General features: G+C 67.8%; 72 protein-coding genes and 1 tRNA gene (1 of these 73 only partly in view). 45 read left to right on the forward strand and 28 right to left on the reverse strand.

All coding sequences use genetic code 11. The annotated features are described in order from the left end of the window. The 6 genes from J2Y69_RS10510 to J2Y69_RS10535 form a co-directional block, all read left to right on the forward strand. Positions 1-317: hypothetical protein (locus tag J2Y69_RS10510; RefSeq protein WP_310020383.1), on the forward strand; the 317-nt coding region annotated here is incomplete at its 5' end. A gap of 14 nt (positions 318-331) precedes the next feature. Further along, a complete protein-coding gene (locus tag J2Y69_RS10515; RefSeq protein ID WP_310020385.1) occupies positions 332-1024 on the forward strand; it encodes a DNA cytosine methyltransferase in 693 nt (230 codons plus the stop codon). An 81-nt stretch (positions 1025-1105) separates the two neighbouring features. Beyond that, positions 1106-1291, forward strand: a complete 186-nt coding sequence (locus J2Y69_RS10520; protein ID WP_310020387.1) for a hypothetical protein — start codon at positions 1106-1108, stop codon at positions 1289-1291. Further along, entirely contained in the window at positions 1288-1689 is a 402-nt protein-coding gene (locus J2Y69_RS10525; protein ID WP_310020389.1) for a hypothetical protein, read from the forward strand. The genes J2Y69_RS10520 and J2Y69_RS10525 overlap by 4 nt, the downstream gene beginning before the upstream one ends. Beyond that, positions 1686-2006, forward strand: coding sequence for a hypothetical protein (locus tag J2Y69_RS10530; protein ID WP_310020390.1), 321 nt, complete (start codon positions 1686-1688; stop codon positions 2004-2006). Before J2Y69_RS10525 ends, J2Y69_RS10530 begins: the two co-directional genes overlap by 4 nt. Positions 2007-2319: 313 nt before the next feature. Then, positions 2320-2598 carry a hypothetical protein gene (locus J2Y69_RS10535; protein ID WP_310020392.1) on the forward strand — a complete coding sequence of 93 codons (279 nt, stop codon included), beginning with the start codon at positions 2320-2322 and terminating at the stop codon, positions 2596-2598. A gap of 101 nt (positions 2599-2699) precedes the next feature. Here J2Y69_RS10535 and J2Y69_RS10540 read toward each other — a convergent pair whose 3' ends face one another. Beyond that, positions 2700-2870, reverse strand: a complete 171-nt coding sequence (locus J2Y69_RS10540; RefSeq protein WP_310020394.1) for a hypothetical protein — start codon at positions 2868-2870, stop codon at positions 2700-2702. Positions 2871-2946: 76 nt separating this feature from the next. Here J2Y69_RS10540 and J2Y69_RS10545 point away from each other — a divergent pair, with 76 nt between their 5' ends. Next, positions 2947-3216 (forward strand): hypothetical protein, encoded by a 270-nt coding sequence (locus J2Y69_RS10545; protein ID WP_310020396.1) that lies wholly within the window; start codon positions 2947-2949, stop codon positions 3214-3216. Here the strand turns inward: J2Y69_RS10545 and J2Y69_RS10550 are convergent. Next, the gene (locus tag J2Y69_RS10550; RefSeq protein WP_310020398.1) at positions 3190-3726 is read right to left on the reverse strand and encodes a GIY-YIG nuclease family protein; all 537 of its coding nucleotides are present in this window, start codon (positions 3724-3726) and stop codon (positions 3190-3192) included. The genes J2Y69_RS10545 and J2Y69_RS10550 overlap by 27 nt on opposite strands. Continuing rightward, on the reverse strand, positions 3719-3901 hold the full coding sequence (locus tag J2Y69_RS10555; protein WP_310020400.1) for a hypothetical protein: 183 nt from the start codon (positions 3899-3901) through the stop codon (positions 3719-3721). The genes J2Y69_RS10550 and J2Y69_RS10555 overlap by 8 nt, the downstream gene beginning before the upstream one ends. Before the next feature lie 156 nt (positions 3902-4057). On the opposite strand from J2Y69_RS10555, the gene J2Y69_RS10560 reads away from it, so the two are divergent. The 8 genes from J2Y69_RS10560 to J2Y69_RS10595 all read left to right on the forward strand — a co-directional run bounded on the left by J2Y69_RS10560 (position 4058) and on the right by J2Y69_RS10595 (position 12182). After that, the gene (locus J2Y69_RS10560; protein WP_310020402.1) at positions 4058-4306 is read left to right on the forward strand and encodes a hypothetical protein; all 249 of its coding nucleotides are present in this window, start codon (positions 4058-4060) and stop codon (positions 4304-4306) included. Positions 4307-4443: 137 nt separating this feature from the next. Next, a complete protein-coding gene (locus J2Y69_RS10565) occupies positions 4444-4938 on the forward strand; it encodes a hypothetical protein (protein WP_310020405.1) in 495 nt (164 codons plus the stop codon). Next, on the forward strand, positions 4931-6265 hold the full coding sequence (locus tag J2Y69_RS10570) for a PBSX family phage terminase large subunit (protein WP_310020407.1): 1335 nt from the start codon (positions 4931-4933) through the stop codon (positions 6263-6265). The genes J2Y69_RS10565 and J2Y69_RS10570 overlap by 8 nt, the downstream gene beginning before the upstream one ends. 11 nt (positions 6266-6276) lie before the next feature. After that, the gene (locus J2Y69_RS10575) at positions 6277-7938 is read left to right on the forward strand and encodes a phage portal protein (protein ID WP_310020409.1); all 1662 of its coding nucleotides are present in this window, start codon (positions 6277-6279) and stop codon (positions 7936-7938) included. 198 nt (positions 7939-8136) lie between these two features. Further along, positions 8137-8319 (forward strand): hypothetical protein, encoded by a 183-nt coding sequence (locus J2Y69_RS10580; RefSeq protein WP_310020411.1) that lies wholly within the window; start codon positions 8137-8139, stop codon positions 8317-8319. 38 nt (positions 8320-8357) lie between these two features. Further along, the gene (locus tag J2Y69_RS10585) at positions 8358-10064 is read left to right on the forward strand and encodes a phage minor capsid protein (protein WP_310020413.1); all 1707 of its coding nucleotides are present in this window, start codon (positions 8358-8360) and stop codon (positions 10062-10064) included. A 197-nt stretch (positions 10065-10261) separates the two neighbouring features. After that, a complete protein-coding gene (locus J2Y69_RS10590) occupies positions 10262-10954 on the forward strand; it encodes a hypothetical protein (protein WP_310020415.1) in 693 nt (230 codons plus the stop codon). A 34-nt stretch (positions 10955-10988) separates the two neighbouring features. Then, positions 10989-12182 carry an SU10 major capsid protein gene (locus J2Y69_RS10595; RefSeq protein WP_310020417.1) on the forward strand — a complete coding sequence of 398 codons (1194 nt, stop codon included), beginning with the start codon at positions 10989-10991 and terminating at the stop codon, positions 12180-12182. Positions 12183-12243: 61 nt separating this feature from the next. Here the strand turns inward: J2Y69_RS10595 and J2Y69_RS10600 are convergent, their stop codons facing one another. Further along, complete coding sequence (locus tag J2Y69_RS10600) at positions 12244-12426, reverse strand: hypothetical protein (RefSeq protein WP_310020419.1); 183 nt, start codon at positions 12424-12426, stop codon at positions 12244-12246. Positions 12427-12457: 31 nt separating this feature from the next. Between J2Y69_RS10600 and J2Y69_RS10605 the strand changes: the two genes are divergently transcribed. The 12 genes from J2Y69_RS10605 to J2Y69_RS10660 all read left to right on the forward strand — a co-directional run bounded on the left by J2Y69_RS10605 (position 12458) and on the right by J2Y69_RS10660 (position 22651). Then, positions 12458-12754, forward strand: coding sequence for a hypothetical protein (locus tag J2Y69_RS10605; protein ID WP_310020421.1), 297 nt, complete (start codon positions 12458-12460; stop codon positions 12752-12754). Position 12755: 1 nt separating this feature from the next. Further along, entirely contained in the window at positions 12756-13178 is a 423-nt protein-coding gene (locus J2Y69_RS10610) for a head-tail connector protein (RefSeq protein ID WP_310020422.1), read from the forward strand. Positions 13179-13214: 36 nt separating this feature from the next. Beyond that, the gene (locus tag J2Y69_RS10615; protein ID WP_310020423.1) at positions 13215-13559 is read left to right on the forward strand and encodes a hypothetical protein; all 345 of its coding nucleotides are present in this window, start codon (positions 13215-13217) and stop codon (positions 13557-13559) included. A gap of 118 nt (positions 13560-13677) precedes the next feature. After that, on the forward strand, positions 13678-14031 hold the full coding sequence (locus J2Y69_RS10620; protein ID WP_310020424.1) for a hypothetical protein: 354 nt from the start codon (positions 13678-13680) through the stop codon (positions 14029-14031). A gap of 92 nt (positions 14032-14123) precedes the next feature. Further along, positions 14124-14537, forward strand: coding sequence for a hypothetical protein (locus J2Y69_RS10625; RefSeq protein WP_310020426.1), 414 nt, complete (start codon positions 14124-14126; stop codon positions 14535-14537). 326 nt (positions 14538-14863) lie between these two features. Further along, on the forward strand, positions 14864-15247 hold the full coding sequence (locus J2Y69_RS10630) for an HNH endonuclease (protein ID WP_310020804.1): 384 nt from the start codon (positions 14864-14866) through the stop codon (positions 15245-15247). 84 nt (positions 15248-15331) lie between these two features. Further along, positions 15332-16090 carry an IPT/TIG domain-containing protein gene (locus tag J2Y69_RS10635; protein WP_310020427.1) on the forward strand — a complete coding sequence of 253 codons (759 nt, stop codon included), beginning with the start codon at positions 15332-15334 and terminating at the stop codon, positions 16088-16090. Between the two features lie 21 nt (positions 16091-16111). After that, entirely contained in the window at positions 16112-16564 is a 453-nt protein-coding gene (locus J2Y69_RS10640; RefSeq protein WP_310020429.1) for a hypothetical protein, read from the forward strand. Positions 16565-16852: 288 nt separating this feature from the next. Then, positions 16853-19783 carry a phage tail tape measure protein gene (locus J2Y69_RS10645; RefSeq protein ID WP_310020430.1) on the forward strand — a complete coding sequence of 977 codons (2931 nt, stop codon included), beginning with the start codon at positions 16853-16855 and terminating at the stop codon, positions 19781-19783. Positions 19784-19875: 92 nt separating this feature from the next. Continuing rightward, positions 19876-20532, forward strand: coding sequence for a hypothetical protein (locus J2Y69_RS10650; RefSeq protein ID WP_310020431.1), 657 nt, complete (start codon positions 19876-19878; stop codon positions 20530-20532). An 11-nt stretch (positions 20533-20543) separates the two neighbouring features. Next, positions 20544-21611, forward strand: a complete 1068-nt coding sequence (locus tag J2Y69_RS10655; protein WP_310020432.1) for a hypothetical protein — start codon at positions 20544-20546, stop codon at positions 21609-21611. Next, on the forward strand, positions 21611-22651 hold the full coding sequence (locus J2Y69_RS10660; RefSeq protein ID WP_310020433.1) for a hypothetical protein: 1041 nt from the start codon (positions 21611-21613) through the stop codon (positions 22649-22651). The genes J2Y69_RS10655 and J2Y69_RS10660 overlap by 1 nt, the downstream gene beginning before the upstream one ends. Here J2Y69_RS10660 and J2Y69_RS10665 read toward each other — a convergent pair. Beyond that, positions 22626-23045, reverse strand: a complete 420-nt coding sequence (locus tag J2Y69_RS10665) for a hypothetical protein (RefSeq protein WP_310020435.1) — start codon at positions 23043-23045, stop codon at positions 22626-22628. The genes J2Y69_RS10660 and J2Y69_RS10665 overlap by 26 nt on opposite strands. A gap of 41 nt (positions 23046-23086) precedes the next feature. Between J2Y69_RS10665 and J2Y69_RS10670 the strand changes: the two genes are divergently transcribed. The 5 genes from J2Y69_RS10670 (at position 23087) to J2Y69_RS10690 (ending at position 26981) form a co-directional block, all read left to right on the forward strand. After that, on the forward strand, positions 23087-24538 hold the full coding sequence (locus tag J2Y69_RS10670; RefSeq protein ID WP_310020436.1) for a LamG-like jellyroll fold domain-containing protein: 1452 nt from the start codon (positions 23087-23089) through the stop codon (positions 24536-24538). Then, a complete protein-coding gene (locus J2Y69_RS10675) occupies positions 24535-25590 on the forward strand; it encodes an SGNH/GDSL hydrolase family protein (protein ID WP_310020438.1) in 1056 nt (351 codons plus the stop codon). The genes J2Y69_RS10670 and J2Y69_RS10675 overlap by 4 nt, the downstream gene beginning before the upstream one ends. Before the next feature lie 67 nt (positions 25591-25657). Continuing rightward, on the forward strand, positions 25658-26356 hold the full coding sequence (locus J2Y69_RS10680) for a M15 family metallopeptidase domain-containing protein (RefSeq protein WP_310020441.1): 699 nt from the start codon (positions 25658-25660) through the stop codon (positions 26354-26356). Between the two features lie 43 nt (positions 26357-26399). After that, positions 26400-26687, forward strand: a complete 288-nt coding sequence (locus tag J2Y69_RS10685) for a hypothetical protein (RefSeq protein ID WP_310020444.1) — start codon at positions 26400-26402, stop codon at positions 26685-26687. A 9-nt stretch (positions 26688-26696) separates the two neighbouring features. Beyond that, positions 26697-26981: a hypothetical protein gene (locus J2Y69_RS10690; RefSeq protein WP_310020446.1), complete on the forward strand. Its 285-nt coding sequence runs from the start codon at positions 26697-26699 to the stop codon at positions 26979-26981. 174 nt (positions 26982-27155) lie between these two features. On the opposite strand, the gene J2Y69_RS10695 is transcribed toward J2Y69_RS10690, so the two are convergent. The 8 genes from J2Y69_RS10695 to J2Y69_RS10730 all read right to left on the reverse strand — a co-directional run bounded on the left by J2Y69_RS10695 (position 27156) and on the right by J2Y69_RS10730 (position 30435). After that, positions 27156-27602, reverse strand: a complete 447-nt coding sequence (locus tag J2Y69_RS10695; RefSeq protein WP_310020448.1) for a hypothetical protein — start codon at positions 27600-27602, stop codon at positions 27156-27158. Then, entirely contained in the window at positions 27599-27961 is a 363-nt protein-coding gene (locus J2Y69_RS10700; RefSeq protein ID WP_310020450.1) for a hypothetical protein, read from the reverse strand. Before J2Y69_RS10700 ends, J2Y69_RS10695 begins: the two co-directional genes overlap by 4 nt. Then, on the reverse strand, positions 27961-28344 hold the full coding sequence (locus tag J2Y69_RS10705) for a hypothetical protein (RefSeq protein ID WP_310020452.1): 384 nt from the start codon (positions 28342-28344) through the stop codon (positions 27961-27963). The genes J2Y69_RS10700 and J2Y69_RS10705 overlap by 1 nt, the downstream gene beginning before the upstream one ends. Before the next feature lie 21 nt (positions 28345-28365). Beyond that, positions 28366-28713 carry a hypothetical protein gene (locus tag J2Y69_RS10710; protein ID WP_310020454.1) on the reverse strand — a complete coding sequence of 116 codons (348 nt, stop codon included), beginning with the start codon at positions 28711-28713 and terminating at the stop codon, positions 28366-28368. A 105-nt stretch (positions 28714-28818) separates the two neighbouring features. Further along, entirely contained in the window at positions 28819-29058 is a 240-nt protein-coding gene (locus J2Y69_RS10715; RefSeq protein ID WP_310020455.1) for a hypothetical protein, read from the reverse strand. Between the two features lie 32 nt (positions 29059-29090). Beyond that, positions 29091-29384, reverse strand: a complete 294-nt coding sequence (locus tag J2Y69_RS10720) for a hypothetical protein (protein WP_310020457.1) — start codon at positions 29382-29384, stop codon at positions 29091-29093. Positions 29385-29412: 28 nt separating this feature from the next. Further along, positions 29413-30144 (reverse strand): hypothetical protein, encoded by a 732-nt coding sequence (locus tag J2Y69_RS10725; RefSeq protein WP_310020459.1) that lies wholly within the window; start codon positions 30142-30144, stop codon positions 29413-29415. A gap of 111 nt (positions 30145-30255) precedes the next feature. Next, positions 30256-30435, reverse strand: a complete 180-nt coding sequence (locus tag J2Y69_RS10730; RefSeq protein ID WP_310020461.1) for a hypothetical protein — start codon at positions 30433-30435, stop codon at positions 30256-30258. Positions 30436-30529: 94 nt separating this feature from the next. Between J2Y69_RS10730 and J2Y69_RS10735 the strand changes: the two genes are divergently transcribed. Continuing rightward, entirely contained in the window at positions 30530-30667 is a 138-nt protein-coding gene (locus J2Y69_RS10735) for a hypothetical protein (RefSeq protein ID WP_310020463.1), read from the forward strand. After that, on the forward strand, positions 30664-30975 hold the full coding sequence (locus J2Y69_RS18080; protein WP_396653084.1) for a DUF3263 domain-containing protein: 312 nt from the start codon (positions 30664-30666) through the stop codon (positions 30973-30975). Before J2Y69_RS10735 ends, J2Y69_RS18080 begins: the two co-directional genes overlap by 4 nt. A gap of 38 nt (positions 30976-31013) precedes the next feature. Here J2Y69_RS18080 and J2Y69_RS10740 read toward each other — a convergent pair. Next, positions 31014-31086, reverse strand: a tRNA-Thr gene (locus tag J2Y69_RS10740). A gap of 262 nt (positions 31087-31348) precedes the next feature. Here J2Y69_RS10740 and J2Y69_RS10745 point away from each other — a divergent pair. Together J2Y69_RS10745 and J2Y69_RS10750 are read left to right on the forward strand one after the other, a co-directional pair. Continuing rightward, positions 31349-31588: a hypothetical protein gene (locus J2Y69_RS10745; RefSeq protein ID WP_310020466.1), complete on the forward strand. Its 240-nt coding sequence runs from the start codon at positions 31349-31351 to the stop codon at positions 31586-31588. A gap of 112 nt (positions 31589-31700) precedes the next feature. Next, positions 31701-31868, forward strand: a complete 168-nt coding sequence (locus J2Y69_RS10750) for a hypothetical protein (RefSeq protein ID WP_310020468.1) — start codon at positions 31701-31703, stop codon at positions 31866-31868. A gap of 232 nt (positions 31869-32100) precedes the next feature. On the opposite strand, the gene J2Y69_RS10755 is transcribed toward J2Y69_RS10750, so the two are convergent. Beyond that, positions 32101-32844, reverse strand: a complete 744-nt coding sequence (locus J2Y69_RS10755) for a hypothetical protein (protein WP_310020470.1) — start codon at positions 32842-32844, stop codon at positions 32101-32103. 257 nt (positions 32845-33101) lie between these two features. Here J2Y69_RS10755 and J2Y69_RS10760 point away from each other — a divergent pair, with 257 nt between their 5' ends. Both J2Y69_RS10760 and J2Y69_RS10765 read left to right on the forward strand, forming a co-directional pair. Next, positions 33102-33224: a hypothetical protein gene (locus tag J2Y69_RS10760; RefSeq protein ID WP_310020472.1), complete on the forward strand. Its 123-nt coding sequence runs from the start codon at positions 33102-33104 to the stop codon at positions 33222-33224. Positions 33225-33377: 153 nt separating this feature from the next. Continuing rightward, complete coding sequence (locus J2Y69_RS10765; RefSeq protein ID WP_310020475.1) at positions 33378-33584, forward strand: helix-turn-helix domain-containing protein; 207 nt, start codon at positions 33378-33380, stop codon at positions 33582-33584. Positions 33585-33927: 343 nt separating this feature from the next. On the opposite strand, the gene J2Y69_RS10770 is transcribed toward J2Y69_RS10765, so the two are convergent. Then, entirely contained in the window at positions 33928-34899 is a 972-nt protein-coding gene (locus J2Y69_RS10770) for a DsbA family protein (RefSeq protein WP_310020479.1), read from the reverse strand. A gap of 260 nt (positions 34900-35159) precedes the next feature. On the opposite strand from J2Y69_RS10770, the gene J2Y69_RS10775 reads away from it, so the two are divergent. Both J2Y69_RS10775 and J2Y69_RS10780 read left to right on the forward strand, forming a co-directional pair. After that, entirely contained in the window at positions 35160-36266 is a 1107-nt protein-coding gene (locus J2Y69_RS10775) for an ABC transporter ATP-binding protein (protein ID WP_310020481.1), read from the forward strand. Positions 36267-36359: 93 nt separating this feature from the next. After that, on the forward strand, positions 36360-37664 hold the full coding sequence (locus J2Y69_RS10780) for a DUF4032 domain-containing protein (RefSeq protein WP_310020482.1): 1305 nt from the start codon (positions 36360-36362) through the stop codon (positions 37662-37664). Positions 37665-37815: 151 nt separating this feature from the next. Here the strand turns inward: J2Y69_RS10780 and J2Y69_RS10785 are convergent, their stop codons facing one another. The 6 genes from J2Y69_RS10785 to ispD all read right to left on the reverse strand — a co-directional run bounded on the left by J2Y69_RS10785 (position 37816) and on the right by ispD (position 43513). Next, the gene (locus tag J2Y69_RS10785; RefSeq protein ID WP_310020484.1) at positions 37816-38457 is read right to left on the reverse strand and encodes an NAD(P)-dependent oxidoreductase; all 642 of its coding nucleotides are present in this window, start codon (positions 38455-38457) and stop codon (positions 37816-37818) included. Between the two features lie 121 nt (positions 38458-38578). Further along, positions 38579-39262 carry a trimeric intracellular cation channel family protein gene (locus J2Y69_RS10790; protein WP_310020486.1) on the reverse strand — a complete coding sequence of 228 codons (684 nt, stop codon included), beginning with the start codon at positions 39260-39262 and terminating at the stop codon, positions 38579-38581. Between the two features lie 35 nt (positions 39263-39297). After that, complete coding sequence (gene rlmB, locus J2Y69_RS10795) at positions 39298-40299, reverse strand: 23S rRNA (guanosine(2251)-2'-O)-methyltransferase RlmB (protein WP_310020488.1); 1002 nt, start codon at positions 40297-40299, stop codon at positions 39298-39300. After that, positions 40292-41716, reverse strand: a complete 1425-nt coding sequence (gene cysS / locus J2Y69_RS10800; RefSeq protein ID WP_310020490.1) for a cysteine--tRNA ligase — start codon at positions 41714-41716, stop codon at positions 40292-40294. Before cysS ends, rlmB begins: the two co-directional genes overlap by 8 nt. Before the next feature lie 49 nt (positions 41717-41765). After that, a complete protein-coding gene (locus tag J2Y69_RS10805) occupies positions 41766-42257 on the reverse strand; it encodes a hypothetical protein (protein WP_310020492.1) in 492 nt (163 codons plus the stop codon). Between the two features lie 2 nt (positions 42258-42259). Then, entirely contained in the window at positions 42260-43513 is a 1254-nt protein-coding gene (ispD, locus tag J2Y69_RS10810; RefSeq protein WP_310020494.1) for a 2-C-methyl-D-erythritol 4-phosphate cytidylyltransferase, read from the reverse strand. Positions 43514-43588: 75 nt separating this feature from the next. Here ispD and J2Y69_RS10815 point away from each other — a divergent pair, with 75 nt between their 5' ends. Together J2Y69_RS10815 and J2Y69_RS10820 are read left to right on the forward strand one after the other, a co-directional pair. Next, positions 43589-43942, forward strand: a complete 354-nt coding sequence (locus tag J2Y69_RS10815) for a PadR family transcriptional regulator (protein WP_310020495.1) — start codon at positions 43589-43591, stop codon at positions 43940-43942. Further along, complete coding sequence (locus J2Y69_RS10820; RefSeq protein ID WP_310020498.1) at positions 43939-44832, forward strand: permease prefix domain 1-containing protein; 894 nt, start codon at positions 43939-43941, stop codon at positions 44830-44832. The genes J2Y69_RS10815 and J2Y69_RS10820 overlap by 4 nt, the downstream gene beginning before the upstream one ends. Positions 44833-44883: 51 nt before the next feature. Here J2Y69_RS10820 and J2Y69_RS10825 read toward each other — a convergent pair whose 3' ends face one another. Beyond that, entirely contained in the window at positions 44884-46044 is a 1161-nt protein-coding gene (locus J2Y69_RS10825) for a Gfo/Idh/MocA family protein (RefSeq protein ID WP_310020500.1), read from the reverse strand. Continuing rightward, positions 46041-46862, reverse strand: a complete 822-nt coding sequence (locus J2Y69_RS10830) for a sugar phosphate isomerase/epimerase family protein (protein WP_310020501.1) — start codon at positions 46860-46862, stop codon at positions 46041-46043. Before J2Y69_RS10830 ends, J2Y69_RS10825 begins: the two co-directional genes overlap by 4 nt. Before the next feature lie 116 nt (positions 46863-46978). On the opposite strand from J2Y69_RS10830, the gene J2Y69_RS10835 reads away from it, so the two are divergent. After that, positions 46979-47578: a TetR/AcrR family transcriptional regulator gene (locus J2Y69_RS10835; RefSeq protein ID WP_310020504.1), complete on the forward strand. Its 600-nt coding sequence runs from the start codon at positions 46979-46981 to the stop codon at positions 47576-47578. 62 nt (positions 47579-47640) lie between these two features. Here J2Y69_RS10835 and J2Y69_RS10840 read toward each other — a convergent pair whose 3' ends face one another. Both J2Y69_RS10840 and J2Y69_RS10845 read right to left on the reverse strand, forming a co-directional pair. Next, entirely contained in the window at positions 47641-48924 is a 1284-nt protein-coding gene (locus J2Y69_RS10840) for an MFS transporter (protein WP_310020506.1), read from the reverse strand. Positions 48925-49080: 156 nt separating this feature from the next. Further along, positions 49081-49563 (reverse strand): CarD family transcriptional regulator, encoded by a 483-nt coding sequence (locus tag J2Y69_RS10845; RefSeq protein WP_310020508.1) that lies wholly within the window; start codon positions 49561-49563, stop codon positions 49081-49083. Between the two features lie 171 nt (positions 49564-49734). On the opposite strand from J2Y69_RS10845, the gene J2Y69_RS10850 reads away from it, so the two are divergent. Further along, on the forward strand, positions 49735-50289 hold the full coding sequence (locus J2Y69_RS10850; protein ID WP_310020509.1) for a DNA modification methylase: 555 nt from the start codon (positions 49735-49737) through the stop codon (positions 50287-50289). A gap of 102 nt (positions 50290-50391) precedes the next feature. Here the strand turns inward: J2Y69_RS10850 and J2Y69_RS10855 are convergent, their stop codons facing one another. Both J2Y69_RS10855 and J2Y69_RS10860 read right to left on the reverse strand, forming a co-directional pair. Beyond that, a complete protein-coding gene (locus tag J2Y69_RS10855; RefSeq protein ID WP_310020511.1) occupies positions 50392-51075 on the reverse strand; it encodes a response regulator transcription factor in 684 nt (227 codons plus the stop codon). Continuing rightward, positions 51072-52343 carry a sensor histidine kinase gene (locus J2Y69_RS10860; RefSeq protein ID WP_310020514.1) on the reverse strand — a complete coding sequence of 424 codons (1272 nt, stop codon included), beginning with the start codon at positions 52341-52343 and terminating at the stop codon, positions 51072-51074. Before J2Y69_RS10860 ends, J2Y69_RS10855 begins: the two co-directional genes overlap by 4 nt. A gap of 195 nt (positions 52344-52538) precedes the next feature. Between J2Y69_RS10860 and phoU the strand changes: the two genes are divergently transcribed. After that, a protein-coding gene (gene phoU / locus J2Y69_RS10865; RefSeq protein WP_310020516.1) for a phosphate signaling complex protein PhoU crosses the window boundary here: on the forward strand, positions 52539-53157 show its 5' portion. The gene runs 80 nt beyond the window's last position; 619 of the gene's 699 nt are visible here — the first part of the coding sequence; the start codon lies at positions 52539-52541; its stop codon lies beyond the right edge, outside the window.

Consider the following 53157-nt stretch of genomic DNA (forward strand, 5'->3'; position numbering starts at 1 on the left):
GTTTCCGCCGCCCCGCATCCCCGTGGGAGCCACAGGGCGAACCGTCTGACGCCGTCGTCAGCAACGTGGCTACGGCCATACGCAAGGCCACGAACAGGAAGGTGCCGTGGTCGTGGGAGGACGCTGCGCGTGCCGCTCTGCGTGCTGCTGCCGCCGTCACCGAGCAGGGAGAGCAGCGTCACGAGCCGACGAAGGAAGAACTGGACGCCGCGATCACCGCCTACAAGCGCTCGGCACACATACATCCGGGGCGCACTCACATGCTGGCCGCTCTGCGTGCTGCTGCCGCCGTCACCGAGCAGGGAGAGAACCGATGAGCGGGAGGCCAATTGTGCTGGACCTGTTCTGCGGTGCTGGTGGGGCGGCTGTGGGGTACTACCGAGCCGGCTTCGATGTGGTCGGGGTCGACATTGATCCCCAGCCCGACTATCCATTCAGGTTCATCCAGGGCGATGCGACGCAACTCGTTCAGGATCGATTGGAGGGATGCTTCCACTTCCGGCGATGCAGTAGGCCGTGCCTCGGGTCGGTCGCGGCGATACACATGTCGTGCCCCTGCCAGGGGTACACGGCGCTGACGACCGGGACGAACGCTGGTCGCACGGCGAAGCCGAAGCTTGTGGAGCAGATGCGCGAGTGGGCGAACAGCACCGGGCTGCCGTACGTCATCGAGAACGTCATGGGGTCTGACGTGCGCCGCGACCTCACCCTCTGCGGAGAGATGTTCGGGCTGGACGTGATCAGGCATCGGTACTTCGAGGTGAGCGGGTTCCAGGCACGACCGCCGGCGCACGTTCCTCACCGTGGGCGTGTGCGGGGATGGAGGCATGGTCAGTTCTTCGATGGGCCCTACTACGCGGTGTATGGCGATGGAGGGGGCAAGGGGACTGTGGTGGAGTGGCAGGCCGCGATGGGCATCGATTGGACGCAGAACCGTCATTCGATTGCTGAGGCGATCCCTCCCGCCTACACGGAGCACATCGGCCGGCAGCTGATGGACCAGATGGTGAGGAGAGCCGCATGACCGAGCAGGGAGAGGCGGAGAACCGTGGCTGATCGCATGACATCCGTGGTGCTCCCGAGTCTCCCATCGGGGCGCGGGTTCATGGACTACGGGCGGCAGACACCTGAATACATGATCTCGGAGTTGCGCCGCATCGCGCGCGGCAATCTCCGCGCATCGCAGGCGATCCTTGATGCCCCGGATGAGGCGTTCCGCGTGGAGACCTTCACGGGAATCCACGTCCAGCGAAACCGGGAAGTGCTCCAGGAAGGGCAGGGCGAGCGATGAGCGACTTCACACCGACCATCGAGCAGCTTCGGCTCGCTTACTGGCGCTACGTGTACGAGCACAGCACGAAGCCCGGACGTGATGCGGATGCCGAGTTCAATCGCGGGCTGGCTGCTCATGATGCCGAGGTGCGGGCCGAGCGCGACGCCCTCCGTGCCGCAATCCAAGAGGTGCGGCGAGATCTGGCGATTGGCGGATTCCCCTTGAGTCACTACCAGGAGCGCCTGTCCCGCGCCATCGATCCGAAGGAGAGTGATGTCGGCATGGCCGACGAACCGAATTGGGAGCGGACGCTCGGACCGGACCTGACCGGCGTCGTCTATGAGCGCACGAAAGCGACGCCTACCCGACCGGCTGGCCCGTGGGTACCGGTGAAGCAGGAAGGAACGGAGCAGTGAATCTCCGAGTTGTCCGGGATGAGACGCCTGCGCTGTCGGATGCTGAGCTTCGGGAGCGCGGGAACGACCTCGCCGCCCAGGCGCGGCGCGCGGCGATCGATGCCGTGCGGGAGTCGATGGTTAGCGAGTTCCTGGCCCGCGGGCAGTCCCTGACCGTGCCGGCGCTGCGCAGGTGGAGGGAGCGGGCGACGCTCGCACGGGAGGCGTGGGCGAGGGTCGAGGCTCTCACCGACGAGCTGATCCGCGAGGTGGAGAAGAACCGCGCCGCCAAGCGTGCGGTGAAGCAGAGAGACGCAGATGGGAGCACAGAGCGATGAGCACGCACGTAGACGAGACCCTGGTGAGGTTGCTCCGGCAGGGATGGCGCGGCGAGACTGCGACCGATCTGATGCGGGAGGCCGCTGCTCGGATCGAGGCGCTGACGAGCGCGCCAGACCGCACGAACCGGAGTGAGCACGTGCTGAGCGGGCAGGACTCGGGCGAGTGCGAGCGCGGCGACCACGAGGCATGCGATGGCACGACCCCGGGCTGGGAATGCCTCTGCTCGTGCCACCCAGACCGCCCAGATGGGGGTCAGTGATGGGGATCGTCTATCTGCCAGAGCCGGAGCATAAGCCGCAGCGTCCGTACGTGAGCGCGGACGCTTACCCGCTCGGCGCTCGCTGGATGTGCGACGACAGCAGCGTGTGGGAGGTCGACTGGGACGATCAGGACAAGCGGCATATGTGGACGCTTGTCTCGGTGCCGGGCGAGTCGAGCGCTGTACCTCGCGCCGAGGTCGTGACCACCGGGCAGCCCGAGGTGCAGGTGCTCGCGTGTATCCGATGCGGCGTCCTGCTGTGGAACATCGAGGCGCACTACGCCGACGCGCATCCAGACCGCCCAGATGGGAGCCGAGATGCTGTGTGACTTCGTGCGCCACTCGTGCGGCGAGCATGTGCACGTTGACGAGTGGGAAGAGCACCTCGAAGCGTGCACCAACCGTCCAGACGGGGGTCGTGATGGGTGACCTACTGCCCGGCCTCGTGCCGGGTCGTGGCGGCCAGGATGAGGGAGATGGCCCCGATGAGCCCGAAGCCCCAGCCGAGCCCGTCCAGGAACGGGATACTGGCGAACCGGCTGGCGGAGAAGAGGATCATCCCGCCGATCCCGACCATGAGGTAGCGCTGGCTGTCCGTCATGCGGGGGAGTCTACTCACCGACCTCAGGCTGGCACCCGGGACACATATGTGGGTGGGCGCGAGGACCAGGAGGGCGATGATGCCTGACGAGATCCGCCGCGAGGCTCTGGCGGTCGCCCTGCGCGTCTACCCGGAGCGGCACCACGTCCACATGCGTCGTGCCTACGCGGACGCCTACGAGCGCGGATACCGAGCCGCCACGGCACTAGTGCGGAAGCACATTCCCCGCGACCACGCATCCCACGAAGGGCACCGGATCCAGGAGATTCGTACCTACGGGAGCCCCAGAGCCCGCGCGGCGTGCATCGACTGCCGGGTATCACTCGACGACTACGAGGAGGGCTAGTCGGATTCCTTGATCGAGATCTGGATGCCGCGCGGGGAGAGGCCTGTGACCTCTCCCCGCGCGCTTCCATGTCACGCCGGACGCCAGGGCAGCACGGAGCGCGTGGTTGCGTGCCGAGCGCTCTCGGCGCAGTTCCGCCTCCAAAGCCTCGAGTTCGGCCTGCGCTGCCATGAGCTCATCACCTGCCCCATCCGGTGCCATGGCGATCACACGCGCACGGCGCGGACCTCGCCGCCCTGACGGCACACGGTACATCTGCGGGTGCCGCCCCTCGGTCGAGGCAACATTGTGGACCGGTCGCTCCCGCCTGATTGCGTCGAACTCTGCCTGTGCCGCGTCCTCCACAGTCTCGAACCACTTCAGCGTCGTCAGGGTCTCGTCAACCTCACCCCACCATGGCCTGTCCGCCCGGTGCTGGTACATCCGCGTCCGCACGTTCTTGGTCGCCCCGACGTACAGCAGCACGTCGGCAGACGAGAACAGTCGGTAGACGGCGAACAGGTCAGTCACGAGTCACCCTCGCGGCCTTCATCGCCCCGGCATGGCTCATCCCGAGCGCAGCACCGATCTCCTGCCATGTGTGACCCGCCTCGCGTGCCTCCGCGATCAACTCGGCTCGCCGGGCGGGCATCCCGAGCATCCTGGCCTGGTAGCGGCCGAGGACGTCTAGGGTCTCATCTTGCACAGAGTCAGTGTAACCGGAGTTACATCATGGACTACAATTGAAACCAGAGTTACACGGCCAGGAGGAGCACAGGATGAACGCACACCAAGCCCTCCGCGCCCACGCGGACCGGCTGCGCATCAAGCACGGCTCCCCCGAGGCCCTCATGGGTGCGTCATGAAGCCCTGGCTCACCTATGCCGAAGCCGCGTTCACGCTCGGCAGGTCGAAGCGCACGATCCGCCGGTGGCTCGCCGACCGAGGCCTGAACATCCGCACCAAGGAGCTGGACGGAGAGCGGCTCATCAACACGCAAGACCTGCGGCGCGTCGAGGCGCTGAAGCACGCCTACACGACAGCCCCAACCTTCGGACGAAAAGATCCCGACGAGTGTTTGAATGTGTCCAATGTGACCGGGGTACTCTGAAAGAGTCGCCTCATTGGTGCACGAAGCCCTGGGCCCTCACAAGAGGAGCCGGGGCTTCAGCCGTCCTTGCCTACTTCTCCATTCGGCCACACTGCCGCACGTGACCGCGTCCAGGTGGCGCACGATCGAGGTGAACCATGGCCCAAGGACGCCCGGTCGAAGCAGATGTACGCGCACGCGCGATTGAGCTGATCCAGTCCGGGATGCCTCGGAACGCGATCGCACGTGAACTGCTGATCGCCCCCTCATCCGTGTCGAAGATCGCCGCCGATGAGGATCTCACGTTCGATCGTGCGACTCAGACGGCGTCTGCGACCGCTGCACGCCAGCACGACATGAAGGTGCGCCGGCTCGAGCTGATCGACGAGTTGATGGCGAAAGCGACGGATCATCTCGTTGCGATCGATCAGCCGTTCTTGGCGTTCAACTTCGGCGGCAAGGAGAACACGTACGAGGAGCACGAGCTGGATCGGGCGCCGACGGGCGACATCCTGAACTTGCACCGGGCTGCGTCTCTCGCGTTGAAGGACGCCCGTGAGCTGATCCGTGACGATGACGACCAGGGTGTTGCTGAGGCGGAGTCGATGCTGATGAACCTGATCCTCGAGTTGGGGCTCCACGAAGATGAGTGACATCGACGACGCTGAGGCGTCGAACGTTCTGGGCCCTCAGCAGATGCGGTCCCTGCGCGAGTCGAAGGTTCGCGTGAACATTTTCGAGGGTGCGATTCGTTCCGGGAAGACGATCGTCTCCCTGTTGCGGTTCCTGATGGCTGTGCTGTTCGCACAGGGTGGTGTGATCGTCGTGATCGCCCGCACCAGGGATTCGGCGTACCGGAACGTGTTCGAGCCTTTGATGAACCCGTCCCTGTTCGGGCCCCTCGCGAGGCTGGTGCACTACACGGCCGGCGCTCCCACCGCCCGCATCCTGGGGCGCACCGTGCATGTGCTGGGCGCGTCGGATGCGAAGTCGGAGAAGGTGCTCCGTGGTCTGACCGTCGCCCTCGCCTACGTCGACGAGGTCACCGTCATCCCGGAAGAGTTCTTCACCCAGCTCCTCGGGCGCATGTCTCCGCCGCGGGCAAAGCTGTTCGGCACCACGAACCCGGACTCTCCCGCTCACTGGCTCAAGGCGAAGTTCCTCGACCGGATTGGTACGGCGCTCACCGGGTGGCGGTCCTGGCACTTCCAGCTCGACGACAACCCGGCCCTGTCCGAGGAGTACAAGCACCAGATCAAGACCGAGTTCACCGGCCTCTGGTATCGCCGCTTCGTCAAGGGCGAGTGGGTTGCTGCTGAGGGCGCGATCTTCGACATGTGGGACCCGGAGAAGCATACGATCGCCTGGGACGACCTCCCCGAGATGCGTGAACTCATCAGCGTCTCACTCGACTACGGAACGACGAACGCCACCGCAGCCCTCCTCCTCGGCATCTCGGCAGAGACCGACAGCCTCGGACGACCAGCACCCCGCCTGTTCTTTGTTGACGAGTACCGGCATGACTCGAAGCTTGCGCAGCAGAAACTCACCGACGCCGAGCTTGCCCGTGAGTTCATCGCATGGCTGAATGACCGGCACCTCCCGGCCACGACCTCAGTACGCCTGACGCCGCGGTATACAATCGTCGACCCGTCGGCGGCATCGTTCAAGGTCGAGATGAGGAAGACGCATGGCGTCACCTCGACCGACGCCGATAACGATGTTCTGTATGGCATCCGCCTGATGGCGTCGCTGCTCGCGTCGGGTGCGCTGCTCGTCGCACGGCCCACCGACGCGCACCCTGATCGTGGATGCCCTGGGTTCATCCAGGAGGCCCCTGCGTATTCGTGGGATCCGAAGGCCACGGAAAAGGGCGAGGACAAGCCGCTCAAGGTCGCTGACCACAGCCTGGATGGCGCACGCTACGGCATCACCACGACCGAGAACATCTGGCGCAGGTACATCAAGCTCGCCGCATAGAGGAGGTCCTCATGGCTGACGCCACGACTTGGCCTCCCTCCCCTTGGGATACGGCGTTTGCTCGCTTCCGTGAACTGGATGCGTGGTGGGCGGGCAATGCCGCGGTCCTGTCGGAGATCTACTCCGGGCAGACTGCGGCAACAGCCGTCCCGACGCATACTGTCGCGGGCCGAAAGTACCGTGGCGGTGTCCTCGGTTCCCTGTCGAAGATGTTCCTGGGGCAGCCGATCGTGGAGGCTGAGAAGCGGATGCGGATGCATCTGCCGCTCGCCGCCGACCTGTGCACCCTCTCCTCCGACCTCCTGTTCGGTGAAGCCCCGCAGGTGTTGTTCCGCAAGCCTGACGACCAGCCCCTCCAGGAGGGTGAGACGCGGGCGTCGCGGAAGAAGTGGGTTCACCCTGCGCAGGCTCGCCTTGACGAGATCATCGGTGCAGACGAGGCCCACGCGGAACTCCTCCTGGGTGGCGAGTATGCGGCGGCGCTGGGTGGTTCGTATCTTGCTGTTGCGTGGGATGCGGACGTCCACGATCACGTGTTCCCGAAGGCGTACGCCGCGGATACCGCGATCCCCGCGTTCCGGCATGGGCGGCTCATTGGTGTGAAGTTGTGGTCCGAGTACCGCGACGGCAACGAAGTGTTCCGTCTGGTTGAGGAGCACAAGCCCGGGTCGATCGAATACACCCTGTACCGGGGCACGGACCGCACGCTCGGTGAGGCAGTACAGATCGACACCCGCCCCGAGACCGAACACTACGCGAGGCTGCGGACCCCGGCGGACCTGAACGTCCCTGAGGGTGCCCTGCCGCAGACCGTCGCGATCGGCACCGGCACATCCCGCCTCGCAGTCACCTACCTCAAGAACGCCGCCCCCGTGCGGGACTGGCGGAAGCTCGGCGAACTCGCATCCCTCGGTCGGAGCGACCTGGACGGCATCCAGGATGTCCTTGACAAGGTGGACATGGCCTGGTCGTCGCTGATGCGCGACATCGACAACGGCCAAGGCCGTTTGGTCGTCCCTGAGGACATGCTCGAACTGTCGGGGAAGCCCGGAGAGGGCGCGAACTTCGATGTCTACCGTCAGGTGTTCACCCCGGTCTCCGGTTCGCTTGGGAAGGCCGCGGATGGCAACGGCCCGATGTCGATCGTGCAGTTCGCGATCCGTGTCGAGGAGCACCTCGCTGTCATCGAAGGGCTGAAGAAGGAGATCGCGTCGGCGCTCGGCTACTCCGAAGCGCACCTCGGCCTGGACTCTGTCGCCGGCACCCGAACGGCAACGGAGATCGACGCGGACCTGTCCGACAGTGAACGCACCCGTGACAAGAAGGCCCTGTACGCGAAGGGCGCCCTGGCCCGCTGGTCGCTGGCGGCGCTCGAGATCGACCGGACCGTGTTCGGTGGTAGCGAGCTCGGCGACCTGACCCGGATGCCGTCGGTCGAGTTCGCACCCGTATCGCAGGCTGACCCGGAGAAACTCGCCCGCACCGCACAGATGCTCGACGCTGCCCATGCCGCGTCCCGCAAGGAGATTGTCCGCAGCCTCCACAGCGACTGGGATGAGGACGACATCGACGCGGAGGTGGCGTTGATCCAGCAGGAGATGGGGACACCCGCACCTGACCCTGCCCTGTTCGACGGCTCGCCTACGCCCGAGGGTGAAGACGTAGATGCGTGAGTGGTGCGGGTGTGGCGCTGCTGTGCGAGGTCGCCGCGCGGATGTACTCGCCTGGCGCAGGGAGCACCGTTGCGTCTCTCTTCCAGCACAGGACACGCCAGGCCAATACGGTGGCGGGTCGGACACGCAGATCAGTTTCCAGCAAACTGACCTATACGGTGCGGTCGGATTCCAACCGAACCGCTGATCGGGGAGGGTATGAACACGGTCTATCTATGTGTCGTCTACTGGATGAACCCCGAAGGCACAGGCAACGACGAAGACATCGACAGCATTTGGACCACACGCACAGCGGCCGAAAAGCGACTGGCTCAGATCGGGATCACCATCGGCGAATCCCCACCGGAGGTGCGGAAGATCACGCTCAATACTGTGCTCTAGCTTTCAGAGGTTGATGGGCGCAACGTGAGGGGGCAATCGTGGCCCTGTTCGTCCCGAACCCTGAGCGCGAGTCTGTCGAAGAGCTGATCGAGGACCTCTCCCGTTACCTCGCCCAGCGGTACAGGGACGCCGAGGACCTCCTGATCCAGGAGGTCGCGAAACGGGCGGTCCGGGACTTCCAGTTGGCGTCCCTGCTTCCCGACGCACCAGGCGGCATGGGTATGACAGCGGCCGAGCGACGAGCCCGGAACCGGGTTCTCGCTGAGCTTGCCGCCCACCGGGCCGTCGCTCTGCGGGAGTTGCAAACCATCGCGTTGCAGATGGTCTCCGATCTCCGCGCGGAGGATCTCGCACACCGGCTGATCCGCATCGCCGCCGAGGAAGGTGAAGCCGCAGCTGCCGCGTCGCTCCGGTTCGCGGGCACCCCGCCGCTCAGCGCCCTACCCGGCACCTCATCTCAGGCCGTCGCGATGGTCGCTCTCTCACTCGAGTCCCGCCTCGAGGTGCTGAACCAGCGTCTCACCCGGTACCCGCAGGACGCCTACCAGCGCATCGTGGCCCTGTACTCACCGGACACGCTCCTCGGCGTGACGACATCACGGGTACAGCAGGCGCGCACCGTGCAACGGTTCCTGTCCGAGGGGATCACCGGGTTCATCGACAAGGTGAACCGGCGGTGGACGATCGGCGCATACGCAGAGATGGCCGGCCGTACGACAGTGAACCGGGCGTACAACGACGCCGGTATCTGGCGGATGGGCCAGTCTGGGATTCACCTCGTCACCGTCGTCCGCGGCCTGGACTCGTGCCGGAAGTGTGCAGCGTGGGCGGGGAAGATCCTCTCCACCGATGGCACTCCTGCTGGTCCGGTGGTGCTCCCGCATGCGACCCGCTCCGGCTCAGTGACCGTCGATGTTGCGGGGACTGTGGAGGACGCGCGTGCCGCAGGCTGGGGTCACCCGAACTGCCGTTGCCGTCTCGTCGCTTACTCCCCCGGCCTGACAGTCCCGCAGGGCGACACGACGTATGACGAGGCAGCGGAGAAGGAGCGGGCACGCCAGCGTGCGCTCGAGCGGGAGATCCGGTCAGCGAAGCGTCGTGAAGCGTCTGCGATGACCGACACCGACCGTCGCAGAGCTGCCCAGGACGTTCGTGGGGCTCAAGCCGAGATGCGGGACTTCATCCGTGACACTGGCCGCCGCCGGCAGTCGTACCGTGAGCAGCTGGGATTCGCTGACGGTAGCGGCGGGGTTGGCGCACCACGTCAGCCCTCTCCTGCGCCGGCCTCCCCGAAGGCACTCCGCCCTGGGTACGGTGTCCGCTCGCAGAACCTCGATCCTGTTGCCACGACTCGACGCGGTCGGCAGGTCGTCCCGGACGGCCTCGACCTCGAACCCCACGAGCTCGCTTCTGGCGCCCGCCTCGCAGCGGTCGGGCTGCCTGTGCGCTGGCGTCCGATCGACAACACCCGTGGCCGGAAGAACCCGGACGCGACGATCGGAGACGACCCCGCACTGTGGGACTTCAAAAGCCCGCAGGGTTCAGGTGCGAGCACGATCTCGAACCAGCTCGCACGGGCGAAGAAGCAGGGCGTGAAGCGCGTAGTGATCGACATGGCCCGGTCGCCGCTCGACGATCAGGCCGTCATCGCAGAGCTCCGGCGACGCATGTCGGGATCTGACTGGCTCACGGACGTGATCTTCATCGACCGGACGGGCGCCGTGACCTGGATGACCCGGGAATAGAAGAACGCGGCTCAGCTGTTCGTGGGAACTGCCTGCCGCGTTCACCACGATTCTACATCGCCCGCTTGAGCGATGGAAGGGTCCCCCCGAAGCTCCGTGCCGTCGTCGGCCCTGCACTGCGACGGCACGGTCCTCCTTCCTCACACGCAGGGTGTGAGGTACCGATCCCGGCAGGCCCGGGAGGAAGCAGCACCATCATGACCGACCAGATTCCCCCGACTCCTCCCGCCGCCCCCGCGGCTCCCTCCCCCGCCGCTCCCCCGGCCACACCCGCCCCGGCCACACCCGCCTCGTCGACACCGCCGTGGGGTGATGACCCGTCGGCGTTCGACCCGGACAAGGCGTGGAAGCTGATCGAGAACCTCCGCACTGATGCCGAGAAGCGTCAGGAGAAGACGGACGCCGCGATCGCCGCCGCCGCCGAGAAGGCGCAGAAGGACACGCTCGCCCAGTTCGCGAAGCTCCTCAGCGGTGAACCGGAGCCCGAGACCGACCCGGTGAAGCTCGCCGCGACGATCGCGGAGAAGGACACGGCGCTCACGACCGCACAGCAGGAAGCGAAGGCCGGTCAGGTCGCCCTACAGGTCGCGATCCTCGGTGCACCGCTCGGTGCGAACATCCCTCTCCTCCTCGCGAACGAGAGCTTCAAGACCGCAATCGCGTCGGTAGAGCCGACCGATCAGGCCGCCATCACGGCGGAGATCACCAAGGCGCTCCAGGTGAACGCCGCACTCAAGCAGCCCCCCGCCCGGTCAGGTGCCGGCGATCACACGGGCCCGACCATCCAGTCCCTCGAAGCTCAGCTCAAGGCCGCTGAGGAGAAGAAGGACTTCAAGGAATCCATCCGTCTGAAGCGTGCGATCGCATCCGCGCGCGCCGCGCAGGCGTAACCCGTAGCCCGACAGGGCAGAAAGCGAGGCCAGCATGGCTGGTATCACCGGGCAGGGAACTACATACAACCTGCCGAACTACGTCGGCGAGCTCTTCCAGGTGAGCCCGTCCGAGACGCCCATCCTGTCCGCGATCGGTGGTCTCACTGGTGGCGAGGAGGTCAAGTCGGTCGAGTTCGAGTGGCAGGAGGAGGACCTGCGCGAGTCGCAGGAGAACCGTTCCCGCCTCGAGGGCGCGCCCGCCCAGAACGCCGAGGGGCGTGTCCGCCGCAACGTGAAGAACGTCGTCGAGATCCATCAGGAAACCGTCGAGGTGTCCTACACGAAGCAGGCGGCGACCGGCCAGACGTCGGGCGTGAACAACGACCAGACGAACCCGGTCACGAACGAGCTTGATCACCAGCTCGAGCTCGCGCTGAAGGCGAAGGCCGTCGACATCGAGCTGTCGTTCGTCCTGGGACGTATGCACGTACCCGCGGACAACACGACCGCGCGGAAGACGGGCGGGCTGATCCAGGCGATCACCTCGAACGTCATCGACCTGGGCGAGGCGCACGATGGCCTGTCGGCTGCGACCGACACCATCACCGAGGCGACCACGACCATGGCTAACGACGACGCGGTGCGGTTCACCGACGTAGGCGCGTCGTCCGCAGTCCGTCTGGACCGCGTGTACTACGTGGTGGCGAAGGCGTCGGGCTCGTTCAAGGTCTCCGCGACCAAGGGTGGCTCCCCGATCACGATCGGCACCGCGACCGTGTCGCTGCGGAAGCTGTCGACCGCCGGCCCCACGAAGGACACCTACGACGCGCTGTTCCAGGAGGTGTTCCAGTCGGGTGGTCTCGGCGACGAAACCGCGTCGATCGTGGTCGGCGCCCGCCAGAAGCGGAACCTGTCCACGGCGTACGCGAAGGCGTTCGGCCAGTACCAGGAGTCGTCCCGGAACGTCGGTGGCGTGAACATGACCACGATCATGTCGGACTTCGGCACGTTCAACGTCCTGCTGGACCGTTGGATGCCGGATGACGCGTTCATGGTGTCGACTCTGTCGCAGCTGAAGCCGAAGTTCCTCGTCACCCCCGGCAAGGGCCACTTCTTCTCCGAGCCGCTCGCCAAGGTCGGCGCGTCCGACCGCGAGCAGCTGTACGGCGAGGTTGGGCTTCAGTGGGGCAACGAGCGGGCGCACGGCATCATCCGTGGCCTGCCGGTCGCTCCCGTCTGGGCGTGACCCACAAACTGAACAGACCCCGACGCGATGTGGCATTGTCCGTCGCGTCGGGGCCCCAGTCTTACCGCTCGATTCCCCAGCATTCGTATATCCGGCCCGGCTCGCCGCCTTCGATGTCTTCGCCTTTCACCTCGAGGGACAGCCGAAACGCGTCGTTCGGAGCCTCGGCGCGCGTGACCAGCTCGCCATCGTCATACTCCGGCCCAGCCGTCAGGTACACCAGTTCTTCGCTCTGCTCAGTCATGGGCAGAGGCTACTCGCCCCAAGGAGCCGCCGTGATCCGCATCATGCACCCGCGTCCGCAGCTGGGGCGACAGCACGCCCTGGGCGTGGAGTTCGTCGACGGCATCGCAGAGGCGACCGGTCTGCACCCGGATCGGGAGCTCGCGCTCACCCAGCACGGGTTCACAATCGAGAGCGGAGACGTAGTCGACCTGACCACGCTCACGAAGCGAGAGCTCCTGGACATCGCGGATGTCGAGGGCGTCGAGGTGCCGAAGGGGGCCACGAAGGCCACGCTGGTGAATCTGATCTCCCGACTCCCTGCCGGCCCGTTCCCTGGCGAGGTCTGACATGAAGCTGCGCACGTACGCCACGGTCAGCGACTACAACGAGGTCGCGGAAGAGGAATGGCCTGCCGAAGACGAGGGGACGCTGACCAAGCGGCTCCGTGCCGCGTCGGTCGAGGTCGAGAAGCTGACCCGCCGCTCCTGGTATGAGACCGACGCAGACGGGTTCCCCACCGACCCAGAGGTCTCCGATGCGTTCACCGAGGCGACCTGTGCGATCGCCGAATACTGGGCGCTCACCGATGACCCGACCGGCGCTGACGCTGTGGACGGTGCGGTGAAGATCGGTTCCGTGTCGCTCGGGACGACGTCCTCCTCTGCGGAGAATCTCAGCGCGATCGAGAAGCTGCAACGGCGCATCGGATCGCGCGCCATCGACATCCTCACGAACGCTGGTCTCATCCAGTCCGCCGTAAGTCATACCTGATCAGGCGCCACCCAAACACACAGGTAGGAGGCTCCCGTGACTCGTCTCCGGAAGAAGCACCTCCCCCACCGGGTGACGATCCAGGCGCTCGAAGGCGAGGGCGCCGAGGGTGACATCTGGGGCGCCCCGCGTGCCGATCGGCCTGCGTACGTGGAGCAGAAGTCGCGTCTCGTTGTCGATCGCCGCTCGACGTCCCCCACCGTCGGGCAGGAGGTCACCTCGACGACGTTCGTCGTGCTGCTCCTCGACGACGACTGCCAGCCGCGGTCCCGCGTGACCGTGTGGGGCGGGACACCGCGCGAGCGCACGTCTGAAGTGCTCGACAGCAGCTACTACGAGTATCGCGGGACGCCATCACACGTCGAGCTCGCGCTCGAATAGGTCGGCGAGCGGGTCGCGCCGATCAACGTGAATCGGGCCGCGAATCCGCGGAATGACGCGGCAGGAGTGTCGGCGAGCGGGCAAAGCGTCAAGCACCCATCAACTTCGGGAGGCCGCCATGGGCGTACGTGCTGTCGTCACGATGAAGAACAACTTTGGTGCCATCACACCTGAGATTGAACGGCGTCTGGTCGACGGCGAGAACAAGGCCGCTGAACGGCTCCTGGCGCTTTCCGTAGAGCGTGCGCCCCTTGACATCGGCACTCTGATCGGATCGGGCACCATAGAGCGCGCCACGAACGCGGAGGAAGGCGCGGCAGTCGTCTTCGACACTCCATACGCGGCTCGCCTGCATGAGCACCCGGAGTACAACTTCCAGGGCGGTCGGCAGGGGAAGTACGTCGAGGACCCGGCTGTCGAGAACAAGGGCGAGCTGGGCGACATCATCCGCAAGGAGGTACGCGGTGGCTGACATCGCTGATCCTCAGGCCGGCATCGCGTGTGCCGTCTTGCACGGCCCGGAAGGATGCCCCGGATATCCACATGAGGCTCCAGGGGTGTCCAATGGCTGACGCGCCCGAGATCATTCTGAACCGTGCCCTCGCACAACTGCTGCACGACAAAGACCTCGCCATCTATACCCCTTCGGATGTGATCGTTGAGCGGGGTATCCGCCTCGATGGTGTGATGCCGACGAAGGTGAGCGAGTTCACGCTCCTGACCCCGCTGCGCCCGGTTCCTGATGGGCAGGCGGACATCATCTACCGGACGCAGATCTACACGACCCGCAAAGGGTCCCCGCTGACGATCCGTTCCTGGGCTGCTGACCTCCGTGCCGTGCTCGATCAGACCGAGTACACCCCCAACGTGCTGGGCATCTCGTGGGCGTGGGAGTTCTCAGGACTCGACTTCGACCGGGACACGCAAGGCCGCGTTGCGACCGCCTGCACCTACCACTTTCGAGGTCGCCGCCCGTAGAATAGATGTACGAAAGACCCCCGCACCTGCTGGTAACAGGCCGGGGGCATGACCAACTCGGATGAGGAGTTGATATGACCGATCGTACCTGCCAGATCGAAGGATGCGGACAGCCGCTAGCATGCCGCGGGTGGTGCCAGATGCACTACGTCCGCTGGAAGAAGTACGGGACGCCAGGCCCTACTCGCCGCCACTACGCGCCACCCAGATCTCAGGACGAAGAGCGCCTCCGCCACATCGGATGGGACATCGTCGATCGAGTCACCGCCATTGGGCCGTGTTGGGAATGGCGAGGCGGCATCAACCCACGTACCGGGTACGGGATCATGCGCACTACGGAGCGGACCGAGCCACCTCATCGTGTCGCTTACCGTGTGTTCGTGGGTGATTTCCCGCGTGATCTGTTCATTCTCCACGCCTGCGATAACCGGCGGTGTGTCAACCCCGAGCACCTGAGCCTCGGGGACGGCCAGGCGAACATGGACGATATGAACGCCAAGGGACGCGGACGGTTCCCGCATGGAGAGATCCACGGCAACGCGAAGCTCTCCGATGCGGACGTGGATCAGATCCACGCGATGGCAAGGAACGGCGACTCACGCAAAACCATTGCCGCCAGGTTCGAAATATCGACTAGTCATGTCACCAAAATCGTCTCGGGAGCATCCCGATCCCGGCCGGCAGGGTACGACAGCGCGGCACTACGCTGACCCTCCCCCTTTACCACCCCTCCGAGTGCGAGGGGTTAGTCGGCGTGCGCCGACACCCCCATCGAATCAAACAAGGAGCACAGCATGACCCCTCCGGACACCACCCTCTACGACACGACCGTCCCCTCCGTGGGGTCGCTGAGCCTCGCCCACCAGCGACTCATCCGCCTCAAGCAGGCCGGTACGTTCATCAACATCACCGGCGACGTGAACAACCTCGCCCTGAACCCGTCCCCGATCACGCAGCAGCGTGAGGTGTACGGGACGAAGGGCCGCACCTCGACGGAGATCATCGGCTACAACTACGCCCCGACGTTCAACGTCGAGGTCGTCCGCGACCCGGTCACGAAGCAGATCGTCGCCGCGCAGGCGTGGTTCAAGGACCTCGTCGCTGCTGCGTTCTCGGAGGGTGAGGCGAACAAGCGCGAGTTCCAGCTGTTCACCGACGCGCTCGACGAGACCATGCCCGTCCTCGAGGGGAAGTTCTCCGTCGCGTACAGCGAGGCGAACACCGGGTACGCGGACAAGGGCGTGGTCACGTTCACGCTCGCGAATGACGGTGTCGTCGCCCAGGTGCCGTCGCCGCTCGCGGGTCCCGGTGAGCCGATCATCGAGTCCGCGACCCCGGCAGGGCAGACCGTCGGGGATCAGATCGTGGTCCGCGGGTACAAGTTCGCCGGGACCACGGGGATCACCGTGGATGGTCAGGCGGTGACGGAGTTCGTCGTCGTCGACCAGTACACGATCGTGCTCGTGATCCCGGCGACGGTTGCCGGTGCGGCACCGATCATCGTCACCTCCGCGCTCGGGGCCTCCGCCGCGTTCCCGTACGTCGCCGCTTGATCGGCAGGAAGCAGGGTCCTCATGATCACCGCAGCGAAGCAAGGCCGCAACCTCGTCCTGACCATGGAGGGGGTGGATGATCCTTTCATCATCCGCCCCCTCCCGGGTCGGGCGGGACTTCAAATCACCGACACGTACCTGAACGTAGTTGCTGGGAGTGTGCCCGCTGAGGAGTGGGCGAACGCACTGATCATCGCCGTGGACGGTGCCCGTCAGAGCCCGGAAACGGGCCGGTGGGAGCCAGTGCCCGAGGAGCAGCAGACGAACTTCACCCGCATTGGCCTGGAACTGTCGCAGGAGGAATCTGAGGGCATCATCATGCCCGCGTTCTTCTGGCAGACGATCCTGGGCATGGATGGGGTCCGCGCCTACATCGAGGGCGGTGAGGGCCTCCCCGGCACCCTAAAAGCGGGAGGGGCGTTGACCGCCCGGCTGGGTCTCTTGGCCCGGAGGACATCGCCCGCTTCGGCATAGGCACCCCGGACGAGAACGGCGTCTACCCGGAGTACGTGTACCCGCCGGGATGGCGGGAACAACGTGCCGTGGCCATCGCCCGAACCCCCACCGCCCCGGGGCTTACCGCCCGTGAAGTGTGGGGCATCGCCTGGCCTGAACTTTTCGGCCAGGTGGAACTCGACCTCGCCCAATCGGCGCTGATCTCTGACCTTGACCGGGCGTTGGACACACGCCCGTGGCATTTCGTCCGCACCGCCGTTGAGCGACTGATCGATACCGAGTCATGGTTCGGGAAGGCGGTCGGTGATGAGCTTCGACGCCGGCGCACTCCAGTTCAAGATCCAGACCGTCGGGGCACAGGTCTTCAAGCAGGACCAGGCTGACGCGTCCGCCGCGATCGAGAAGACCGGCAAAGCAGCAGCCACCGCAGCGCCTCAGGTTGACGCGCTCGGCACGTCCACGGACGAGACCGCCAAGAAGTCGAAGACGGCGAAGCCACCCCTCACCGAGCAGGCGAAAGCCACCGAGGAAGTCGGCGAGCAGTCCCGTAAGGCGAAGCCGAAGCAAGACGAGCAGACGAAGGCGACCGAGGCGCAGGCGGACGCGGCGAAGAAGCTTTCCGTCGCGCTGCTCGCCGCCGGGACCGCCGTCGCCGCGATGGTCACCCTCGCCGTGGTGAAGTCCACCGATTTCGACCAGGCGATGTCGAACGTCCGCGCGGCGACCATGTCGACCGTCGCTGAGCAGGAGAAGCTCGCTGACGCGGCCCTCGACGCGGGCGCGGACACCGCCTATTCGGCCCGTGAGGCTGCCGACGCGGAAGAGGAGCTCGCGAAGGCGGGCCTGTCCGTGTCCGACATCGTCGGCGGGTCCCTGAACGGGGCCCTCGCTCTCGCCGCGGCCGGGCAACTCCAGGTGGCGCGGTCGGCCGAGATCATGGCGACCACCCTCAAGCAGTACCGTCTCCCGGCGGAGCAGGCGTCGCACGTGTCTGACCTGCTCGCCGCTGGTGCGGGCAAGGCGCAGGGCTCGGTCGATGACCTCGCCCTTGCCCTCCAGTATGTCGGCCCTGTCGCCGCCGGGCTTGGGATCTCCCTTGAGGAGACCACCGGCACCCTCGCGCTCTTCGCATCCCAGGGGCAGTTGGGTGAGCGTGCCGGCACGGGCCTGCGTGGCGTGCTCATGTCGCTCACGTCCCCGTCGGCTCTCGCGGCGAAGACGATGGCGGAGTACAACGTCGAGATCTTCGACGGCGGCGGGAAGATGAAGTCCCTCGCCGCGATCTCCGAGCAGCTGAAGGGCGCGTTCGGGGGGCTCACGGAGGCGGAACGGTCCGCCGCACTGGGCCGGATCTTCGGCAACGAGCAGATCACCGCCGCCCGCGTCCTCTACGAGGGCGGTGCGGAGGCTGTCGAGAAGTGGACGGACGAGGTCAACGAGTCCGGGTATGCGGCCCGTCAGGCCGCGATCCGTCAGGACAACCTCGCCGGCGACATCGAGAAGCTCGGCGGCGCGTTCGATACCGCCCTGATCAAGTCCGGTTCTGCCGCGAACGATGTCCTCCGGGCTATGGTTCAGGGGCTCACCGAAGCTGTCGACATGTTCGGGGAGGCGCCCGCGGTCGTCCAGGGAACCGCCCTGGTCCTCGGCGTTGCGGCCGGCGCGATGCTCCTCTTCGCCGGCGGGGCGGTCGGCGCGCGCGTGAAGTTCCTCGAACTGAAGGCACAGCTCGACGAGACGAACATGAGCATGACCCGCACTGCCGTACTCGGTGGTGCTGCGGGGCTCGCGCTCACGGGGATCATCACCGTCGTGGGGCTGCTGATGGCCGCTCAGGCGGAGGGCCGTGCGAAGGCCCAGGCCTACGCGGACACCCTCGATCAGGCCACACTCCAAGTCACCAAGAGCACCCGCGAGATGGCCGCGTCGAACCTTGCCGCGAAGCGCGACTGGTGGGTGTTCGACGGCCGAAGCGTCATCGACAACGCGCGCATGCTCGGCGTTGGTGTCGACATGGTCACGGACGCCGCCATGGGCAACGCCGACCAGATGAAGGCCCTCAACGACGAACTGTCGCAGTACACCTTCGGGACGGAAGAAGCCACCAAGAAGGCGGAAGAGCTTGGGATCAGCCAGGTCGAGCTCGGCAACATTACCGACGACGTCCGCCAGGCCGTCCTCGGTGAGAAGAGCGCTCAGGCCGAGTCGATCGAGGTCGCACGCGACAAGAAGGATGCCACCGCTGAGGGGGTTGACGCGTCGAAGTCCGCCGCGGACGCCTACATCGCTGAGGCGGATTCCGTTGAGGATCTCTCGTCGAAGCTGTCGAAGCTGATCGACACGATCAACAAGGCGAACGGGGTCGGGCAGGACGCGATCACGTCGAACATCGACTATCAGGACGCACTCGCCAAGGTCGATGAGCAGATCCAGAACGCACGTGACGGTGTTGATGGATACGCCGTGACCCTCGATCAGAGCACTCAGGCTGGTCGGGACAACATGGGCATGCTCGTCGATCTCGCGAAGAACGCGGCCGACGCGGCCGAAGCTCAGTACGCGCTTGATGGGAACACCGAGGCGTACAAGCAGAGGCTCGAGGATTCCCGGCAGGCGCTCCTGGACCGCATCGACGCACTGGGAATTCATGGCGAGGCCGCGGGGGCGCTTGCTGATCAGATCCTCCGCATCCCTTCGGAGACCGAGTGGAAGATGATCGCCGAGACCGCGGAAGCGGCGTGGACGATCACCGATTTCCAGAAGAACTACGGAACCTTGTCGGGGACGATCATCTACCGCGCCCAGCTCCCCGATCTGAACGGGGACACGTCGGGCAACGGCCGGATGGGGACCTACGCGGATGGTGGGATTGTCCGCTTCAACGCTGGCGGGAACATCTACCGCCCGGAGAACCATGTCGCGCAGATCGCCCGTGCCGGAGATGTGCGGATCTGGGCTGAGCCGGAGACCGGCGGGGAGTCCTACATTCCCCATGCGCCATCGAAGCGTGCCCGGGCCGATCAGATCATGGCCGAAACGGCATCAGTCCTAGGCGGGACCTACATCCCTGCCGGTGCGACACCGTATGCGTCCGGGGGGTTCGGGGCGGATGGGCTTGCGGCACCCGCTGTGGGTGTGACAGTCCAGTCCAAGGGTGGCATCGACCTCCTCCAGTACATCGACGTCCAGGTCCATCAGGGCCAGGAGGCAACGGCGAAGATCATCCGGAGGTCGTGATGGATGCTGGCGCGATCGTCCGGTTCGGGTCGCTCACCGCCTACGGGGACCGGTATCGGGGCCGCGGGTTTCACCTTGTGGATATGGAGGGGATGGTCAAGCCGCCTGCTGTGAAGCGGGAACGGCTTGACCGTCCCTCCTCGGATGGGCAGTTCACGACACCGTCGTTTCTTCGTGAAAGGGTGGGCGGCTTCTCCGGGTTCTGTGTCGCTCCCACCCACACGGTGTTGGAGACGATGGCGGACCGGCTGCGCAACCTGATCACCCAGCAGATCACGGTCACCCTCGAGTACCCGGGTGTCCGGATGCACGGGCAGGGTGTGGTCACCGACGTCCAGTTCACCCCTCACGGGTTCGCCCCTGAGGGGACGTGGATGGTCGAGGTCGAGTTCGATGACCCGTTCCTGTACGGCGAGACCCGCACGTTTCCTGCCGGGGTGGAGGCGATCCAGCGGGGCACACGCCCGGCATGGCCCGTACACACCGTCACCGGGGCGAGCTTCTGGGGGTACACCATCACCGGCCCGTCAGGCCGGCGGATCGCGGTCACCCGCCCCCTGGTCGCCCTGCATCCGCACACGATCAACACCGCGACTGGGGGTCTCCTGATCGATGGTGTGCGGGTGCAGGGCGGTGTGACCGTCTGGGAGCCGTGGACCATCGGCCCGAGCATCCCCGGCGTCACACACACCCTCTCCGCGGAAACCACAGCCTCCCTGACGACGGCGGTCACCGACACCTACGCGTAGAGGGGGGTGCCGTGGACTATCACGTTGAAGTCAGCGACGGCATCACCGGCACCACGATCGACCGGATACCCGTCACCCGTTTCACTTGGGAGCGTCTGCTGTCCGCGGGCGGTGATGGGCAGGCGACGATCCCTCTCGGGGGTGCGTTCAGCACGGCCGCGCTCCGCGACCTCACCCGCCCCTGGTCCCGAAAGCTCTCCCTCCACAGGTTTGGGCGGGTCGAGTTTGACGGGTACATCACCAGCCGGGCGTACAACCGCGGGTCGAACACGATCACCGTAGGGCTCGGTGACCTGTGGTCGCTGCTGCGCCGCCGCATCGCCGTGGATCACTCCGTCTCGGGTGCGGAACGGTGGCAGGCGACAGTGACCGGGTCGCTCGCCGTCCAGGCGAACGCTGCCATCGTCTGGGCTCGGGACACCTACACGGGGATCCCGTGGGCGTCTTTCCCGCTCACGATCCCCGGGCATGGTGTCGAACCGGTCGTCACCCGCACCTACTACGGCTACCACCTCCGGACCGTGATGGAGCACATTCAGACGCTCATGGACGAAGGCCTGGACGTGTACTTCCGCCCGTGGGTGCCGTTCGCGGGCACCATCGGCTGGTACATGCACGCCGGTATCGGATGGACCTCAGGTGTCACCTGGGACGCCTACGCGACGGCCGCACGCGGGGATGTCACGAAGCTCTCCGTCACGGAGGACGCCTCCCGGGTCATCAACAACTCGATCCGCGTCGGTGAAGGCAGTGAGGTGGACATGCTCACCCGCTCCAACGTGAACGCAACCTCGGGTCTCCCCCTCCTGGAGCGGGTCACCCAGTCGAAGACGATCTCCGACGGCCCGCACCTCGAAAAGCTCACCCTCGAGGACCTGCGCATGTACGGCGGACCTACCGAACAGTGGGACGTCGCCGTGCCCGCAGACCACCCGGTCGATATCGGCGACACCATGAACATCCTCATGTCCGGCGACGCATGGGTCCCGGACGGCCAGTACTTCCGTCGGGTCGTGAAGACCAGCGGCGACCTGGCCGGGGTGAAGACCATCGGACTACAACCAGTAGGAGGTGCCTGATGGGCGTCGACCATCCCGGGCTTGTCCAGCCGATCGAAGACCTGATCCGCAACATGGTCGCCTCCGCTGTCGCGACGATGCAGAACGCGGCCATCGGCCGTGCTGGCGTGCGCGTCTACGATGGCGGCTGGATCCTCATCGAGGACGGCGGGCTCTCCGTCACCGGCACCGCGGAGGTCTCCGGCACCCTGAGAGGCACCGGCACATTCGACTGGTCCGGAGACATGTTCCTCCGCGGATCCCAGTCCGTCACCGGACCAACCACCTACACGGGCTCCGTCACGATCAGCGGAAACACGATCATTTCCGGCACCCTAAATGTGACTGGCGCCAGCGCTTTCGGGAACACACTCGCCATCCTCGGTGCAACGACGATCAGCGGGGCGACGACACTGAACTCGGACCTATCGGTGGCGCTCGGACGAATCCTTGCTGGTGCAGTGACGATTACGCCCACGGGCGGCGGCCAGGTCCTTGTGGGGAACATCTCGATCAACGGCGGCGGCTCTTCCGGCGGAGAGGTCTACTCCTCCTCCCAGCTAGAGCTGAGAGGGGGAAGCGGCGTTCGGGTTATCGGCAAACTCTCCACGAGTGAGATCGTCACTCTCGGTGACGTGACCATCGCAGGTGACCTCGTTGCTTCGACTCTGGAGGTCCCCGGGGTAAAGAACTTCCGGATCGCCCACCCTGTAAAGGCGAACCACTGGCTACGGCATGGCTCCACGGAGTCGCCCATCTCTGGCACCGAGTACACCGGCCGCGCGACGCTTGATGAGTATGGGGAAGCCACCGTAGCGCTGCCGGACTACTTCGAAGCGCTGAACAAGATCGAGGGGCGGACCGTACAGACCACCCCGGTCGGCCGCCCGTTCCCCGCGGGCGCCGGAGAGGTCGTCAACGGGAAGATGACGCTGTATGGCGAGCCCGGACGGGACCTCTACTGGCTCGTCAAGGCGGAGCGCAGATGGGCTGACTTTGCCACCGAAAGCCCGAGGGCTGACGAAGACCCTGCGCCTACTGCTTCGTCTCCGGGCACATGAAGGTTTGAGCATGTGTCCCGATCACAACGCTTGTGAAGTATCGACCGTTGTCGCGGGGAACTTCCCCCTCGACCAAACGCAACGCGTCAATGTCGGGCGTGACCGCGAGAGCGTCACAGGCCGCGTGGCCGGCGGCGAGCAGCTGTTCATCCGAAGCATCGACAACGACTTGCATGTCAGTTCGCTTCCTCAGCTCAAAGAGAAATGTCGCCTCGACATCCGAGGGCGGCGGCGCAGGGGCGACGGTGAGCGGCGCGACGGTCGCCGTCGGGCTTGGTGTGCTCGCTCCGGGCGCTGTGGTCTCTCCTGCGGTCCCCGTGGGCGTACTGGCACATCCGGTGAGGGTGAGTAGGAGTAGGGCCGCTGTGGCGGTGTAGTGGGCGTGCGAGCGCATGGCCTGAGCATATCGACCCGCGCGGCGGGAGAGGAGTCCCAATGTCGACGGTTCAGGTGTACGGGAACGCATGGACGTTCGCGGGCGTCCCGATCCCGCCAGAGATGCACCCCGAGCTCTGGTTTCGGCCGAAGACGGAGGGCATCGGGTCGTCGGGCCTGCTCGTCGCGGTCGAGGTGAAAGCGAACCTCCAGGCGGACGGCGCGTTCACGGTGCAGCTGGAGGCGGACACATCCGTGTACTACCAGCCCGTGCTGCGGTGGCTGATCGACCCGACCGTGCAGCTCCCCGAGCGGTGGGACTGGCAGTACGCCGAGTGGGACTTCCTCGTCGTCCCCGGCAACGGCGGCAACATCAGCGACCTCGCGAACAACTTCCCTCCCGGCGCGATCGTCGCCGCATACGGGCCCCCGATCGTCGGCGGTCTGGTCTGGATCGATCTGCTGAACGTGACCGATGAAGGCGCCGCGGTGTGGTCGCCGGTGAGGAATGGACAGATGGTCGCAAGTCAGATGGTCCTTGTCGGTCGGCTCGCGTTGGCAGCCCCGGCGACGATGGCGATGGCGATCCGTACCCCCACCGACGCGCGGAACGCGGTCGATGAGCGGGTGACGGCGAAGATCGCTGACCACCCTGAGGTGGCTGAGGCTGCGGCTGAGGCGGTCACGGATGCGATGGCTGCCCAGCATCTCAGCTACTCGCTCGTGTGGGCGACGGCAGGCACCGTCGAGGTGGCGGGGACGGTAGCCGCGGCGACCGGCGCACCCGCATACACGGCGGCGGGCCGGTTCGGGACTGCCCTGTCGGCCGGGTCGGTGACGGCCTCCGGTGGCGGTGTGGTGGTGGAGCCCGGTTCGGGTGTGACCTACACGATCGAGGGGTGGGTGAAAGCCGCCGGCCTCCCCACCGGCGCGTCACGTCGCGTGTTCTTCGCTCTCAGCGGGCAGGGGCTCTACGTCGCGGGTGACGCAACGACCGGGTACGCGAGCGCCACGACGGACTCGAACCGCCGGTGGACGAGCACCACCAATATCTGTGACGGCGCGTGGCATCACATCGCGGTGACGTTCACCCGCGCATCCAACGCGACCACCGTGGTCGGGTTCTGGATCGATGGGGCGGTGGCATCGGGCGCTGCGGCCGGCACCCCGGTACCCGCCGCATGGGATTCCGCGGTACGCCTCGGCGGCCTGTCCGTCTCCAGTTCGTTCGACTGGTACGGGGCGGGGTCTGCGGGGCTGATCGATGAGGTCCGGATCAGCAAGACCGCCCGCTACACGGCAGCGTTCACACCCCCCGGTGCGGCCTTCGCATGGGACGCGAACACCCTGGTCCTCGCGCACATGAACAGCACCGCGTACTCGTATGCGGGGGTTGGGCATGCGTACCCGGCACGCCCGTCCGGAGCTCCCGGCGGCGCGGTGACCTACCTCGGCCCGGTGCAGCCCACCGACTGGCTGCCGAAAGATCGGTGGATCGAGGTGCCCGAATGAGCACGATCGCCATGACGGACCCGAAGATCGCGTACTCCCCGTACACGTGGAAGGTCACGGGGGCTGGGGCGAAGACGATCTGCGCGGGCGCGTACCTGAGCGTGTTCTTCACTGGCAACCCGAGCGCCCTCGCCGTCACGTTCGATGTGACGAATCAGCCGGCCGCGGTGTCCCGGGTCGGGATCCGGGTCGATGGTGGACCGTGGCAGGACTCAGCCGTCGCCGCGTCCGTGCCGGTCACGATGCCCTCGGGTGTGACCTACGGATCTCACCTGGTCGAGGTCGTCGTGATCGCGACGACGGAGAGCGCCCCACGGTGGGCGGCACCCCAGAACACGGCGGTCATCATCACCGGCATCACCGCCGACGTGACCGTCACAACCCGCGACGTCCGCAAGTACCCGCTGCGCGCGCTGTTGTTCGGCGACTCGATCACGGAGGGCGTCCGCGGCCTCCAGATGAACGCCGCCACCGACGTCCTCCGCAACGACTCCCGCACCGCATGGGCCTACCCTTTGCGGGCAGCGCTCGGCGCGGAGGTCGGGGTCGTCGGATTCGGTGCCACCGGCATCACCCGGACCGGGTCCGGCGGTGTGCCGAAGTTCCCGGACAGCCTCCCGTACCTGTGGGACACGGAGGCAAGGGACCTCACCACCGACCCCCCGGATGTTGTGATCGGACACATCGGCTCCAACGACCTCTCATCTTCGGACGCCACGGTCACTGCGGACACGATCACCCTCTGCAACTGGCTACTCGCGAACACCCTGTCGACATGCCCGATCCTGATCCTCCCCGGGTGGGTGCAACGGAAAGCGTCAGCGATCGAGGCGGGCGTGGCGGGCTGCGCGGACCCAGCCCGCGTGTCCTACATCGACACGACCGGATGGTGGAACACGGCGGACGCCTCCGACAGCCTCCACCCGTACGGGTACATCAACCTGGCCGACCTCAGCCCGCGTCTCGCGGACCTCGCCCGCGCGGCGATCGGATCCCGAGGCCCGTCCGGGCAGTACATCTGCGGCCCGGACGGCACACCCATCCCCATCTAGCCCAAGACAGCGAAGCCCCGCCGCCCCACGTAGGCGGGGCTTCGTCGTCCCTACGAAAGGACTCTCGATGACCGACTATCCGAACGGGGAGATCCCGCTCTCGGTCTTGGTGCAGGTGCCGGGGCAGGAGGGCGATGATGCCTGGCTGTCCGCCGCTACTTGCGGGCGCTGGCTCGCGCTCAAGCAGTACGTGTACGAGACCTGGGGCGTGATCATCTGGATCGTCCCGGGCTACAACGCGTACAGGCCCCTCGCGAATCAGGTGCACGCGAAGGAGCAGGCGTGCGCGGAGGGGCGCTGCCAGGACGCCGCCGACCCCGGCTGGTCCTCCCACGGCGGCAGGTACATCCAGCCGGGCAGCGATCGTGACGGGCAGGAATCTCTCGCGATCGACGTCGGCGGGTATGAAGTCCTCGACCGCGACGACTGGTACGCCGCCTGCCGCCGGCACGGCTTCGAGCCCGGGTTCTTCCCCTGGGAGCCCTGGCACATCATCGACTGGGATCCGCAGATCGGACTCCCGGGACCCACCAGCAGTACCACCCCTACGAGTCCTGAGGAGGACGAGATGACCATCAGCTACATCAACGTGCAGGGCCAGGCCGGACGTCGCCGCGGCGGCTGCTACGCCGTCATGCGCTCCAACCCGCCCGAGTCGCAGCTCTTCGCCCGATTCGTGAGCCCGGACCCGATGCCCGGAGTCCCGACGATCAGCGACGACCGCGCGCTGGCCGAGTGGGACGCGACCCTCCCCGGTCTGGCCTGATGCCCGAGGGGCACACGACCACACGCGCGGAGGTGGTCGCGCCATGACGGACGACTACACCATGCCCGAGGTCGTCCGCCTCCTCAAGACCCTCACCGTCGATGTCCGCGATCTGCGCGGCGATGTCCACGACCTCGGCTCCCAGTTCGTCACCCGCGCCGAGTTCGAGGCATGGCGGACCGCCTACGACCGGGAGCTCAAAGAGCTCAAGTCGACGACGGCCCCGGTCCGGTCCTCGCCGTGGACGATCGTGGGCGTCGCATCCGGCGCGGTCGTCGGCCTCGGCTCCCTGCTCGGCCTCCTCATCACCCTCATCAACGTCATCCCCTGAAGGAGGATCATGTCCACCCCTACCGAGATCACCCCCAACGTCGTCATCCGAAGCCCCCAGGTGCGCCTGGGCCTCGGCATCGGCCTCTACCTCCTGTCCGTCGCCGCCGGCATCGCCGCCTTGGTGTTCGCGTTCTTCCCGGAGATCGCGGCCGGCACCGACATCCCGACCCGGGTGATCGGCCTCGTCAACGCTGTCGTGTCCCTGGCGACGGCCGCGTTCGGTCTCGTCGTGACCGTCCCCAACGTCCCCCGACCCGACGCCAGCGTCCTCTTGCGCCGCGACCTCCGCTGACCCCACCCCCACACGACACCGCCCCGCTTCTCTTCGGAGAGGCGGGGCGATTTCGTCGTGTCCGGCGATCCCTGCTTACGCAGGGAGCAAGAGCCGGCGAAGAGCCGACCAGGATCGTCCCCCACGAGGTAGAGGCGGATCATCCCCGCGATGCGGGGAGCGTTCAGGTGGAGCCTACTCCTCAGGCTCGAAATGCACACGACCTGGTGCGACACGGCCTGGCTGCGGGGGCTGCCCGATCCGGGAGGGCTGGTCCTCGAATCGCGGCCGGGCTGCATGCCGGACGGTGCGGGTGATCCGGAGTACGCCCTGCACCTCGAGCCGGTGCCGGCGGGCGACGACGTCCAGGGCATCCCCCCGCGCGACCTCCTCCCGCACCGCCCTCTCCAGCTCCTGCGCCTTCGTGAGCCGAAGGATCCGAGGCGGGGAGCCTGCGGCGATGTGCTCCCGGATGGTGGGGAGGATCAGGGCTGGGCTGGTCACGGGTCGGGACCAGTCGATCGTGTCGTGGGTGATGATCCAGGACCCGTCGGATCCGATCGCCTGCGCCCGGGGAGGCTTCCAGCGCACCGAGTAGCCGGCAGGGATCTGCGCGGCGATCTCGGCGGGCAGGGCGGTCATGGCTCCTCGACCCAGAGGATTCGTGTCCCGTGCTCCTGGTAGCACTCTGCGGCGATGATCCTGTGCCACCGTGCGGGACGCCCTGTCTCCTGCCAGCTCGCGTCGTTGTCGGCCGGGCCGCCACGCCAGACCCGAAGCTCTGCCGGTGCCGCGGCGAGGGCAGCATCACGCGCGTCCGCGTACGCATCCTGGATCCCCCGCACCGCATCTGCGACGTCTGGCGAGATGGGTGCCTGGCCGGCCTTCATCTTCTGGACCATAGACCGGGACTTCGACAGCGCCCGTGCCGCGTCCGTGTCGTCACCATACCCGGTGGCCTCCAGCACCGATCGGAACGTCGCCGGAGTCATGTCGCCCATCAGATCTCTCTCCAGGAAGCGCGCACCGGCAGGAGACCAGCCGAGACGAGAGCACCGATCGTGCGGGCCTCATCGGGGGTGAGCACACCACGCGACACGTGCTGACTCTGCTCCCCCCAACCCTCACCGCCGGAGAGGCCACCGATCGTCGTCTGCACGACCGTCGCGGCGAGCCGGAGCATCCGCCCCTGCGTGCGGGAAGCGACCTCCGCGGAGACCGTGATCCCGAGCACTTCCGCGGACGTGTGACCGGTCCGTTCCTCACTGTCGAAGACCACCTCGACGATCGGGGACGCCTCCGCGATCGACGCCGCCAGGCCCTTGTCGACGAGTGCGACGACCGCGAGGACGCCAGCGGCCGACGACCCCGCATGCAGATCCATATCCATGATCCTCACAACCCCTCAGGCGTCCACGTGCATCAGCGCAGCGTCGTCGTACCGGTGTCCCTCGAAGAGCCCGTCCTCGCGGCGCTCCCGAGTGACCATCCGCACCCGATCCCCGACCTGGAACAGCCGGCTGGTGCGAGCATCCGCCGCCTCGCCGAGGCCCATCTGGATGCGTGCATCACCGACGATCACGACCGCGAACTGGCCCAGCTCGATCCGGTCGATGACCCCGTCGATCGTCCATTCGGTGACCTGAACCTCGACCGTCTCGGCGGGAAGGCCGGCCTCCTGGCGGGCGCGGCGTGCGGCGCGGGACTCCCGAACCGGCTGAGCTTCGGTGAAGGTAGTGGAGCTGATGCTCATGATGTGGACTCCTGTCCTGGTGAGGCGTGCCCTGATGGCTTCCTCCCGATATCCCAAGATTACACACAATGTGGAATGGGGGTCAAGGGGTGCGTCGAAGAATCCTCAGACTCGCCTCACCGTGAGGAGCTGATGCCCCTCCGGGACCCGCGCGCGGAGCGCTTCCATGTCCTCGGCCTCGATCTCGGTCACGCCATCACGGCGCACGATCCGCCGGGCGGGGACGGAGTCGATCTCCCATCCGGGCGGGACCTGCGCGGTGATCTCCGCCATCAGCTCAGGCAGGCTCGTCGCGGTGGTCTCGACGGTGCGGGTCTCGATGGGGCGGATGGAGCCGATGAGCATCCCTCCAGCGTAGGGCGGGGCACGGACACTGGTCAGCGGGAGCCGGGGACCTGGTTGCGGATGTCGAGCGTTGCGGAGAGCGCCTCCTGGTCCTGCCGGACTCGGTCGATCTCAGCGGCGCACCAGGTGCGGGCGGCGACCATCCCCTCGCACACCGCCACGATGTGCCGGCGCTTCGGGTCGCGGTGCCACCACTCGACCCGATGTACCAGGTGCGTCTCCCCGGTCTCGCGGCGCACCATCGGCCCCTCAACGATCAGCCACCGCGGGCGCACCGTGTCATCGAGGACGAGGTGCGACCTCTCGGAGAGCTGGATCACATGCACGCAGGGAGGCTACGCCCGGCCGTGGACATCAGCGACGCTTCTTGGGCTTCTTCTTCCCATTGCCCTTGCGCTTCGGCTGCGTCTTATCCAGGGCCTGAGTTGGTTCGGATATGGGGATGGGGACCTCGACTACTCGCGGGCGGCGGACCGCCTGGATGATCTGCACCCCGCCCGTTGCTGCGGAGAAGAGGCCGGAGATCAGGGCTGCCGTGTCCAATCCGTTCACGACGAAGAAGACTGCGAGGATGGCCGCTAGCCATGGGAGGAAGGTGACCCCGAGGGTCGCTACCTTGAGAGACCACGCTTCAGCGCGGATGGGTATGAGCTCCGCGTCGATGCGGGCCTGCTGCGCGGCCGTGACGGTGTGGATGATCCCGCGCGCAAACTCCGGATCAATCTCGTGATATGCCCGAAGCTCCTCAGGGGGCAGCCATGGGCTTTTCCGGACAGTGAACTCGTGGGTTACCTGGCTGAATCCAGTCTGCGCCGGGAGGGGGACTGCGCCAGAACCGTCTCCATCGTCTCTCCCACCATCTCGATCGCTGATGCCGTGTAGTCGATGGACGCGGCCCGCCTGCTCATCTCTCGAAGATGGCTCGGGTCCGCCGAGACGGCCATCCATGTCCCTCGGCGCGCGCCTCTCAAGATCGCGTTGCTCACGGTAGTCATGATCCGATGCCTCTGTTCCTTCGTCGGCGCCCTCGCGACCGTCTTGCTCTGCCGCCATCGAGGACGTCTCTCTATTCTCTTCGGCCATCATTTGCAGCGCCTGAGCGCCGTCCCGTATTCCGGATCATAGAGCGTCGCGGCGCGTCCGGTCTACTCTGAGGTCCGCCTGCAACATCGCGACCGCCACGGTTCCAGCGGCGGGCTACACACCCCGCCACTCGTCTACGTCTGGCCCGTCGAACGCCGCCGGCACCTCCGCGTCACCCGCGTCGATCGTCCATCCGCACGCCGGGCAGACGAGCCCGCCGTCCTGGTCGCGGAGCGCTACAGCGCAGTCAGGGCAGGTTGCGGCGTCGAAGGCGGGATCGTCGAGGTCGGTCACAGGACCAGCGTATGTCGGTGCCCGGTGGCAGTATCCCGGCATGCGCAAAGACGGACGCCCACTCGTGACAGAACATCCCGTGACAGCCTGGGACATGATCGACTACGTCCACGCCGACGACATGCCCCCGCTCCCCCCTGAGGCGATCGTGTGCTCACTCCGTGGGCCGGATCGGACCGCGTGGATGGATGACGACATCGACCCCGACGATGAAAGCCTGTGGGACTCGTGAGCCCCGTCGAGATCCTCGCGTTCGAGGCTGCACATCCGGGATGGGGTGGCGTGAAAGACGACGCGATCCGTGCCCTCGGGCTCACCCCGGCCCGGTACGTGATCCTTCTCGACCGTGCCGCACGCCCCCCCGAAGGTATTGCTGCGGACCCGATCACGGCGAGGCGGGCACGCGAGCCAGGACGCCACACCACCCGACCATGGGAGGCGGCTTATAGAACCGCCTCGGCGTCCGCGCGGCAGGCCCGAACGCCGAGTTTCGCGTTTCCGCTGGGTTTCCGCTGGGTTCGAGCGAACAACTTGGAGTAGAAAAACCCGTCTCCCCTACTCTCCCAAGGGATCATCAGAGCCGACTACGGGACTCGAACCCGTAACCCCCGTATTACAAGTACGGTGCGCTACCAATTGCGCCAAGTCGGCGAACCACGGAATTCCGCGGATCTAGGGGCATCCGGTCAAGTTCGGTGGTAGCCGATCCCGCACTAACCCCGCACATTCAAATCTGCCGAACGTGCATAGCCAAGTTTAGAGCGTCTGCCGCCCTGCTCCCGCCGACCGTCTTCGACATGTCGGTGTTCACCGTCAGCGGCGGGTTCGCATGCGAGCTATGGCGCTCGCGCGATCTACCACAACGTCCCTCTTACCGGCGGCGCAGGGCGCTGGGGGCAGTAAGGTGGCGACCATGACCGGGCACGCACCAGGGATACCGCGCGGCGTTCTTGTCGCCGGGCTTCTGCTTGGGATCATCCTCGATGTCACCTTCGCGGGGATCGTCGTCATCAAGATCGTGCAGTACGCCGCCGGCGGGGCGAGCGCGAGGATTGGCCCATTCGAGAGTTCTTTCCTGATCCTCGGGATAGCACTGACGATCGGCAGCGCAATCCTTCTGGCGCCCCAGGCCAAGAGGTCGCGAGAAGGCTGACCGGAAGGCGGCGGGATCGCGAAGAACTCTTGGACGATGGTCACCATCGTGTTCACCGTTGCGACGCCGTTCGGAACGTTCTGGGGACAGGAATGGCAGTGAGGTAGCCACCATGAGCACCATTCGAAAGCTCCTTCTTTCCCTCCTACTGATTCTCATCGTCGCGTCGGGGATATTCCTTCGTGACGCCTGGATCTGGGTCACGGTGGCTCTCGCCGTGGTGTTCTTCATCGGGCTGCTGTGGCCTGGGCGAAAGACCAACAACACTGGCACGCGATGACCGAGATCGACCGGCGTCTCCGCCCGCCCGTCAACCTCGACGAGCACTGACAGGAACCGCCCCCGCGCTCCCTTCATCGGGAGGAGGGGGCGGTTCGTCATGTCCGGATGGGCTCAGACCCGGATCGCCGGGACCGGGCGGACTTCGTGCAGATCAGCCAGCGTGGGCGCACCGTGTCCTCGAGGACGAGGTACGACCTCTCGGAAAGCTGGATCACATGCACGCAGGCAGGCTACGCCCGACCGTCGACACCCTTGGGAGTCCCTTGCGTCGCATTCGCGTTCGGGAAGAGTGGGAGTAGGTCTCGGGCGTCGGCGATCAAGTCGGGTGTCGGGTTTGTGTCCCGCTCCTTGTATTCGGCTTCGACCTGCGCGCGGAGGTCACTCATTGCGTGCACGACGACGAGGGCAATCTGGGGTAGCAGCATGAAGAACTCGGGCACCTGATACCTAGCACCGGGGCGTTCGAAGTCGATCGAGGGTCCCAGGATCCGCATGAACTCGTTCGCGGGAATCTCGTTGCGGCCGAGGTGAACCCCGCCCCCGATGTTCGCGAAGTAGCGGATCGTCTGAGCGACCGTCAGGTCTTGGTTCACTGCATGGGCGATCGGCGTACGTAGAAACTGGTCGAGGCCGATCGGGTCGCCGTCACCAAAGATCCCGGTCGGGTTGAAGCCGAGGAACGTCTGGGTCCCTGGGTACGCCTCCTGGTGGACATAGGGGCGAACGCGAAACCGGGGAGCAGGACGGTTCCCCGGCCTACGAACTGCGACCACGAGGCTCTTGCCTCCGTCGAGGAGAAGCTTGCGGAGAAGCGGCGCGATGCCAAGCACTCGGTAGCGGTCCTCTCTCCGGGGAAATAGCAGATGCCGTTCCTGGAGGTCATCGATCGTCTCGATGAAGAGCCAGTCCACGAGATGCTGCTGCGCGACCTCGGGAGTGAAGAACCGGATTCTCCCTACTGGCTTCATCGTCATGGCTGTCAATCTAGAGGCATAGCTTCCCGGGATGTCGCCCCGGGTCACATGATCCCTCGATTAGAGGCGAGGGTCGCCCGACTGGGGCGGGAGCGCGAGATGCAGCGCGGTCGCCAATCGTCTCCGTCTGGCCCGTCGAACGCCGGCGACACTTCCACGCCCCCAGTGTCGAGCGTCCGCCTGCACGCCGGGATGCCATGCCCGAGCAGGGACATGGGGAATGGACCTCGCGACGGTCATAACTCCAGCGTCACGTCATGTTACCCTTCAAGGGTCAGGGAGGAACCGACGGAAATCACCGGATCCTGACCGCCACGATCAACCTGATCACGGCGATCATCCTCTGGCAGACCGCGAAGCAAAACCGCAAGCGAGGCTGACAGGCGAGGCCCCGGGATAGAACAAGTATCCCGGGGCCTCGCCCCTCACATCGTAGGGAGAGGACAGCATGGAAACGCTCGGATGGGTTATCAGTATCCTCGCGCTCGGCGTCAGCATCGTCGCGCTAGTCATTGCGATCCGGGGCCGGCGTCGTGGGTGAGGTCGACTGGAGCAAGAGGCTCTCCGACGTCGCGCTGGCGCTGCGTGACGCCCGTGTAGCGCGGGACGAGGCGATCCGCGCCGCCGATGCTGCAGGCGTCGGACAGACGGCGATCGCGCGCAGTGTCGGCCTGTCGAGGATGCAGGTGTACCGCATCCTCACCGCGATAGCCGGGACGGACCCTACGCCTACCGCCTGACGTCCTCGATGTCCGGCCCGTCGAACGCTCGCGGCATCTCGCCGGAAGGCGAGTCGAGCGTCCGTCCGCACTCGGGGCATCGGAGCTGACCGTCATGGTCGCGCAGGAGGACCCCGCAGTGCGGGCACGTCGCGGCACGAGACCAGCGTGAGTCGGCAGCCGAGCGTCGCTGCCCGCCTGTCGAGGCGGTGTCAAAGCCAGGACCCCCTATAACAACAGGGCGAAACCCCCGCACTTACCCCGCAGATTCGATGATCAGAAGCGATGCCGAGCGATGTCGTGTGACCGGCGGGGGTCATCCCCGTCTAGGGCGACCCGGCGCCCACCCCTCCAGGGCGAGATGTCAGGGTGCGGGGGTCGCGGTCGGAGTCGGCGAGTGCGTCGGCGTGCTCGACGGCGAGGGGGACGGCGTGCCGTAGTACGCATCGCTGGCCACGGAGAGCACGAACTGGGAGAACTCCGCCGGGTCATCGAGAGCGCCGATGTACGCCTGGCCGTTCACGACGACCGTCGGCGCGGCGTTGAGGGTGAGGTCCTTCGAGCCCGGGAGCGGCCCCTCGACGGCGCGGGTCGTCGCGTCCTTCGCCCAGCCGGCGTAGTCCTTCTTCTCGATGCAGGAGCGCACGCCCTTGACGTCGCTCACCCCGACCGCCTGGGCGAGGTCGGCCAGCTGCGTGTCGGACTTGCCGTCGCTGTCGAGCGAGGGCTGGTCGGTGAGCAGCTCGTGGTTGTACGCGTAGAACTTGTCGGAGGCGTAGTTGGCGACGCACGCGGCGGCGGCCGCTGCACGCAGCGAGTACTTGGTGCCGTTGGAGTTCGCCGTCAGCAGCGCGATCGGGTGGTAGGCCACGGTCGCGGCGCCCTGATCGATCCAGCTCGCGAGCTGACGGGCGTTGGTGCGCTCGAAGTCGCCCGCATTCGGCGAGAGGTAGTCGACGTAGACGTGGATGTCGACAGGACGCGGCGTCCCGGTGGGCGTCGGCGTCGCTCCCCCGGTGGGACTCTGCTCGACCGGGGTCGGGGTGGGAGTCGCATCGGTCGCGGTGTTCTGCGTCGTCGCGGCGAGATCGTGGACGACGACCCCGTCGTCCTTCATGTTCGAGGGAGTCAGCTCGGGCTTGCCCACCGCGGACCCGACGGCCCAGGCGACGCCGACACCGGCGGCACCGACCACGACGACGGCAACGAGCGCGATGATCGTTCGACGCATGACCCGCGCTCGGGACTGCTTCGCGTGCACCTTCTGTGCCTTCTCCCTGACCGCCTCGCGCGAGTGGCGAGGGGAGGGGACGTTCGGCGTTTCGTCGCTCGACATCGTTCCTCTTGAGACTCTGGTGGGGGACGGGCATCCCCGGGCACTGCAGATGAGCAGCACCGGGATCGATGCTAGCCAGGCAGGCTGGGAAATACCCAGACGGGCACCGTCCCGACCGGGACGACGCCCTCGATGGACCGCATGGGCGGGCCCATGACATACTGGCTTCGACCCGATGGCGGGTCACGGCGGCTCACCCCCGCCGCATCCATTCACAACGGATCGTCCGGCACGTACCTGCCGGTGAAGGAGAAAAGCAGATGGCTTCTGTCACGTTCGACGACGCAACACGCCTCTACCCCGGGGGTACCCGCCCCGCTGTCGACAAGCTCAACCTCGAGATCGGTGACGGCGAGTTCCTCGTCCTGGTCGGCCCCTCCGGTTGCGGCAAGTCCACGTCCCTGCGCATGCTCGCCGGCCTCGAAGAGGTCAACGACGGCCGGATCCTCATCGGCGACCGCGACGTCACCGACGTCCCGCCGAAGGACCGCGACATCGCGATGGTGTTCCAGAACTACGCCCTGTACCCGCACATGACCGTGGCGGAGAACATGGGCTTCGCGCTCAAGATCGCGGGCGTCGGCAAGGACGAGCGCGCCAAGCGCGTCCTCGAGGCCGCCAAGCTCCTCGACCTCGAGCCCTACCTCACCCGCAAGCCGAAGGCGCTCTCCGGCGGCCAGCGTCAGCGCGTCGCCATGGGCCGCGCCATCGTGCGCCAGCCGCAGGTGTTCCTCATGGACGAGCCGCTGTCGAACCTGGACGCCAAGCTCCGCGTCCAGACCCGTACGCAGATCGCGTCCCTGCAGCGCCGGCTGGGCGTCACCACCGTCTACGTCACGCACGACCAGACCGAGGCGCTCACCATGGGCGACCGGATCGCCGTGCTGAAGGACGGCCTGCTGCAGCAGGTGGGCTCGCCCCGCGACCTGTACGAGAAGCCGAGCAACGTGTTCGTGGCCGGCTTCATCGGCTCCCCCGCGATGAACCTGTTCCCGGCGGACCTCGTCACCGGCGGCATCATGTTCGGCTCCAAGCTGGTCGGCGTCGAAGGCGAGATCCTCGCGGGCGCCAGCGGCAAGGAGGTCACGGCGGGCATCCGTCCGGAGGACATCATCGTGGCCCCCGAGGACGGCCAGGGCCTCTCGGTCACGGTCGACCTCGTCGAGGAGCTCGGCGCCGACGGCTACCTGTACGGGCACACCGAGGTCGCCGGCAAGCGCACCGACATCGTCGCCCGCGTCGACGGCCGCCGCCACCCGAACGCCGGCGAGCAGGTCACGCTCGCCGCGGTCCCGGGCCACCTGCACCTGTTCGACATCGAGTCGGGCGAGCGCCTCGGCGACAAGCCGGTCGTCTCGGCTTCCTGAGACAACGCCACCACGCGGCGCGGGCGGACTCCGGTCCTCCGCGCCGCGTGGTGTCTCTGGGAGAATCGTGTTCCCGGGAAGAGGAGGAGCGCCGTGCCCGATGCCCTGACCATCACCGCGAGCGCCGTCGACGCCGGCCTGCTGGGCCTGCCCTGGTCAACGCCGCTGGCGAAGTGGCCGTCGAGCGCGATCGTCTCGCTGCCCAAGGGACTCTCCCGCCATCTGGTGCGGTTCGCCGACCTGTCCGGCCGTGTCGTCGCCGTCAAGGAGACCACGGAGGAGATGGCCCGGCGCGAGTACGAGATGCTCGGCAACCTGGCGCGGCTCGACGTGCCCTGCGTCTCCCGCGTCGCCGTGATCGCCGGACGCACGGACGAGCGGGGCGAGCCGCTCCCCGCCGCGCTCGTGACCGCCCACCTGCGATTCTCGATGCCTTATCGCGCGCTCTTCACGCGCGTCCTCCGGCCGGACACCGCCACCCGTCTCGTCGACGCCCTCGCCCTGCTGCTCGTGAGCCTGCACAACGTCGGGTTCTTCTGGGGCGACGTCTCGCTCTCGAACGCGCTCTTCCGCCGCGACGCCGGCGCCTTCGCCGCCTACCTCGTGGACGCCGAGACCGGCGAGCTGCACGAAGGAGGGCTGACGGACGGCCAGCGCGGGCACGATCTGGACGTCGCCCGCACCAACATTGCCGGGGAGATCATGGATCTCGCCGCGGGCGGTCGGCTGGAGCACGGGGTCGACGCGGTCGCGATCGCGGACGGCATCGTGTCCTCCTACCGCTCGCTCTGGGCCGCCCTCACCGAGCACGAGTCGTTCGCCGCCGGGGAGACCTGGCGGATCACGGAGCGCGTCGAGCGGCTGAACGCGCTGGGCTTCGACATCGGCGAGATGTCGATCCAGACCACGACCGACGGCACCAGGGTCGAGATCGAGCCGAAAGTCGTGGACGCCGGACACCATCAGCGGCGGCTCATCCGACTCACCGGACTCGACGTCGAGGAGAACCAGGCCCGCCGCCTGCTCAACGACCTCGACGAGTTCCGCGCGCGGTCCACCAGGCAGTGGGCGGACGAGGAGATGTACGCGCACGAGTGGCTCACGCGCGTGTTCGAGCCGGTCGTCCGCGCGATCCCCTACGAGCTCCGCGCAAAGCTCGAGCCCGCCGAGGTCTTCCACCAGGTGCTCGAGCACCGGTGGTACATGTCACAGGCCGAGGGCCGGTCGGTGCCCCTTGCCGAGGTGCTCACGTCCTACATCACCGACGTGCTGCGACACCGCCGGGACGAGGCGACGATCATGGGACCGCCGACCGAGACGATGTCGTTGCCCGTCGTGACCGGGAGCTTCCCCGCCCAGGACGACGCCGACGACATCGACTGGCGCGACCTGGTCTGACCGTCCCGGCCGGCCCTGCCCGCCCCCTCGCCCGCCCGCCTCGGTCTCCCTCCGCCGAGACTGCATCTGCGTTCCGAGACTGCGTGAAATTCGCGCAGTCTCGGAACGTGGTTGCAGTCTCGCGGGAGGGGCCAGGCGGGAAGAAAGCGGGTCAGTAGCCGACGGTGAAGCGCTCGCGGTGGTGGTTGCCCTGCTCGATCTCGTCGACGACCGCGAGGGCGAAGTCCGCGCCGGAGATGTAGGACTTGCCGTCGGCGTCGCGGACGATGACGTCGCCGCCGTCACGGTAGTGGCCGGTGCGCTCGCCCTCGACCCAGGCGCCGAAGACCTCGGACGGGTGGATGAAGAACCAGTCCAGCGACGCGTCGGACTCCTCCAGCAGCGCGAGGGAGTCGATCCCGACCTGCGCCTCGTGCTTGTACTCCTCGGGGAAGCCCTGATCGAACAGGCGCGGCCCGCCCGGTGCGACGAGGCTGCCGCCGGCGCCGCCCACGACCCCGAGGCGGGTGCTCGTGCCGGCCAGGGTCGCGATGAGGTCGCGCAGTGCGCCGAGCACCGCGTCCTCCATGTCGCCACGGGGAGACAGCGCGGACACGACGGCGTCCGCACCGGCGAAGACGTCGCCCAGGGCATCGAGGTCGAGCACGGATCCCTGCACGGAGGTCGCGCCCTCCACGGGGTCTGCGGGCACGGAACGGGAGACCGAGACCACGTCGTGACCCCGGCTCACCGCCTCCTGGACGATGTGACGGCCGGCGTAGCCGGTCCCTCCGATGACGACGATACGGGCCATGGACAGGTCCTTTCCTCAGAACAGGTGCGACGCAGACGAGGGTCGTCCGCGGTCGTCCAGGGAGAACGCCGATCGGCCTGCCGTCATTCCACATCGGGAGGAAAACCCGACACGGACGGACTCAGATCGTCAGCCGCGGAAGCTCCCAGCCGCCGAAGTACGCGGCGAGACGCAGGATCAGGCAGACGAGGAACCCGGCGAGCACCGCGAACGGCCGCAGCGCGGGCGAGCGCAGCATGCCGCCGGCGAGCACGGAGCCCGCGAGGGCGGCCGTGCCGTAGATGCTCTCGGAGAGGACCGCGGGGACCTGGCCCAGCAGCATGTCGCGGATGATCCCGCCACCGGTGGCGGTGAGGGTGCCGAGCGCACCGACGATCCACAGGCTCATCCCGTGCTCGCTCGCCTTCTGCGCCCCGGTCACGGCGAACAGCGCCAGCCCGACCGCGTCCAGCACGACCAGGGGTCCCGCGGGAACGCCGTCCCAGGCCAGGGCCGCCCCGAAGGCCAGGGCACCGGATGCGAGGGCGACGACGACCCGCAGCGGCGAGCGGAACGCCGCCGGCGGCGTGTCGCCCAGCAGCACGTCCCGCAGGATCCCGCCGCCGAGCGCGACGATGAACGCCACGACCACGACGCCGAGGAGGTCGAAGCCGGCCCGCGCCGCGGCGACGCCGCCTTCGAGGCCGAAGACCCCGGTGGCGGCGACGTCGATCGCCGTGAACAGGCGGGGCGACATCCGTGGCGCGGGCAGCACGCCGCGCCACGGCGACGGGCTCCCCGCCGATGCCTCCGTGTGCTCTGACATCGTCACGCGTCCTCGCGCCCGACCCCCGTCGGGCGTCAGGCCCGAGCGGCCCGCATCGTGGCGACCTGGTAGAGGGCGACCGAGGCGGCGATGCCCGCGTTGAGCGACTCCGTCGCGGCGGAGATCGGGATCGAGACGATCTGGTCGCAGGTCTCGGTGACGAGCCGGGAGAGGCCCTTGCCCTCCGAGCCGACGACGATCACGACAGGCCGGTCGGCGAGCTCCAGCGCGGGCAGCGAGACGTCCCCTCCCCCGTCGAGCCCGAGCACGAACACGCCCTGCTTCTTGAACTCCTTCAGCTGCGAGGTGAGATTGGACGCGAGGGCCACCGGGATGCGTGCGGCGGCGCCTGCGCTGGTCTTCCACGCCGCCGAGTTCACGCTCGCCGATCGACGCTGCGGGAGGATGATCCCCTGGCCGCCGAACGCCGCGGTCGAGCGGATGATCGCCCCGAGATTGCGCGGGTCCGTCACGCCGTCGAGCGCCACGAGCAATGGGGTCTCACCGCGGTCGATGACCGATTCGAGGAGGTCCTGCGGGTGGGCGTACTCGTAGGGGGGTACCTTGAGGGCGACGCCCTGGTGGACGCCGTCGAAGCCGGCCATCCGATCCAGCTCCTGGCGCGTGACCTCGAGCACCGGGATGTCCCGGTTCCGGGCGATCGACAGCATCTCCTTCACCCGGTCGTCCATCTCCACGCGCTGGGCGATGTAGAACGCCATCGCGGGGATCTTCGCGCGCAGCGCCTCCAGGACCGAGTTGCGGCCGGTGACCGTCTCGGTCTCCACGGCGTCCTTCGACCGCGAGGAGCCGCGGTTCGAGCCGCCCTGGGACCTCTGCCCCGGACGCCCCTTGCCGCCGGCGGCGGTGAAGCGCTCCTGGGCGGCCTTGCGCTTCCCGGCCACGTGCCAGGCGCGGTCCTCGGCCTTCGGCGTCGGCCCCCGCCCTTCGAGCGCCTTGCGGCCGAGGCCGCCGGTGCCCTTCATGGCGCCCTTCTTCTTGCTGTTGCCCGCTCCCGGACGACTCGGCTTAACCATCGATGCTCCAATGCGTTCCGTCCGGAGTGTCCTCCAGAGTGATGCCGGCGGCGGCGATCGCATCGCGAATGCGATCCGCTGCGCCCCAGTCCTTCTCCGCGCGGGCCTGTGCCCGCTGCGTGATCATCGTCTGCACGAGCGCGTCCAAGGCGGTGTCCGCCGCGCTCCCGCCGTTCACGTTCCACTCCGGGGCGAGCGGGTCGATGCCCAGCACCCGGGTCATCCACAGCACGTCGGACACGCTCTGCCGCGCCTGGTCGATCCTGCCCGCGTCCAGATGCGTGTTCCCCTCGCGCACATGCTCGTGGATGACGGCGAGCGCCCTCGGCACGCCGAGGTCGTCGTCCATCGCCTCGTGGAACGCCGCCGGTCCGTCGCCCTCCCGTTCCGCGTCGGAGGGCGGCGCCTGCCGCACTCCGCGCTCCAGGAACGATCGGATCCGTCCGAGCGCCGACTCCGCCTCGGTCCAGGAGGACTCGGACAGGTCGAGGCTGGACCGGTAGTGGGCGGCGGCGAGCGCGTAGCGCACGACGAGCGGGTCGTGCGCGGCCAGCACGTCGGCGGCGAAGGTGAAGTTGCCGAGCGACTTGGACATCTTCTGCCCGTCGAGGGTGACCAGGCCGTTGTGCACCCAGTACCGGGCGAAGCCGTCTCCCGCGGCAGAGGACTGCGCCAGCTCGTTCTCGTGGTGGGGGAAGCGCAGGTCGAGGCCTCCGCCGTGGATGTCGAACTCCGCGCCGAGATAGCGCCGCGCCATCGCGGAGCACTCGATGTGCCAGCCGGGCCGGCCCTGCCCCCAGGGCGAGGCCCAGGTCGCGTCCCCCGGCTCCCCCGGCTTGGCGCCCTTCCAGAGCGCGAAGTCCTGCGGTGCGCGCTTGCCGCGCGGGTCCGCGTCCTCCGCCGCCTCCATCGCATCGACCGACTGGCGGGTGAGCGCCCCGTAGGAGGGCCAGGACCGCACGTCGAAGTACACGTCGCCGGATCCGTCGGCCGCCGGATACGCATGGCCGCGCTCGATCAGTCGCGCGATCAGCTCCTGCATCTGCGGGATGGACGCCGTCGCCCGCGGCTCGTACGTGGGGGGCAGGATGCCGACCGCGGCATACGCCGCGGTGAACTCCTGCTCCATCCGATAGGCCAGCGCCCACCACGGCTCGGCCTCGGTGGCGTTGTCCAGCACCTTGTCGTCGATGTCGGTGACGTTGCGCACCACCGTGACCCGGCCGTGGCGGTGTTCGAGCCACCGGCGGAGGAGGTCGAAGCTCAGCGCGGCGCGGACATGCCCGATGTGAGGACCCGACTGCACCGTGGGACCGCAGACGTACATCGTCACGTTCGAGGGGTCGAGCGGGACGAACGTGCGCAGTTCCTGCGCCCGCGTGTCATAGAGCCTCAGTGGCGGACCGTCGAGTGTCACCGCTCAAGACTACTCGGCGGGGCGACACGGCGATGAGGCATGACGGCGCTCAGCGACGGGCGTAGGTGACCACGTTGACCCGGCCGCGGAAGGCGGTGCGCCGTTCGATCTCGGTGAACGACCCGTCCTCCTGGATCAGACCCACCACCTGCGGGAACTCCTTCGGCCGCGGGCTGAGCTCGCCGAGCAGGCCTCCGTCGGCCGCGAGGAGCCGGATCGTGCCGACCCGCGGCTCGTTGACCGTGAGACGCGCGATGTCCCGCCGGCGGATGTGCGTCTCCTCCCGCCCCGTGCGCACCGTCAGGGTGGTGGCGTCCTGACGGATCTCGACGCGCCGGGTGGCGAAGGCGAAGATCGCGATGAGCGGGGCGAGGGCGATCGCGCCGACGACGAGCCCGATCCCCTTCACGCTCCCTGCCCCGTTCACGAGCTCGGACGCCCGGTCGAAGAACACGATCGCCAGCGTCAGGAAGAGGGCGAGATAGGCGAGGCCGAGCACCAGGATCAGTCGACGCCGCGGCTGCCGGTAGCTGATCTCCACTCTCAGCCCTGCCACTCGTGGCCAGGGCCGGGCGCATGGACGGGTCCGTGGACGAGTGCGACGGCGGTCACCGCGATCCCCTCGCCGCGCCCGGGGAAGCCCAGACCGTCCGTCGTCGTCGCCGACACGGCCACCGGGGCGCCGCCGAGGGCCGCGGACAGGGCGGCCTCCGCCTCGGCGCGGCGGGGGGAGAAGCGGGGCCGGTTGCCCTGGAACTGCACGGACACGTTCCCGATGACGAAGCCGCCGGCGGCGAGGATCTCGCGGGTCCGTGCGAGGAAGACGTCGGCGTGCGCGCCGGCGTACTCCGGATGATCGGTGCCGAAGTGCACGCCGATGTCGCCGAGCCCGGCGGCCCCGAGGAGCGCGTCGACGATCGCATGGGCGACGGCGTCGCCGTCGGAGTGCCCGGCGAGCGCAGGCTCGCCCGGCCAGTCGAGCCCGGCGAGACGGAGGGTGCCGTCGCCGCCGAACGCATGGACGTCCGTCCCGATGCCGATCCGCGGGTTCCCGGGGGGCGGAGCCAGGAGCATGCGCGCCCGCTCCAGGTCGGCGGGGGTCGTGATCTTGAAGGCGCGGGCGGATCCGGTGATGCGTCGCACCGCACGCCCGGACGCCGCGAACAGGGCGGCGTCGTCCGTGTGGTCCTCGCCCTCGGCCGCCGCCCGCGCGTACGCGTCCTCGAGGGCGCGGCGCGGGAATCCCTGGGGCGTCTGCGCCGCCGCGAGCACGGAGCGGTCGGCCACCCCGACGACCTCGTCCCCGTCCATCTGCTTGAGCGTGTCGATCACGGGGAGCGCCGGGATGACTCCCTCACCGGCTCCGCTCGCGACCGCCTGGGCGACCGCATCGATGAGGGCCGAAGGCGTGAGCGCGCGGGCAGCGTCATGCACGAGCACGGTCTCGACGTCGCCCCACAGCGCGGCGAGCCCCGCGGCGACGGACCGCTGCCTGCTCTCCCCTCCCGTGACGATGCGGACCAGATCCCGCCGACCCCCGGCCGATGGCCCCGTCGCCGCGGAGGCCGCCGCCAGCGCGTCCGCCTCCGCCTCGCCCTCGTATCCAGGAGGGGCGACGATCACGACCTGCGCGGGAGCGGCGGCGAAGACCCCGTCCAGCGCATGGCGCAGGATCGTGCGGTGGTCGATGCCGACGAGCGCCTTGGGGGCGCCCGCGCCGAGGCGGGTCCCGGATCCTGCCGCGACGACGATGATCGCGGTGTGCGGGACGGGCAGCAGGGACGGATCAGGGGTCACGCTCTCACGTTACCGGCGGGCATGGTCGAGAACACTCTTGTCGGATCAAGTACTTTACGTGATACAGTACTGGACATGGCAACAGAGGACGCGTTCGCCGCCGATCTCCTGCGGGGCCACACCGACACCATCGTGCTCGGCGTGCTGCGCACCGGGGAGCGCTACGGCTTCGAGATCTACAAGACGATCCGCGATGCGACGGGCGGCGACCACGAGATCAAGGAGGCGACCCTGTATGCCACGTACCGCCGCCTAGAGAAGGACGGTCTCGTCGAGTCGTACTGGGGAGACGAGACGCAGGGCGGCCGCCGCAAGTACTACCGGATCACCGACGCCGGACGAGCCGTCTACCGGGGCAACGTCACGGCATGGATCGCCACGCGACGCGTGATCGACGCGCTGCTGGACCTGAAGGACGAGGACCGATGAACACCGATATCCACCGCCTCCTGGACGAGGCCTTCGCCGGCCGGGAGATGACGCCGTCCGCACAGGACCTGAAGGAGGAGATGCGCGCCAACCTCGTCTCCCGGGTCGCCGAGCTCGAGGCCTCCGGCGTCGCACCGGCCGATGCGGCGCGGCGGGCGATCACGGAGCTCGGCGACATCGGCGACCTCCTCGGCGAGACCGACGCCGCACCGGCCACCCCGCACGGGACGGGATACACCGATCTCGCACTGCGCAACAGAGTGCGCCCGAGGCCGGAGTTCGTCGTCCGCGCGGTGCTCTGGTCGACCGTCGTCGTGGCGGGCGTGACGATGGCGATCCTCGCGGCGACGGGGGTGCTGACCCTTCCTCCCGGTCCCGTGATCGCCTTCGTGAGCGCCGCGTCAACGGGCCTCGGCCTGCTCGTCGGCGACTCGCTCTCCCAGGAGACGACGGTGAACCATCCGATGCCGGAGAGCCGCGCGGCGAGCTTCGCCCTCGCGAGCTTCCTGCTCCTGCTCGGACTCGGCTTCGGCGGGCTCGTGGCGTTCCAGACGCTTCCGCTCTGGTGCATCGTCTTCGCCGCCGTCGGCGTGATCGCCGCGATCGTCCTGTTCGCTTTCCTCGGCGCCACGCAGACCAACCGCCGCAAGGCCTGGACCCGCGCCGTCCACGCGGGCTCCCCGCCGAACCGCTTCGAGGAGGAGCCGGAGACCGCCGCCCGGTTCGGGATCTACACCGCCGTGCTCTGGCTCGTGACCCTCGCCGTGATCGTGGTGCTCGTCTTCACCGTCGGCTGGTGGTGGGCGCCGCTCGCCTTCGTCGGCGGTTTCGCGGCCATGATGCTCCTGCTCGCGCGGATGCTGTTCGCGCCGCGACGCGCCGGGCGCTGAAAAGGAAGACGGAGGCGGGTGCACCGGGCACCCGCCTCCGTCTTCGCGCGATCAGGACGCGTCGCCGAGGGTGCGGGCGAAGGGATCGAAGTCGATCGGCATCGCCGGGACAGGGGCGACGGTGCTGTCGACCGTGACGAACTCGCCACGGGCCGCGGACTCCTCGGCCGAGAGCATGACGTCCAGGACGTGGTAGCCGACGGCCCCGTTCGCCCGGTGGTCACGGCCCTCGTGGATGGCTCGCGCCATCTCGAGCAGGCCGAGCCCGCGTCCGGTCACGACGCCCTCCTGCGGGACCTCGATCCACTCCTGCGGGGCGGCGAGATCGGCGAGCGAGGTCGGCGCCTTCTCGAGCGGCTTGACGTAGGCGACGCGGCCCTCGAAGCGGTTCGGATCGGGGATCACGAGGGTGCCGTCGGTGCCGTTGATCTCGACGACCCCGTGCCGGGAGAGCGCCGTGTCGAAGCTGAGCAGGCTCTGCGCCTGCTGACCGGCCTCGAACGCCGTGAGCACCTGCATCGTGGAGGGCACCTCGACCGGGAAGGTGGAGCCGGCGTCGGGGCCGACCTTCACGGTCCGCTCCTCGCGCCCCTTCAGCCCGAGGGCGGCGACCGAGCGGACCGGGCCGAAGAGGTTCACGAGGGCCGTGAAGTAGTACGGGCCCATGTCGAACAGCGGACCGGCCCCGCGCGCGAACAGGAACGCCGGGTTCGGGTGGATGAGGTCGGGCCCCTGCCACTGCATCGAGGTGACCGCGAACAGCGGCGTGCCGATGACCCCCCGCTCGATCGCGCGCTTGGCGGTCTGGACGCCGGGGCCGAGCACCGTGTCCGGCGCGACGCCGACGCGCAGCCCCGCCTCCTCCGCCTGGCGCAGGAGCGCGGAGGTGCTCTCCCGGTCCAGTCCGATGGGCTTCTCGGTCCAGACGTGCTTGCCCGCGGCAATCGCCCTGGATGAGATCTCGGCGTGCACCGCGGGGATGGTGAGGTTGACGATGATCTGCACCTCGGGGTGCGCGAGCACGTCCTCGGCGGTGCCGTGCGCGGCGATCCCGTGCTTGTCGGCCTGCGCCTTCGCGCGCTCGACGTCGAGATCTCCGAGGATGACCACGCGCACATCCGGGAACGAGGCCAGGTTCTCCAGATAGGTGTCGCTGATCATCCCGACGCCGATGAAGCCGACGCCGACGGGGCCGTTCACCGAGCCGCTCATCGGGCGAGTCCTTCCGCGCGCAGGAACGAGAGGCTCGCGGCGATGTCCTCGAAGACATCCCCCGGCGCCCTGTCGTACTCGATCACGGCGAGCGCGATCTCGTCGTTGGCGCGCAGCGCGGCGGCCAGCGGGACCTCTCCGGTCCCGGCGTGGGTCTGCGCGAGCGTGCTCGGGTCGAGGTCGGGCGCACCGGGCGCCCAGGGGTTCGCGATCACGGCGCCGTCCTTGACGTGCACGGCGATCAGCCGGGATCCGAGGCGTCGAGCGAGCGCCGGAACGTCCTGACCTCCGACGGCGGCCCAGTACAGGTCCAGCTCCAGCTTCACCCGCTCGTCGAGCCGCGCCACGGCGCGCTCGTGTGCGGTCTCGCCGTCGAACGAGGCCACGAACTCCTGCGCGTGGTTGTGGTAGCCGACGGACAGCCCGAACGTCGCCGCCGTCTCGGCCGCGGCGTTGAGGCGGTCGGCGATGTCGTCGACGCCCTCGGCTGTGAGCCAGCGCGCAGGATCGACGAACGGGTCGATGACGGTCTGGATGCCGGCGACGGCCGCCGCCTCGAAGACCTTCTCCGGGGCGGGCGTGGGGATCGATCCGGCGGGCGTCCACAGCTCGTCGGAGAGCAGCGGGGCATGCCCGGTCGGAGAGGTCAGTCCGCTGCCGTCGAGGGCGGCGCGGAGCGCAGGGGCGCGGTCGACGAAGTCGAAGGCCTCCACCTGGCGCAGGCCGATCGCGGCGAGTCTGTCGAGGGAGCCCGCCATGTCGGCGGTGAGCTCCGCGGCCAGCGAGTACAGCTGGACGGAGGCGGCGGGAACAGTCACGAAGAACCTGCTTTCGTACATCGTTGTCGGAGATCTGGTCCGGCGAGAGCACCGTGATACTGACGCTAACACAAAGCTGACCGCTGGTAGGTTTCTAAGAGGGTACTTTTGGACCCATGATGAACGACTCTCCCGTGATCGGCCGCAGCGGCTCGTATTCGACGGGCGTGGCGCGCCGCCAGGAGATCCTGGACCGCGCGATCGAGGTGTTCGCCGAGCGCGGCGCGACCGGTGCGTCGCTCCGGCAGATCGCGAAGGCGATCGGCGTCTCGCACGCCGCGCTGCTGCACTACTTCGACTCCCGCGAGCAGCTGCTCGTCGCCGTCTACGAGCACGCCGAGCGTGTGCGGTACCAGGTGCTCCCCCGCCCGGCGGAGTCCAGCGCGATGGACTCGATGGTGCACGCGGCGACGGAGAACGTGAAGGTCCCCGGGATGGTGCAGCTCTACACGACCCTCGTCGCGGCGGCCCTCGAGGAGGGCAGCGACGCCAGCAAGGACTTCTTCACCCGCCGGTTCGAGAGGACGCGGGCCGACGTCGCCTCCTGGCTGCGCGCGGACCAGGCCGCGGGACTCGTCCGCGCGGACCTCGACCCCGATGCGATCGCGGCCCTGATCATCGCCGCGTCGGACGGCCTGCAGACGCAATGGCTCCTCGACCCCGCGATCGCGCTCGGCGAGACCCTGCAGGTCTTCGGCGACCTCCTGAAGCCCTGACCGGTGCGGCCCCGGGGCCCGCCGACGCGCGACGACCCCGGGACCGCACTCCCCCGGACGACTCAGCGGACCCGCTTGATGGGGAGGACGGCGAGCGCTCCGAGGAGGCACACGCCGCCGGCGGCCCAGAGCATCGCCGTGTAGTTCGAGCTGCCCTCCACCCCGATGCCCAGGAAGATCAGGGCGAACGCGGGAGCGAGGGACTGCGGAAGGGCGTTGGCGATGTTGATGACGCCGAGGTCCTTGCCCGGGCGGTCGGCGTTGGGCAGGACGTCCACGACGAGCGCCTGATCGACCGCCACATAGACGCCGTAGGCGAGACCCATCACCACCTCGGCCAGATAGAACACCTCGACCGTGTCCGCGTGGGCCAGCGTCACCAGCCCGACCCCGAACAGCAGCGTGGACCCCGCGACGAAGACCTTGCGGCGTCCGGTGCGGTCCGAGAGCCACCCCGACACGGCGCTGCTGACGAGCAGCGCGATCGTGTAGAACAGCACGCCCTGCGCCACCGCCGCGGTCGCCTGGGCGGGATCGGCGAGACCCAGGTGCTCCTGCATGTACAGCAGTCGATAGGTGGTGAACATCATCGTGGCGAGGGTGATGAGGAAGCGCGACCACCAGGCGAACCCGAAGTCGGGGTTCTTGAGCGGGTTGGTCCAGAACGACCCGATGATGTTCAGCCAGGTGAACCGCTTCAGCTCGTAGTCGGGCAGCTCGTCGCGCAGCAGGAACGCGTAGACGAGGACGAGCACGATGGCCAGGACGCCGGGGGCGATGAAAAGCACGGGAAGGTTCCCGACCAGGAACACCGCCAGATAGGTGCCCGCGAGGATGGCCACGTTCTGCGCGATCGCGATGACGCTCGACCCGACGCCGCGCTGGAACTCCGGCACGTTGTCGGCGAAGCTCGCCACGAGCGCGGCGAGAGTCGCGTTCGCGGCCACCTGGCACAGCAGCCAGGCCAGCGTCAGCGAGAGCTGATCCTGGGCGAAGGCCACGAGGACCAGCCCGATCAGCAGCCCGGCCACTCCGCCGACCAGCCAGGGCCTGCGCCTGCCCCATCGGGTGCGGGTGCGGTCGCTCAGCGCGCCGGCGAGCGGGTTGGCGAGCATCGCCCCGAACGCCCCGAACGGCAGCACCGCTCCCAGCAGCGAGGCGGGATCCTCGGGGGCCAGCTCCTGCACCTTGAGCTGCATGCTCACCATCACCGGCGACAGCAGCGCGACGAACAGACCGAACTGCCCCAGGAACAGCCCGACGAAGTACCTCTTCGGCGCTCTGACCGACGCGACCGGCTGGGTCAGCGGGCCGGCCGCGACCGGGGCTGAGGGGATTTCTGACATTGACGCCTCCTTGAGCCAAGACAACTTTCCTACCAGTGGTAAGACTTAATATCTACCATTGGACGGTTTTGGACGCAAGAAGATCTCAGCCTCGGGGACACAAAAAAGACGGAGGGCGGATGCCGAAGCATCCGCCCTCCGTCTTACGTCTTCCGATCAGGAAGCGAGGACCTCGTCCAGCAGGGTCCCTGCCTTCTCCTCGTCGGTCTTCTCGGCCAGAGCGAGCTCGGACGTGAGGATCTGCCGGGCCTTGGCGAGCATGCGCTTCTCCCCGGCCGACAGACCGCGGTCCTGATCGCGGCGCCACAGGTCGCGGACGACCTCGCTGACCTTGATGACGTCGCCCGAGGCGAGCTTCTCCAGATTGGCCTTGTAACGTCGCGACCAGTTGGTCGGCTCCTCGGTGAACGGCGCGCGCAGCACCTCGAACACGCGGTCGAGGCCCTCCTTGCCGATCACGTCTCGGACGCCCACCAGGTCGACGTTCTCCGCCGGGACCTCGATGATGAGGTCTCCCTGCGTGACGTTGAGCTTCAGGTATTTCTTCGTCTCGCCCCGGATCACGCGGTCCTTGACCTCGATGATCGTCGCGGCGCCGTGATGCGGATAGACGACGGTCTCGCCAACCTCAAAAAGCATAAAGTCGTGTCCTTTCGGCAATCTCCAGGATACCACACGAAGCATGCACTAAGGTTTGCCGAGCACTTCCCCGGCACCCCTCGCGGCGCCGCCCGTCGCCGGCGTCCCTGGCAGCGCGCGCGGAAGCCCTAGACTGGTGCCGGACCATCACGTCGCATCCCAGGAGGACCCGTGAAATCGCGCCTTGCTGCGTCTCTCGCCATCACCGCCGCCGTCATCGTCGGCACCTCCGGCTGCGCGATGATCGCGCCCCAGGCGACGACGATCCAATACTCGGCCTCGGACGGCGTGAACGTCTCCGGCTCCGGCCCCGTCGTCGTGCGCAACGCCTTCATCGTCGCCAATGAGGAGGGCACGGCGGGCAACCTCGTCGCCGGCCTCGTCAACGAGAGCGACAAGGGCGTGACCCTGACGGTCCAGGCCGAGGGCGTGCCCTCGCAGACCCTCGACCTCGGCGCGGGGAAGACGATGAGCCTCGGCGGCGACGAGCACAAGCCGCTACGCCTCGACGGCACCGACTTCACACCCGGCGCCACGGTCGGTGTGTACTTCCAGTCCGACGACGAGAAGGGCGTGCTGGCGCAGGTGCCCGTGCTCGACGGCACCCTCCCCTACTACGCCGGCCTCGTTCCGAGCAAGAGCGCTCCCCCGACGCCGACGCCCACCGCGACGCCGTCGTCCACGACGGCTCCCACCCCGGCGCCCACCGAGACCCCGGCTCCCTGATCTCGGCCCATGATCTCGGCCCCCTGACCAGGGCCTGATACGCCGGAAGCCCGCACCTCCACGGTGCGGGCTTCCGGTGTATCAGGGTGTCGTCGTCCGCACTCAGGCCTCGAACCGGTAGCCGAGCCCGCGCACGGTCACGAGCATCACCGGCTCGCCGGGGCTGACCTCGATCCGGGACCGGATCCGCTTGATGTGCACATCGAGCGTCTTGGTGTCCCCGAAGTAGTCGCTCCCCCACACCCGGTCGATCAGCTGGCCACGCGTGAGCACGCGCCCGGCGTTGCGCATGAGGACCTCGAGGAGCTCGAACTCCTTCAGCGGCATGTTGATCACCGCTCCGTCCACGGCGACCGTGTGCCGGTCGATGTCGAGGGTCACCCGCCCGCCGTCGAGCACCCGCTCGTCGAGCTCGCTCTCGGACTGCTGCACACGGCGCAGCACCGCCCGCATCCGGGCGAGCAGCTCGCGCGAGGAGTACGGCTTGGTGACGTAGTCGTCGGCGCCGAGCTCCAGGCCCACCACGATGTCCACCTCCGAGTCCTTCGCGGTGAGCATGATGATCGGGACGGTCGAGGTCGCGCGGATCTGCCGGCACACCTCGGTGCCCGGCATGCCGGGCAGCATCAGGTCCAGCAGCACCACGTCGGCGCCACCCTCACGGAACGCGGCGAGCGCCGACGGGCCGTCCTCGGCGATCTCCACCTCGTACCCCTCACGGCGCAGCAGGTAGGCGAGCGGGTCGGCGAGGTCGGGCTCGTCCTCGACGAGAAGAATGCGGGTCATACGTGCTCTTCCGGATCGGTGCGGCCCGGCACGGGTTCCGGGACCGCGGTCGTGGAGCGCGCGGTGCCGAGGCGCGAGGCCTTGCGCACGGCGCGCTTCTTCTTGTCCTTCTTCTTTTTCCTCTTCGCATCGGCGGTCTCGGCGTCGGGCGCCGGGATCTGCGGAAGCCTCATCGTGAACGTGGAGCCCCGGCCGGGTCGCGACCACAGCCGCACCTCGCCGCCGTGGCGCTGGGTCGCGTGCTTGACGATCGAGAGGCCGAGACCGGTCCCGCCCGTGCGCCGGGAGCGCGCCTCGTCGGCGCGGTAGAAGCGCTCGAAGATCCGCTCCCGATCCGCCTCCTCGATCCCGATCCCCTGGTCGGTCACGGAGATCTCCACGACCTCGCCATCGACCTTGACCCCGACGCCGACGCGCGAGCCCCGCGAGGAGTAGACGATCGCGTTGGCGACGAGGTTGCCGACCGCCTCGATGAGGATCTGCGCATCGCCGCGCACCCAGGCGCCGCGGTCACCACCGCGGAAGAGCTCCACGCCCGCCGAGTCCGCCTGCACGGCGTGCGCCTCGACCGAGGCTGTCACGACCTCGTCGATCGCGACCGCGCCCATCTCCCCGAGGCCGTCGGAGGCCTGGAGGCGGGAGAGGCTCATGATCCGGCCGGTCAGCTGCCCGAGGCGGGCGGCCTCCGCCAGGATCCGGCTCGCGAAGGCGCGCACCTGATCGGGGTCGTCCGCTGCGGACTCGATCGCCTCGGCGAGAAGGCTCACCGCCCCCACCGGCGTCTTCAGCTCGTGACTGGTGTTGGCCACGAAGTCGTTGCGCATCTGATCCAGACGCTCCTGCTCCGTGACGTCGCGGATGATCAGCAATCCCAGCCGGGGGCCGATCATGCTCGCGCGCGCCGAGACCAGACGGGGATCCAGGTTCAGCCCGCCGCGCGTCAGCCGGAGCGCCACGGTCTCCGACCCGCCGTCGCGGACGGAGCGGACGAGCTGGCGCAGCTCCGGGTTCTCCAGGGTCGATCCGACCGTGATCCCGAACCGGGCGGCGGGCATCGACGCCGCGGTGACGAGCCCCGACGAGTCGACGGCGCACGCGGCGTCGTCCATCCCGGCCAGGACCGCCGTCAGCCCCTCGGGGAGCGCGCTCGAAGTCTGCACCTGAGCTGCCCGCCGGGCGCGGAGCGCAGCGACGATCATCGCCGCGACGCCCGCGCCGATGGCCACTCCCAACGCCAGCGCGAGCAGCGCGAGCAGGGTGCTGTTCATGACCTCCAGCGTAGAGGTCGTTCACGCCGCCGTCCGGCGGGTTTGCGACTCCCTCCGGGGCCTCCGAACTACTATTCACGTGCGCGGCACCGTCCGTTAACCTTCGGCGAAGAGAATCGCCGCATGTGTGCCGGGGGCTTTCCCGACGCACCCCGCTCGGCCGCCGAGCCCTCCGAACGAGAAAGGTTCGCCCCCATGCGCGAAGTCTTCCATCAGTCCCTCGAGGATGTGCAGTCGCGGCTCGTCGAGATCGCCGAGCTCGTGACCATCGCCATCGACAAGGCGACCCGTTCGTTCGCGACCAGCGACGTGAGCCTGGCCGAGGAGGTCATCGCCGACGACGCCCACATCGACGAGCGCGCGATCGCCCTCGACGAGCTCGCGATCGAGATCCTCGCCCGCCAGCAGCCGGTCGCCCGCGACCTCCGCATCGTCGTGACCGCGCTCCGCGTGAGTGCATCGATCGAGCGCATGGGCGACATGGCCGAGCACATCGCCCAGCTCGCGCGCTACCGGTTCCCGGAGCGCGCCGTCCCGAAGGGCCTCAAGGGCACCTTCACCAAGATGGGCGAGCTGGACGTGGAGATCTCCCGGACTCTCACCGAGCTGCTCCGCACGCAGGACCTTCGTCTGGCCGACACGATCCGCAACACGGACGACGACATCGACGAGCTGCACGCGAGCGTGTTCGAGAAGGTGCTCAGCGACACGTGGAAGGGCGAGGCGACGGCGACGGTCGACGCGACCCTCGCGAGCCGGTACCACGAGCGCTTCGCGGACCACGCCGTCTCGGTCGCCAAGAAGGTCGTCTATC

This window comes from Microbacterium resistens (assembly GCF_031456305.1).
Lineage (GTDB): Bacteria > Actinomycetota > Actinomycetes > Actinomycetales > Microbacteriaceae > Microbacterium > Microbacterium resistens_A.

Excerpts from the sequence above, each read along its gene's own strand:
- J2Y69_RS10520 (WP_310020387.1), top strand. The coding sequence starts at position 1,106 with ATGGACTACGGGCGGCAGACACCTGAATACATGATCTCGGAGTTGCGC.
- J2Y69_RS10525 (WP_310020389.1), top strand. The coding sequence starts at position 1,288 with ATGAGCGACTTCACACCGACCATCGAGCAGCTTCGGCTCGCTTACTGG.
- J2Y69_RS10540 (WP_310020394.1), bottom strand. The coding sequence starts at position 2,870 with ATGACGGACAGCCAGCGCTACCTCATGGTCGGGATCGGCGGGATGATC.
- J2Y69_RS10545 (WP_310020396.1), top strand. The coding sequence starts at position 2,947 with ATGATGCCTGACGAGATCCGCCGCGAGGCTCTGGCGGTCGCCCTGCGC.
- J2Y69_RS10560 (WP_310020402.1), top strand. The coding sequence starts at position 4,058 with ATGAAGCCCTGGCTCACCTATGCCGAAGCCGCGTTCACGCTCGGCAGG.
- J2Y69_RS10565 (WP_310020405.1), top strand. The coding sequence starts at position 4,444 with ATGGCCCAAGGACGCCCGGTCGAAGCAGATGTACGCGCACGCGCGATT.
- J2Y69_RS10570 (WP_310020407.1), top strand. The coding sequence starts at position 4,931 with ATGAGTGACATCGACGACGCTGAGGCGTCGAACGTTCTGGGCCCTCAG.
- J2Y69_RS10575 (WP_310020409.1), top strand. The coding sequence starts at position 6,277 with ATGGCTGACGCCACGACTTGGCCTCCCTCCCCTTGGGATACGGCGTTT.
- J2Y69_RS10580 (WP_310020411.1), top strand. The coding sequence starts at position 8,137 with ATGAACACGGTCTATCTATGTGTCGTCTACTGGATGAACCCCGAAGGC.
- J2Y69_RS10590 (WP_310020415.1), top strand. The coding sequence starts at position 10,262 with ATGACCGACCAGATTCCCCCGACTCCTCCCGCCGCCCCCGCGGCTCCC.
- J2Y69_RS10595 (WP_310020417.1), top strand. The coding sequence starts at position 10,989 with ATGGCTGGTATCACCGGGCAGGGAACTACATACAACCTGCCGAACTAC.
- J2Y69_RS10600 (WP_310020419.1), bottom strand. The coding sequence starts at position 12,426 with ATGACTGAGCAGAGCGAAGAACTGGTGTACCTGACGGCTGGGCCGGAG.
- J2Y69_RS10610 (WP_310020422.1), top strand. The coding sequence starts at position 12,756 with ATGAAGCTGCGCACGTACGCCACGGTCAGCGACTACAACGAGGTCGCG.
- J2Y69_RS10620 (WP_310020424.1), top strand. The coding sequence starts at position 13,678 with ATGGGCGTACGTGCTGTCGTCACGATGAAGAACAACTTTGGTGCCATC.
- J2Y69_RS10625 (WP_310020426.1), top strand. The coding sequence starts at position 14,124 with ATGGCTGACGCGCCCGAGATCATTCTGAACCGTGCCCTCGCACAACTG.
- J2Y69_RS10630 (WP_310020804.1), top strand. The coding sequence starts at position 14,864 with ATGCGCACTACGGAGCGGACCGAGCCACCTCATCGTGTCGCTTACCGT.
- J2Y69_RS10635 (WP_310020427.1), top strand. The coding sequence starts at position 15,332 with ATGACCCCTCCGGACACCACCCTCTACGACACGACCGTCCCCTCCGTG.
- J2Y69_RS10640 (WP_310020429.1), top strand. The coding sequence starts at position 16,112 with ATGATCACCGCAGCGAAGCAAGGCCGCAACCTCGTCCTGACCATGGAG.
- J2Y69_RS10645 (WP_310020430.1), top strand. The coding sequence starts at position 16,853 with ATGAGCTTCGACGCCGGCGCACTCCAGTTCAAGATCCAGACCGTCGGG.
- J2Y69_RS10650 (WP_310020431.1), top strand. The coding sequence starts at position 19,876 with ATGGTCAAGCCGCCTGCTGTGAAGCGGGAACGGCTTGACCGTCCCTCC.
- J2Y69_RS10660 (WP_310020433.1), top strand. The coding sequence starts at position 21,611 with ATGGGCGTCGACCATCCCGGGCTTGTCCAGCCGATCGAAGACCTGATC.
- J2Y69_RS10665 (WP_310020435.1), bottom strand. The coding sequence starts at position 23,045 with ATGCGCTCGCACGCCCACTACACCGCCACAGCGGCCCTACTCCTACTC.
- J2Y69_RS10670 (WP_310020436.1), top strand. The coding sequence starts at position 23,087 with ATGTCGACGGTTCAGGTGTACGGGAACGCATGGACGTTCGCGGGCGTC.
- J2Y69_RS10675 (WP_310020438.1), top strand. The coding sequence starts at position 24,535 with ATGAGCACGATCGCCATGACGGACCCGAAGATCGCGTACTCCCCGTAC.
- J2Y69_RS10680 (WP_310020441.1), top strand. The coding sequence starts at position 25,658 with ATGACCGACTATCCGAACGGGGAGATCCCGCTCTCGGTCTTGGTGCAG.
- J2Y69_RS10685 (WP_310020444.1), top strand. The coding sequence starts at position 26,400 with ATGACGGACGACTACACCATGCCCGAGGTCGTCCGCCTCCTCAAGACC.
- J2Y69_RS10690 (WP_310020446.1), top strand. The coding sequence starts at position 26,697 with ATGTCCACCCCTACCGAGATCACCCCCAACGTCGTCATCCGAAGCCCC.
- J2Y69_RS10695 (WP_310020448.1), bottom strand. The coding sequence starts at position 27,602 with ATGACCGCCCTGCCCGCCGAGATCGCCGCGCAGATCCCTGCCGGCTAC.
- J2Y69_RS10700 (WP_310020450.1), bottom strand. The coding sequence starts at position 27,961 with ATGGGCGACATGACTCCGGCGACGTTCCGATCGGTGCTGGAGGCCACC.
- J2Y69_RS10705 (WP_310020452.1), bottom strand. The coding sequence starts at position 28,344 with ATGGATCTGCATGCGGGGTCGTCGGCCGCTGGCGTCCTCGCGGTCGTC.
- J2Y69_RS10710 (WP_310020454.1), bottom strand. The coding sequence starts at position 28,713 with ATGAGCATCAGCTCCACTACCTTCACCGAAGCTCAGCCGGTTCGGGAG.
- J2Y69_RS10715 (WP_310020455.1), bottom strand. The coding sequence starts at position 29,058 with ATGCTCATCGGCTCCATCCGCCCCATCGAGACCCGCACCGTCGAGACC.
- J2Y69_RS10725 (WP_310020459.1), bottom strand. The coding sequence starts at position 30,144 with ATGATGGCCGAAGAGAATAGAGAGACGTCCTCGATGGCGGCAGAGCAA.
- J2Y69_RS10735 (WP_310020463.1), top strand. The coding sequence starts at position 30,530 with ATGATCGACTACGTCCACGCCGACGACATGCCCCCGCTCCCCCCTGAG.
- J2Y69_RS10745 (WP_310020466.1), top strand. The coding sequence starts at position 31,349 with ATGACCGGGCACGCACCAGGGATACCGCGCGGCGTTCTTGTCGCCGGG.
- J2Y69_RS10750 (WP_310020468.1), top strand. The coding sequence starts at position 31,701 with ATGAGCACCATTCGAAAGCTCCTTCTTTCCCTCCTACTGATTCTCATC.
- J2Y69_RS10755 (WP_310020470.1), bottom strand. The coding sequence starts at position 32,844 with ATGACGATGAAGCCAGTAGGGAGAATCCGGTTCTTCACTCCCGAGGTC.
- J2Y69_RS10760 (WP_310020472.1), top strand. The coding sequence starts at position 33,102 with ATGTTACCCTTCAAGGGTCAGGGAGGAACCGACGGAAATCACCGGATC.
- J2Y69_RS10770 (WP_310020479.1), bottom strand. The coding sequence starts at position 34,899 with ATGTCGAGCGACGAAACGCCGAACGTCCCCTCCCCTCGCCACTCGCGC.
- J2Y69_RS10775 (WP_310020481.1), top strand. The coding sequence starts at position 35,160 with ATGGCTTCTGTCACGTTCGACGACGCAACACGCCTCTACCCCGGGGGT.
- J2Y69_RS10785 (WP_310020484.1), bottom strand. The coding sequence starts at position 38,457 with ATGGCCCGTATCGTCGTCATCGGAGGGACCGGCTACGCCGGCCGTCAC.
- J2Y69_RS10790 (WP_310020486.1), bottom strand. The coding sequence starts at position 39,262 with ATGTCAGAGCACACGGAGGCATCGGCGGGGAGCCCGTCGCCGTGGCGC.
- rlmB (WP_310020488.1), bottom strand. The coding sequence starts at position 40,299 with ATGGTTAAGCCGAGTCGTCCGGGAGCGGGCAACAGCAAGAAGAAGGGC.
- J2Y69_RS10815 (WP_310020495.1), top strand. The coding sequence starts at position 43,589 with ATGGCAACAGAGGACGCGTTCGCCGCCGATCTCCTGCGGGGCCACACC.
- J2Y69_RS10820 (WP_310020498.1), top strand. The coding sequence starts at position 43,939 with ATGAACACCGATATCCACCGCCTCCTGGACGAGGCCTTCGCCGGCCGG.
- J2Y69_RS10825 (WP_310020500.1), bottom strand. The coding sequence starts at position 46,044 with ATGAGCGGCTCGGTGAACGGCCCCGTCGGCGTCGGCTTCATCGGCGTC.
- J2Y69_RS10835 (WP_310020504.1), top strand. The coding sequence starts at position 46,979 with ATGATGAACGACTCTCCCGTGATCGGCCGCAGCGGCTCGTATTCGACG.
- J2Y69_RS10840 (WP_310020506.1), bottom strand. The coding sequence starts at position 48,924 with ATGTCAGAAATCCCCTCAGCCCCGGTCGCGGCCGGCCCGCTGACCCAG.
- J2Y69_RS10845 (WP_310020508.1), bottom strand. The coding sequence starts at position 49,563 with ATGCTTTTTGAGGTTGGCGAGACCGTCGTCTATCCGCATCACGGCGCC.
- J2Y69_RS10855 (WP_310020511.1), bottom strand. The coding sequence starts at position 51,075 with ATGACCCGCATTCTTCTCGTCGAGGACGAGCCCGACCTCGCCGACCCG.
- J2Y69_RS10860 (WP_310020514.1), bottom strand. The coding sequence starts at position 52,343 with ATGAACAGCACCCTGCTCGCGCTGCTCGCGCTGGCGTTGGGAGTGGCC.